General features: G+C 71.4%; 56 protein-coding genes, 1 tRNA gene and 1 riboswitch (1 of these 58 cut by a window edge). Of the genes, 38 read left to right on the forward strand and 19 right to left on the reverse strand.

The features are described 5' to 3' along the window. Positions 1 to 214: 214 nt before the first annotated feature. The 7 genes from ACLQ21_RS14730 to ACLQ21_RS14760 form a co-directional block, all read right to left on the reverse strand. Positions 215 to 1,000 carry a crotonase/enoyl-CoA hydratase family protein gene (locus tag ACLQ21_RS14730; RefSeq protein WP_425664718.1) on the reverse strand — a complete coding sequence of 262 codons (786 nt, stop codon included), beginning with the start codon at positions 998 to 1,000 and terminating at the stop codon, positions 215 to 217. Between the two features lie 80 nt (positions 1,001 to 1,080). Continuing rightward, positions 1,081 to 1,887 carry a PspA/IM30 family protein gene (locus ACLQ21_RS14735; RefSeq protein WP_425664719.1) on the reverse strand — a complete coding sequence of 269 codons (807 nt, stop codon included), beginning with the start codon at positions 1,885 to 1,887 and terminating at the stop codon, positions 1,081 to 1,083. A gap of 112 nt (positions 1,888 to 1,999) precedes the next feature. After that, positions 2,000 to 4,117 carry a TPM domain-containing protein gene (locus ACLQ21_RS14740; RefSeq protein WP_425664720.1) on the reverse strand — a complete coding sequence of 706 codons (2,118 nt, stop codon included), beginning with the start codon at positions 4,115 to 4,117 and terminating at the stop codon, positions 2,000 to 2,002. A gap of 92 nt (positions 4,118 to 4,209) precedes the next feature. Then, a complete protein-coding gene (locus ACLQ21_RS14745; RefSeq protein ID WP_425664721.1) occupies positions 4,210 to 4,902 on the reverse strand; it encodes a hypothetical protein in 693 nt (230 codons plus the stop codon). After that, positions 4,899 to 5,465 (reverse strand): sigma-70 family RNA polymerase sigma factor, encoded by a 567-nt coding sequence (locus tag ACLQ21_RS14750; protein ID WP_425664722.1) that lies wholly within the window; start codon positions 5,463 to 5,465, stop codon positions 4,899 to 4,901. The genes ACLQ21_RS14745 and ACLQ21_RS14750 overlap by 4 nt, the downstream gene beginning before the upstream one ends. Positions 5,466 to 5,515: 50 nt before the next feature. Further along, positions 5,516 to 6,154 (reverse strand): FMN-binding negative transcriptional regulator, encoded by a 639-nt coding sequence (locus tag ACLQ21_RS14755; RefSeq protein ID WP_425664723.1) that lies wholly within the window; start codon positions 6,152 to 6,154, stop codon positions 5,516 to 5,518. Between the two features lie 93 nt (positions 6,155 to 6,247). Then, the gene (locus tag ACLQ21_RS14760; RefSeq protein WP_425664724.1) at positions 6,248 to 8,113 is read right to left on the reverse strand and encodes a phosphoenolpyruvate carboxykinase (GTP); all 1,866 of its coding nucleotides are present in this window, start codon (positions 8,111 to 8,113) and stop codon (positions 6,248 to 6,250) included. 214 nt (positions 8,114 to 8,327) lie between these two features. On the opposite strand from ACLQ21_RS14760, the gene ACLQ21_RS14765 reads away from it, so the two are divergent. From ACLQ21_RS14765 to ACLQ21_RS14780, 4 genes are all read left to right on the forward strand, one after another. Then, on the forward strand, positions 8,328 to 9,761 hold the full coding sequence (locus ACLQ21_RS14765) for a helix-turn-helix domain-containing protein (protein ID WP_425664725.1): 1,434 nt from the start codon (positions 8,328 to 8,330) through the stop codon (positions 9,759 to 9,761). 72 nt (positions 9,762 to 9,833) lie between these two features. Further along, positions 9,834 to 10,466 (forward strand): low molecular weight phosphatase family protein, encoded by a 633-nt coding sequence (locus tag ACLQ21_RS14770; protein WP_425664726.1) that lies wholly within the window; start codon positions 9,834 to 9,836, stop codon positions 10,464 to 10,466. A gap of 24 nt (positions 10,467 to 10,490) precedes the next feature. Further along, positions 10,491 to 10,931 (forward strand): helix-turn-helix transcriptional regulator, encoded by a 441-nt coding sequence (locus tag ACLQ21_RS14775; RefSeq protein ID WP_425664727.1) that lies wholly within the window; start codon positions 10,491 to 10,493, stop codon positions 10,929 to 10,931. A gap of 10 nt (positions 10,932 to 10,941) precedes the next feature. After that, positions 10,942 to 11,346: a VOC family protein gene (locus tag ACLQ21_RS14780; protein ID WP_425664728.1), complete on the forward strand. Its 405-nt coding sequence runs from the start codon at positions 10,942 to 10,944 to the stop codon at positions 11,344 to 11,346. A 15-nt stretch (positions 11,347 to 11,361) separates the two neighbouring features. Here ACLQ21_RS14780 and ACLQ21_RS14785 read toward each other — a convergent pair whose 3' ends face one another. The 7 genes from ACLQ21_RS14785 to ACLQ21_RS14815 form a co-directional block, all read right to left on the reverse strand. After that, entirely contained in the window at positions 11,362 to 13,590 is a 2,229-nt protein-coding gene (locus tag ACLQ21_RS14785; RefSeq protein ID WP_425664729.1) for a heavy metal translocating P-type ATPase, read from the reverse strand. 123 nt (positions 13,591 to 13,713) lie between these two features. Further along, positions 13,714 to 14,046, reverse strand: a complete 333-nt coding sequence (locus ACLQ21_RS14790) for a heavy-metal-associated domain-containing protein (RefSeq protein ID WP_425664730.1) — start codon at positions 14,044 to 14,046, stop codon at positions 13,714 to 13,716. A 36-nt stretch (positions 14,047 to 14,082) separates the two neighbouring features. Next, positions 14,083 to 14,376 carry a metal-sensitive transcriptional regulator gene (locus ACLQ21_RS14795; RefSeq protein WP_425664731.1) on the reverse strand — a complete coding sequence of 98 codons (294 nt, stop codon included), beginning with the start codon at positions 14,374 to 14,376 and terminating at the stop codon, positions 14,083 to 14,085. A 42-nt stretch (positions 14,377 to 14,418) separates the two neighbouring features. After that, positions 14,419 to 15,012, reverse strand: coding sequence for a TetR/AcrR family transcriptional regulator (locus tag ACLQ21_RS14800; protein ID WP_425664732.1), 594 nt, complete (start codon positions 15,010 to 15,012; stop codon positions 14,419 to 14,421). A gap of 166 nt (positions 15,013 to 15,178) precedes the next feature. Then, a tRNA-Arg gene (locus ACLQ21_RS14805) sits at positions 15,179 to 15,251 on the reverse strand. Between the two features lie 44 nt (positions 15,252 to 15,295). Continuing rightward, positions 15,296 to 15,937, reverse strand: a complete 642-nt coding sequence (locus ACLQ21_RS14810) for a prepilin peptidase (RefSeq protein WP_425664733.1) — start codon at positions 15,935 to 15,937, stop codon at positions 15,296 to 15,298. Positions 15,938 to 15,979: 42 nt separating this feature from the next. Beyond that, on the reverse strand, positions 15,980 to 16,606 hold the full coding sequence (locus tag ACLQ21_RS14815; RefSeq protein WP_425664734.1) for a TetR/AcrR family transcriptional regulator: 627 nt from the start codon (positions 16,604 to 16,606) through the stop codon (positions 15,980 to 15,982). Positions 16,607 to 16,966: 360 nt separating this feature from the next. Between ACLQ21_RS14815 and ACLQ21_RS14820 the strand changes: the two genes are divergently transcribed. The 9 genes from ACLQ21_RS14820 (at position 16,967) to ACLQ21_RS14860 (ending at position 24,702) form a co-directional block, all read left to right on the forward strand. After that, positions 16,967 to 17,182 carry a Flp family type IVb pilin gene (locus ACLQ21_RS14820; RefSeq protein ID WP_425664735.1) on the forward strand — a complete coding sequence of 72 codons (216 nt, stop codon included), beginning with the start codon at positions 16,967 to 16,969 and terminating at the stop codon, positions 17,180 to 17,182. 117 nt (positions 17,183 to 17,299) lie between these two features. Next, complete coding sequence (locus tag ACLQ21_RS14825; protein WP_425664736.1) at positions 17,300 to 17,650, forward strand: TadE/TadG family type IV pilus assembly protein; 351 nt, start codon at positions 17,300 to 17,302, stop codon at positions 17,648 to 17,650. After that, a complete protein-coding gene (locus tag ACLQ21_RS14830; protein ID WP_425664737.1) occupies positions 17,638 to 18,660 on the forward strand; it encodes a pilus assembly protein TadG-related protein in 1,023 nt (340 codons plus the stop codon). The genes ACLQ21_RS14825 and ACLQ21_RS14830 overlap by 13 nt, the downstream gene beginning before the upstream one ends. Further along, the gene (cpaB, locus tag ACLQ21_RS14835; RefSeq protein WP_425664738.1) at positions 18,657 to 19,397 is read left to right on the forward strand and encodes a Flp pilus assembly protein CpaB; all 741 of its coding nucleotides are present in this window, start codon (positions 18,657 to 18,659) and stop codon (positions 19,395 to 19,397) included. The genes ACLQ21_RS14830 and cpaB overlap by 4 nt, the downstream gene beginning before the upstream one ends. Further along, entirely contained in the window at positions 19,394 to 20,581 is a 1,188-nt protein-coding gene (locus ACLQ21_RS14840; RefSeq protein WP_425664739.1) for an AAA family ATPase, read from the forward strand. The genes cpaB and ACLQ21_RS14840 overlap by 4 nt, the downstream gene beginning before the upstream one ends. Continuing rightward, the gene (locus ACLQ21_RS14845) at positions 20,578 to 22,056 is read left to right on the forward strand and encodes a CpaF family protein (RefSeq protein ID WP_425664740.1); all 1,479 of its coding nucleotides are present in this window, start codon (positions 20,578 to 20,580) and stop codon (positions 22,054 to 22,056) included. Before ACLQ21_RS14840 ends, ACLQ21_RS14845 begins: the two co-directional genes overlap by 4 nt. Continuing rightward, on the forward strand, positions 22,053 to 22,982 hold the full coding sequence (locus ACLQ21_RS14850; RefSeq protein WP_425664741.1) for a type II secretion system F family protein: 930 nt from the start codon (positions 22,053 to 22,055) through the stop codon (positions 22,980 to 22,982). The genes ACLQ21_RS14845 and ACLQ21_RS14850 overlap by 4 nt, the downstream gene beginning before the upstream one ends. Then, on the forward strand, positions 22,982 to 23,875 hold the full coding sequence (locus ACLQ21_RS14855; protein ID WP_425664742.1) for a type II secretion system F family protein: 894 nt from the start codon (positions 22,982 to 22,984) through the stop codon (positions 23,873 to 23,875). The genes ACLQ21_RS14850 and ACLQ21_RS14855 overlap by 1 nt, the downstream gene beginning before the upstream one ends. Positions 23,876 to 23,910: 35 nt before the next feature. Then, positions 23,911 to 24,702 (forward strand): transglutaminase-like domain-containing protein, encoded by a 792-nt coding sequence (locus tag ACLQ21_RS14860; RefSeq protein WP_425664743.1) that lies wholly within the window; start codon positions 23,911 to 23,913, stop codon positions 24,700 to 24,702. 161 nt (positions 24,703 to 24,863) lie between these two features. Here the strand turns inward: ACLQ21_RS14860 and ACLQ21_RS14865 are convergent, their stop codons facing one another. After that, on the reverse strand, positions 24,864 to 25,478 hold the full coding sequence (locus tag ACLQ21_RS14865; RefSeq protein WP_425664744.1) for a hypothetical protein: 615 nt from the start codon (positions 25,476 to 25,478) through the stop codon (positions 24,864 to 24,866). Positions 25,479 to 25,540: 62 nt separating this feature from the next. On the opposite strand from ACLQ21_RS14865, the gene argS reads away from it, so the two are divergent. Next, complete coding sequence (argS, locus tag ACLQ21_RS14870) at positions 25,541 to 27,199, forward strand: arginine--tRNA ligase (protein ID WP_425664745.1); 1,659 nt, start codon at positions 25,541 to 25,543, stop codon at positions 27,197 to 27,199. 152 nt (positions 27,200 to 27,351) lie between these two features. Here the strand turns inward: argS and ACLQ21_RS14875 are convergent, their stop codons facing one another. Together ACLQ21_RS14875 and ACLQ21_RS14880 are read right to left on the reverse strand one after the other, a co-directional pair. Next, positions 27,352 to 29,085: an FAD-dependent oxidoreductase gene (locus ACLQ21_RS14875; RefSeq protein ID WP_425664746.1), complete on the reverse strand. Its 1,734-nt coding sequence runs from the start codon at positions 29,083 to 29,085 to the stop codon at positions 27,352 to 27,354. A gap of 83 nt (positions 29,086 to 29,168) precedes the next feature. Beyond that, positions 29,169 to 29,912, reverse strand: a complete 744-nt coding sequence (locus ACLQ21_RS14880) for a DNA-3-methyladenine glycosylase (protein WP_425664747.1) — start codon at positions 29,910 to 29,912, stop codon at positions 29,169 to 29,171. Between the two features lie 235 nt (positions 29,913 to 30,147). On the opposite strand from ACLQ21_RS14880, the gene lysA reads away from it, so the two are divergent. From lysA to ACLQ21_RS14955, 15 genes are all read left to right on the forward strand, one after another. After that, positions 30,148 to 31,575, forward strand: a complete 1,428-nt coding sequence (gene lysA, locus ACLQ21_RS14885) for a diaminopimelate decarboxylase (protein ID WP_425664748.1) — start codon at positions 30,148 to 30,150, stop codon at positions 31,573 to 31,575. After that, positions 31,572 to 32,864, forward strand: coding sequence for a homoserine dehydrogenase (locus ACLQ21_RS14890; RefSeq protein WP_425664749.1), 1,293 nt, complete (start codon positions 31,572 to 31,574; stop codon positions 32,862 to 32,864). Before lysA ends, ACLQ21_RS14890 begins: the two co-directional genes overlap by 4 nt. Positions 32,865 to 32,875: 11 nt before the next feature. Then, a complete protein-coding gene (gene thrC / locus ACLQ21_RS14895; RefSeq protein WP_425664750.1) occupies positions 32,876 to 33,946 on the forward strand; it encodes a threonine synthase in 1,071 nt (356 codons plus the stop codon). After that, positions 33,943 to 34,908, forward strand: coding sequence for a homoserine kinase (thrB, locus tag ACLQ21_RS14900; RefSeq protein ID WP_425664751.1), 966 nt, complete (start codon positions 33,943 to 33,945; stop codon positions 34,906 to 34,908). Before thrC ends, thrB begins: the two co-directional genes overlap by 4 nt. A gap of 140 nt (positions 34,909 to 35,048) precedes the next feature. After that, the gene (gene rho, locus ACLQ21_RS14905; RefSeq protein ID WP_425664752.1) at positions 35,049 to 37,355 is read left to right on the forward strand and encodes a transcription termination factor Rho; all 2,307 of its coding nucleotides are present in this window, start codon (positions 35,049 to 35,051) and stop codon (positions 37,353 to 37,355) included. Between the two features lies 1 nt (position 37,356). Beyond that, positions 37,357 to 38,436 carry a peptide chain release factor 1 gene (gene prfA, locus ACLQ21_RS14910; protein ID WP_425664753.1) on the forward strand — a complete coding sequence of 360 codons (1,080 nt, stop codon included), beginning with the start codon at positions 37,357 to 37,359 and terminating at the stop codon, positions 38,434 to 38,436. A 110-nt stretch (positions 38,437 to 38,546) separates the two neighbouring features. Next, a complete protein-coding gene (locus ACLQ21_RS14915) occupies positions 38,547 to 39,701 on the forward strand; it encodes a ScyD/ScyE family protein (RefSeq protein ID WP_425664754.1) in 1,155 nt (384 codons plus the stop codon). 97 nt (positions 39,702 to 39,798) lie between these two features. Then, positions 39,799 to 40,260, forward strand: a complete 462-nt coding sequence (locus ACLQ21_RS14920; protein WP_425664755.1) for an AAA family ATPase — start codon at positions 39,799 to 39,801, stop codon at positions 40,258 to 40,260. Positions 40,261 to 40,279: 19 nt separating this feature from the next. Beyond that, a complete protein-coding gene (locus tag ACLQ21_RS14925; RefSeq protein WP_425664756.1) occupies positions 40,280 to 40,645 on the forward strand; it encodes a hypothetical protein in 366 nt (121 codons plus the stop codon). 149 nt (positions 40,646 to 40,794) lie between these two features. After that, positions 40,795 to 41,880, forward strand: a complete 1,086-nt coding sequence (locus ACLQ21_RS14930) for an extracellular solute-binding protein (protein ID WP_425664757.1) — start codon at positions 40,795 to 40,797, stop codon at positions 41,878 to 41,880. 58 nt (positions 41,881 to 41,938) lie between these two features. Next, positions 41,939 to 42,925 carry an ABC transporter ATP-binding protein gene (locus tag ACLQ21_RS14935; protein ID WP_425664758.1) on the forward strand — a complete coding sequence of 329 codons (987 nt, stop codon included), beginning with the start codon at positions 41,939 to 41,941 and terminating at the stop codon, positions 42,923 to 42,925. Next, positions 42,922 to 44,646, forward strand: a complete 1,725-nt coding sequence (locus tag ACLQ21_RS14940; RefSeq protein WP_425664759.1) for an ABC transporter permease — start codon at positions 42,922 to 42,924, stop codon at positions 44,644 to 44,646. The genes ACLQ21_RS14935 and ACLQ21_RS14940 overlap by 4 nt, the downstream gene beginning before the upstream one ends. Continuing rightward, entirely contained in the window at positions 44,639 to 45,577 is a 939-nt protein-coding gene (locus ACLQ21_RS14945) for a metallophosphoesterase (RefSeq protein ID WP_425664760.1), read from the forward strand. The genes ACLQ21_RS14940 and ACLQ21_RS14945 overlap by 8 nt, the downstream gene beginning before the upstream one ends. Before the next feature lie 16 nt (positions 45,578 to 45,593). Continuing rightward, a riboswitch (guanidine-III (ykkC-III) riboswitch) is annotated at positions 45,594 to 45,657 on the forward strand. 10 nt (positions 45,658 to 45,667) lie between these two features. After that, on the forward strand, positions 45,668 to 45,982 hold the full coding sequence (locus tag ACLQ21_RS14950; protein ID WP_425664761.1) for a DMT family transporter: 315 nt from the start codon (positions 45,668 to 45,670) through the stop codon (positions 45,980 to 45,982). Then, positions 45,982 to 46,353, forward strand: a complete 372-nt coding sequence (locus ACLQ21_RS14955; RefSeq protein ID WP_425664762.1) for a DMT family transporter — start codon at positions 45,982 to 45,984, stop codon at positions 46,351 to 46,353. Before ACLQ21_RS14950 ends, ACLQ21_RS14955 begins: the two co-directional genes overlap by 1 nt. A 340-nt stretch (positions 46,354 to 46,693) precedes the next feature. Here the strand turns inward: ACLQ21_RS14955 and epsC are convergent, their stop codons facing one another. Next, complete coding sequence (gene epsC, locus ACLQ21_RS14960; RefSeq protein ID WP_425664763.1) at positions 46,694 to 47,248, reverse strand: serine O-acetyltransferase EpsC; 555 nt, start codon at positions 47,246 to 47,248, stop codon at positions 46,694 to 46,696. A gap of 9 nt (positions 47,249 to 47,257) precedes the next feature. Continuing rightward, positions 47,258 to 48,187, reverse strand: coding sequence for a cysteine synthase A (gene cysK / locus ACLQ21_RS14965; RefSeq protein WP_425664764.1), 930 nt, complete (start codon positions 48,185 to 48,187; stop codon positions 47,258 to 47,260). 106 nt (positions 48,188 to 48,293) lie between these two features. On the opposite strand from cysK, the gene prmC reads away from it, so the two are divergent. The 9 genes from prmC to atpA form a co-directional block, all read left to right on the forward strand. Further along, positions 48,294 to 49,154, forward strand: coding sequence for a peptide chain release factor N(5)-glutamine methyltransferase (gene prmC / locus ACLQ21_RS14970; RefSeq protein WP_425664765.1), 861 nt, complete (start codon positions 48,294 to 48,296; stop codon positions 49,152 to 49,154). Positions 49,155 to 49,309: 155 nt separating this feature from the next. Beyond that, positions 49,310 to 49,978 carry an L-threonylcarbamoyladenylate synthase gene (locus ACLQ21_RS14975; protein WP_425664766.1) on the forward strand — a complete coding sequence of 223 codons (669 nt, stop codon included), beginning with the start codon at positions 49,310 to 49,312 and terminating at the stop codon, positions 49,976 to 49,978. Between the two features lie 4 nt (positions 49,979 to 49,982). Continuing rightward, positions 49,983 to 51,188, forward strand: coding sequence for an MraY family glycosyltransferase (locus ACLQ21_RS14980; protein ID WP_425664767.1), 1,206 nt, complete (start codon positions 49,983 to 49,985; stop codon positions 51,186 to 51,188). Further along, positions 51,185 to 51,646 (forward strand): hypothetical protein, encoded by a 462-nt coding sequence (locus ACLQ21_RS14985; protein WP_425664768.1) that lies wholly within the window; start codon positions 51,185 to 51,187, stop codon positions 51,644 to 51,646. Before ACLQ21_RS14980 ends, ACLQ21_RS14985 begins: the two co-directional genes overlap by 4 nt. Positions 51,647 to 51,797: 151 nt before the next feature. Beyond that, positions 51,798 to 52,637, forward strand: coding sequence for a F0F1 ATP synthase subunit A (gene atpB / locus ACLQ21_RS14990; protein ID WP_425664776.1), 840 nt, complete (start codon positions 51,798 to 51,800; stop codon positions 52,635 to 52,637). A 35-nt stretch (positions 52,638 to 52,672) separates the two neighbouring features. After that, positions 52,673 to 52,909 carry an ATP synthase F0 subunit C gene (gene atpE, locus ACLQ21_RS14995; protein ID WP_343921337.1) on the forward strand — a complete coding sequence of 79 codons (237 nt, stop codon included), beginning with the start codon at positions 52,673 to 52,675 and terminating at the stop codon, positions 52,907 to 52,909. Positions 52,910 to 52,916: 7 nt separating this feature from the next. After that, on the forward strand, positions 52,917 to 53,465 hold the full coding sequence (locus ACLQ21_RS15000; RefSeq protein ID WP_425664769.1) for a F0F1 ATP synthase subunit B: 549 nt from the start codon (positions 52,917 to 52,919) through the stop codon (positions 53,463 to 53,465). Beyond that, positions 53,465 to 54,250 (forward strand): F0F1 ATP synthase subunit delta, encoded by a 786-nt coding sequence (locus ACLQ21_RS15005; protein ID WP_425664770.1) that lies wholly within the window; start codon positions 53,465 to 53,467, stop codon positions 54,248 to 54,250. The genes ACLQ21_RS15000 and ACLQ21_RS15005 overlap by 1 nt, the downstream gene beginning before the upstream one ends. Before the next feature lie 25 nt (positions 54,251 to 54,275). Beyond that, positions 54,276 to 55,456: the 5' portion of a F0F1 ATP synthase subunit alpha gene (gene atpA, locus ACLQ21_RS15010; protein WP_425664771.1), read on the forward strand. The gene runs 454 nt beyond the window's last position; the window shows 1,181 of its 1,635 coding nt (coding positions 1–1,181); the start codon lies at positions 54,276 to 54,278; the stop codon falls past the right edge of the window.

Here is a 55,456-nt window from a genome sequence, read left to right on the forward strand (position 1 = left end):
AGAACCCCGGACGAGCCAACGCAACCACCACCCCTCAACCAGGCGTTGCACTAACCCCCTGAAGCCAAGCGCGCTGACCGTGTCGAAACCGGGGGGCTGTCTTGCTAGGGCTTGGTTTCGACACGCGCAGGCGCCTTCGGCGCCGGCGCGGCTCAACCAGCGGAAGGGTCGAAACCGCCGCGACGCACCCTCCCAACCGGGATGAGCGGCGGCCTCAGTTCCCCTCGAACGCGATCGGCCGGCCCGCGAGGTAGCCCTCGGCCGCCCGCCGCGCGTCGTTCGTCATGCCCAGGCGCTGCACCGTCGGCAGCAGCGACCCGACCGCATCCGCCGTGTCGACGAGCGCCTCGCGCGCCGCGGCGAGCGTCGCCTGCACGGCGAGCGGCGCCTGCGCCGCGATCCGCTCGGCCAGCTCGAATGCGCGCTCCAGCTCCGTCCCCGCCGGCACGACCTCCTGCACCAGCCCGATGCGGTGCGCCTCCGCCGCGTCGAAGCGGTCGCCGGTCAGCACCCAGCGCATCGCGTCGCCCCAGCCGAGCCGCGGGAAGCGCACCGTCGCGCCGCCGAACGGCATGATGCCCCGCGCGACCTCGAGCTGCGCGAACACCGTCGAGTCGGCGGCGACGACGATGTCGCTCGCGAGCGCGAGCTCGATGCCGAGCGTCAGGCACGTGCCCTGCACCGCGAGCACGACGGGCTTGCGCACCGGCACGGTCTGCAGGCCCCACGGGTCGAGCCCGCCGTCCGGCACCAGGCGGATGCGGCCGGTCGCGAGCTTCGGCGCGATGTCGGCCAGGTCGAGGCCCGCCGTGAAGTGCTCGCCGCGAGCGCTCACGACCCCGGCGCGCAGGCTGGGGTCGCGGTCGAGCTGCCCGTACGCGAGGGCGAGCTCCTGCAGCATCCGCTCGTCGGCGGCGTTGCGCTTGTCGACCCGGTCGAGGGCCATGTGCAGGATGGGTCCGCGTCGCTCGATGGCGACGCGCGGTGTCGTCTCGGTCACGCCGTCAACCTAGCGGGGGGCAGCGAGGAGGGGGCGGACGTTCGTCCACCCCCTCCAAACGCGTCGCCGCGACAGCGCGGTCAGCGGTCGACGACCTCCGCCTCGACCGTGTCGCCCTGCGCGGTCTGCTGCGAGCCGCCGATCGCGCCCTGCTGCGAGCCGCCGCCGACCGCCTTCTGCTGGTCGTGCTTGAGGGCGGCGAGGCGCGCCTCGATCTCGGTCTCGCGGCCGACGTCCTCGAGCGCCTCGAACTGCGCGTCGAGCGACGACGCGGCGAGCTCCTGCTGGCCGACGACCCGCGCCTCCTCGCGGCGGATCTTCTCCTCGAAGCGGCCGATCTCGCTCGTGGGGTCGAGGATGTCGATCGACTTGACGGCGTCGTGCACCTGCGCCTGGGCCTCGGCGACCTTCGCGCGCGCGATGAGCTCGGAGCGCTTCGACTTCAGCTGGTCGAGCTTCTGCTTCATCGTGTCGAGGCCGCCCTTGAGCTTGTCGACGACCTGGTTCTGCGACTGGATCGACGGCTCGGCGGCGCGCGCCTCCGACTCCGACTGCATCTGCTTGCCGATGGCGACCTTGGCGAGGTTGTCGAACTTCGCGGCGTCGGTGGAGCCGGTGGCGCGCAGCTCGTCGGCGCGCTGGCTCGCGGCGAGCGCCTTGCGGCCCCAGTCCTCGGCGGCGCGCACGTCCTCCTGGTAGTCCTGCTCCTGCAGGCGCAGGTTGCCGATCGTCTGCGCGATGGCGGCCTCGGCCTCGGCGATCGAGTTCGTGTAGTCCCGGACCATCTGGTCGAGCATCTTCTGCGGGTCCTCGGCCTGGTCGAGGAGCGCGTTGATGTTGGCCTTCGCGAGCTGCGAGATGCGGCCGAGGATGGACTGCTTGGTCATGGTCTTCCTTCCTGCGGATGCCGCCGGAGCGGCCCTTGTGGGTATGTGCCGTGGTTGTGGATGGATGGATGAGGTTGGCGGATGCGTCGGCGCGTACGCGCCGCGCGGGCCGTCACTCGCCGAAGAAGCCGCCTCCGCCGCCGAAGTCGCCGCCGCCGCCGGAGAAGCCCCCGCCGAAGAAGCCGCCGCCACCGCCGCCGCCGAACGAGCCGCCGCCGCCCGAGAAGAGGTCGCCGAGCCCGCCGCCTCCGCCGCCGTCGCCGCCTCCGCTCCCGAACGGGTCGGTGTAGCCGCCGCCGTGGCCGCCGATGCCGGGACCGTTCAGCATGTCGCCCAAGATGTACCCGAGCAGGCCACCGGTGAGCATGTCCTGCCCTCGGCCGCCGCCCATGCCCATGCCGCCGCGCCCGCCCCGGCCGCCGCGGTAGTACGGGTTCTGGGCCCGCCCGCCCCAGCCGCCGACGTCGCCCGACGCATCCTGCATCGCCTGCTCCGCGTGCTGCGAGGCAGCCTGCGCGTACTGCGACGCCGTGCCCGGGTCGGCCTCGCGCAGGCGCAGCGCCTGCGCGAGCTCCTGCTGCGCGGTCGCGAGCAGCTGGCGCGCGTGCGGGCCGACGCCGATGCGGCGCGTGTAGATGTAGTCCTCGGCGCGGTCGATGTTGGCGCGGGCGGAGTCGATCCAGCGGTCGAGCGTCGACTGCAAGCGCTGCATGTCAGCGCCACCCTGCCGCAGCTGCGCGGTCGCCTCGTCGAGGCGCTGGTTCGCGCGCTGCAGGTTGCTCAGCACGGTGAGGGTGTCGGTCGGGCGCTGCTGCGCGACCGCGACCTGCTCCTCGACGTGGCGGATGAGCGGGGCCAGGTCGATCGTGTTCGTGCTGCGGAGCGTCTTCGCGGCCGCGATGTCGCCGATGGAGTCCTGCACGAGCTCGTCGAGCTGCCTGCGCGACTGCTGCAGGTCGCGCTCGGCGCGCTCGACTGCCGCGAGCAGCCCGGACGCCTGCGCGAGCGCGGCCTCCGCGGCGTGCACCGCGAGCGCCGCGTTCGAGCCGTTGCCGGTCTGCACGGCCTCGCGGCCGGCGGCGAGGGACTGATCGATGTTCGGCAGCTGCCGCTCGGCGCCCGCGATGTTCTCGCGCACGGGGTCGATGGATGCGCCCGAGTGCACGTCGTCGAGGCGGTCGAGGATCTGCCGCGCGTTCGCGATGCGCCCGTCGAGCTGCTGGCGGGAGTGGCCCAGCGACTCGAGCACCTGCGGCGCGGTGCGCTCGAGGTCGCGCAGCTGCTCGAACGACGTCGCGTGGCTCGCGAGCTCGGTGCCCGCGCCGTTCGCGATCTGCAGGATGCGGCTCGACCACTCGTGCCGCTCCTGGTCGGTGTCGGGGAAGGCGTCGTCGAGCTGCTGCTGCAGCGCGAACGCTTCCGCGAGGCCGGCCTTCGCCTTGTCGAGCGCTTCGCGGTAGGGCCGCACCGCCTCCTCGCCGAACTGCGCGTTCGCGAACGCGAGCTCCTGCTCGCTCTGCTGCACGGTGTCGTCGAGCTGCACGAGCGCGATGTCGGCGCGCTGCTTGAGCTCGTCCAGGCTCAGCTGCTGCTGCTCGATGGCCGCCTTCTCGCCCTTGCGCTTGCGGTTCGCGCGCACGCCGCGCGTCACGAGCCACGCGCCACCGCCGACGACGGCCGCGCCGCCGACCAGCAGGACGACCGGCCACGGGTCGATGTTGACCTCGGTGCCGCCGTCGCCGAGGCCCCCGCTCTCGGCAGCCTCGCCCACCGCTGTGCTGAACGCGGTGACCCCGCCCTCGAGGTCACCGTTGTTCAGCGCTGGCAGCAGCTGCTGCTGCAGCAGCTGCTGGACGTCGGCTTCGCTGACCGGGTAGCCCTGCGCGTACCCGTAGCCGTACTGACCGTCGTTCATCGCGATGGCGACGAGGAGGTCGTCCCCCTGCAGACCCGAGGCCTCGGCCGCCTGCACGGACCAGTCGCCCTTGTCGATGCCATCGAAGGAGTCGACCACCACGACATAGACGTCGGCGGGGGAGGACGCGTTGTCCTCCTCGAGGGCCGCGGTCACCGATGCGTCGTCGCCCGCGTAGTCGCCGGTGGTGTCGACGAAGGGGTCGCCCGCGACGTCGACCGGGTCCTCGGTGACGAGCGCTCCGGCGGAGAGCCCGAGCAGCCCGGCCGCGCCCAGCGCGACTCCCACGAACGGGCGGACGATCCGGACCTGCATCTGGCGCTCCCTGCCGCCGGCGCTGTCGGTGTGCCGGCTTGGCGCGAGTCTAGCCAGCGGATGTGGCCGGAAACCTTGGAGATCCGTCGCTCTCAGCGAACGTCACCGGTCCAGGGATCGCCCACGATCGGCACCGGTGCGGCGCCGTCGACCGCCACGAGCGCGACCGGCGAGGGCCCCGCCGGCTCGCCCTCGCCGCAGGCATCCGCGGGCAGCACCGCCGACTCGGCTGCCAGCTGCACGGTTCGACCGGGTTCGAGCGTCAGCGCCTCCTGTTCGCCACCACCCGCGACCCTCGCGCCGTCATCCACCAGCGCCAGGCTCCGCACGTCGATCGCGGCGACCTCGACGGCGTCGGCGCCGGCCGTGCTGATCCACACCGGTGCTGCGCCGTCGGCCGGGTCGGTCGCGAACGCGAGCACGAGCCCCACGTCGCCCGCGCGCGTCAGCCCGCACGCGCCGGCCGCCGGCTCCGAGAGGGTCTCGCCGGCGCCGCTGTCGCCGCCGCCGGTGCCCGACTCCTGGCCCGATGCCGGGCCCGCCTCTTCGGCGGGGGCGCCCGCGTCCTCGGCGAGCCCCGGCGCGCTCGTCGGCTGGAACGACTGCAGCCCCGGCGCCACGAACGGCGCGATGATCAGGATGCCGGCGCCCGCCGTCGCCGCGGTCACGGCCGCGACCTTCGGCCGCCGCGTGCGTCGCGCGCCGGCGATCGCCGCATCCACATCGAGCCGCGTCGTGGGCGGCGGGATCTCGTGCAGCCGCCGCCGCAGATCGTCGTCGCTCATGCTCGGCCTCCCGTCGACCGATCGGGCTGCGTGGGGTCTGCCGCGCGCTCCGCCTCGCGAGCCGCGCGCTCCTGCTCCCGCTCGAGCATCCCGCGCAGCTTGCCGAGCGCATCCGACAGGTACCGCTTCACGGCGCCCGCCGAGATGCCGAGCTCGGCTGCGATCTGCTCGACCGTGCGGTCCTCGTCGTAGCGCAGCACGATGCATGCGCGCTCGCGCGGAGCGAGCCGCTGCAGCCGGTGCGCCATGTCGAGCCGCTCGCCGGTGAGCGTCGAGCCGGAGTCGACCAGCTGCCGCTCGACGACGAGCGGCACGATGCGGCGCCAGCGCTGCCCGCGGCGGGCGCGGTCGAGGAAGCGGTTCGCGATCGCCTTGCGCACGTAGGCCTCGGCCTGCTCGACCTCGAAGCCGTTGCGCAGGCGGCCGAACGTGGCGGTCAGTGCGTCCTGCACCATGTCTCGCGCCTCCTCCTCGTCGCCGGTCAGGAGCATCGCGTACCGCACGAGCGCCTCGCCGCGCTGCGCGACGAGCTCCGCGACGACCAGCTCCCACCTGGCTGCCACGCGACTCCCTCCTACTGCCTAAGACGAACGAGCCGGCCCGAAGGTTGGGCTCAGCCGGCCGCGCGCATGCGCTCGGCGAGTCGGGGATGCGTCGCGTCGAGGTGCGTGAGCACGCTCGCCCGCGTCTCGGGCGACTTGTTCTGGCTCATCTTCGCCTTCGCGTCGAAGGAGCGCACCCGCAGGCGCAGGCCGACGGTGCCCATCGCCATGCCGCGGTTGCCCTCGTCGTCGATGTCGAGGCGCACGCCGCCGTCACCCACGTAGCGCTGCTCGAAGTGCTCGACGAGCTGGTGCAGCACGCGCATGTTCTCGTCCGCGTCGAGCAGCTCGACGTCGCACGTGAGCGTCGCCATCTCGAAGTTCCAGGTGGGCACCTGGCCGCGATCGTCGCCGACGTACCAGCTGGGGGAGATGTAGCCGTGCTCGCCCTGCACGACCACGAGCATCTGCGGCTCGCCCTCGTCGGCCGAGCGCTCGGCGAGCAGGCCGTGGCCGCGCGCATCCGCCCGGCCGAGGTGCGTCACGAGCACGAGCTCGTCAGCGGTGCTGCGCTCGTCGTCGACGAGCACGGGCGAGGGTGACGCGACGGGCCCGGATGCGGGGTGCGACACGAGGATCATCCACGGCGCGCGGTTCGCGAGCGCGCGCACGTCGGCGAGCCCCACGCGGTACAGAGGATTCGGCTGCATGCCCCGATTCTCCGCCATCTCTCGTCGAACTTCCCGAAACCGAGGGGTTCGGTGCGAGAACCCCGCCGTTTCGGGAAGTTCGGCCGCCGCCCGTCAGGCCGCGACGGTCTGCTGCATGTGCTCGAGGCGCCACCGCACGTGGTTGAGCTGGCGCACGAGGCCGGTCGGCAGCGCGCGGCCGAACTGGCCGAAGAACGCCTCGACGTCGACGAGCTCCGTGAGCCATGCCTTCGCGTCGATCTCGAACAGCTCGTCCATGACGGCGGGCTCGATGTCGAGGCCGTCGAGGTTGAGCGCGTCGGCAGCCGGCATGACCCCGATCGCGGTGTCGACGCCGGGCGCCGTGCCGTCGACGCGGCCCGCGATCCACTCGAGCACCCGGGCGTTCTCGCCGAACCCGGGCCAGAGGAATCCGCCCTCGTCGTCGCGACGGAACCAGTTCACCGAGAAGATCTTCGGCGCGCCACGGCCGAGGCGGTGGCCCATGTCGATCCAGTGCGTGAAGTAGTCGCCCATGTTGTAGCCGCAGAACGGCAGCATCGCGAACGGGTCGCGGCGGATCTCGCCGACCGGGCCCTCGGCGGCGGCGGTCTGCTGGCTCGACACGGTCGCGCCGACGTAGACGCCGTGCTCCCAGTCGCGCGCCTGCAGCACGAGCGGCACCTGCGACGGCCGGCGGCCGCCGAAGATGATCGCGTCGAGCGGCACGCCGGTCGGGGCATCCCAGTCGGGCGCGATCGACGGCGCCTGCTCGGCGCGCACCGTGAAGCGGGCGTTCGGGTGCGCGGCCGGGCCGTTCGCCGGGTCGTAGGGGCGGCCCTGCCAGTCGATGAGGCCCTCGGGCGCCTCCTTGGTCATGCCCTCCCACCAGACGTCGCCGTCGGGGGTGAGCGCGACGTTCGTGAAGATGGTGTCGTGGCTCATCATCGCCATCGCGGTGGCGTTCGTCTTCTCGCTCGTGCCGGGCGCGACGCCGAAGAAGCCGTTCTCGGGGTTGATCGCCCACAGGCGCCCGTCGGGGCCGGGGCGCATCCAGACGATGTCGTCGCCGAGCGTCTCGACGGTCCAGCCGGGGATCGTCGGCTGGAGCATCGCGAGGTTGGTCTTGCCGCACGCCGAGGGGAAGGCGCCGGCGAGGTGGATCTGACGGCCGTCCTCGTGCTTCATGCGCAGCAGCAGCATGTGCTCGGCGAGCCAGCCCTCGTCGCGAGCCTGCACCGAGGCGATGCGCAGCGCGAAGCACTTCTTCGCCAGCAGCGCGTTGCCGCCGTAGGCCGAGCCGAACGACCAGATCTCACGCGTCTCGGGGAAGTGGGAGATGTAGCGGGTCGGGTTGCAGGGCCACGGCACGTCCTCCTGGCCCTCGGCGAGCGGCGCGCCGACCGAGTGCACCGCGGGCACCCAGTCGTGCGTGCCGTGCATGGCCTCGAGGGCCGCGGTGCCGACGCGGGTCATGAAGTGCATGGATGCGACCACGTACGGGGAGTCGGTGATCTCGATGCCGAGCTTGGAGATCGGGCCGCCGACCGGGCCCATCGAGAAGGGGATGACGTACATCGTGCGTCCGCGCATCGCGCCGTCGAAGAGGCCGCCGAGCACCTGCCGCATCGCCTGCGGGTCGCGCCAGTTGTTGGTGGGGCCGGCGTCGTCGGCGTCCTCGGCGCAGATGAAGGTGCGGTCCTCCATGCGGGCGACGTCGTCGGGGTCGGAGCGGGCCAGGAAGCTGCCCGGTCGCGCCGGGACGGGCACGATCGTGCCCGCATCGAGCATCACGTCGGTGAGGCGCTGCAGCTCCTCCTTGGTGCCGTCGCACCAGACGATGTCCTTCGGCTCGAGCAGGTCGGCGATGCTCGCGACCCACGAGACGACGCCCGGGTCGGCACCCTCGGGAGCGTTCACGGCCTTCGGCCTCACGGGCTTGGCGGCGGAGCGGGACGGCGCGGCGGGAAGGATCGTCATGCTCTGAGTCTCCGCCCCTGACGGATGCGGATGCAGGCCGAGTCGCTAGAAGGTTCGGTCATTCCTTCGCCAGAGTGAACCTCGCGCTGGAGAAGCGCGGCGTGCGGACGGCCGAGGCCCGCGGCCGCGCGGTCATGCGGGCCGTCCGGCGCCTGCGAGGCACCCGCCGCAACGCATGTCGGAAAGATCGCCGGGAGTTTCGTACACTGTCGCCATGGTCGACGCAGCAATTCTGGGGCACCGCATCCGTCATTTCCGCACGGCCGCCGAGCTGACGCTCGACGCGCTGGGGGAGCGGATCGGGCTCGCCGGCAGCCAGCTCTCGCTGATCGAGAACGGGCACCGCGAGCCGAAGCTGAGCCACCTGCAGGCGATCGCCGAGGTGCTGGGCGTGGGCACCGCGCAGCTGCTCGACCCCGAGCCGCCGAGCGAGCGCTCGCGCATGGAGCTCGACTTGCAGCGGCTGCAGGACGGCGCGAGCTACCGGCGGCTGGGCCTGCCCGCGGTGCGCCCCACCCGCTCGATGAGCGACGACCTGCTCGCGGCGCTCGTCGGTATGCACCGCGAGCTCGACCGGCGCGCCCGCGAGGCGATCGCCACCCCCGAGCAGGCGCGGCGCGACGCGACGGCGCTGCGGCACCGCATGCGCGAGCAGTCGAACGAGCTGCCGGCGCTCGAGGAGCTGGCCGAGGAGCAGCTGCGCGCCGTCGGCTACGAGGGCGGCAGCCTCACGCACCGCACGGTGAGCGAGATGGCGGCGCGGCTCGGCTTCGAGCTCGTCTACGTCACCGACCTGCCGCACTCGACCCGCTCGGTGACCGACCTCGAGAACGGCCGCATCTACCTGCCGCCGGCGTCGATCCCCGGCGGGCACGGCCTCCGCTCGATGGCGTTGCAGGCGCTCGCGCACCGCCTGCTCGGGCACCACGAGCCGCGCGACTACAGCGAGTTCCTGCAGCAGCGGCTCGAGATCAACTACTTCGCCGCCGCGACCCTCATGCCGCGCTCCCGCGCCGTCGACTATCTGCGCAAGGCGAAGAAGGAGCGGAACCTCGCCGTCGAGGACTTCCGCGACGCGTTCGGCGTCACCCACGAGACGGCCGCGATGCGGTTCACGAACCTCGCCACGACCCACCTCGACCTGCGTGTGCACTTCCTGCGGGTGCAGGAGGATGGCGCGCTCTCCCGCGTCTACGAGAACGACGGCATCCCGATCCCGGTCGACGCGTCCGGGCACGCGGAGGGCCAGCTCGTGTGCCGCAAGTTCGCGGCCCGCACCGCGTTCGAGCGCACGTCGCGGACGACGGAGTTCTACCAGTACACCGACACGCCCAACGGCACCTTCTGGTGCTCGACGCAGACGGGCTCGGGCGCCGACGGCGAGTTCTCGATCTCCTTCGGTGTGCGGTTCGACGACGCGAAGTACTTCCGCGGCGCCCAGACGGCGTTCCGCGAGGTCTCGACGTGCCCCGACGCGCGCTGCTGCGCCCGCCCGGACGACGGGCTCGTCGACCGCTGGCGCCGCAAGTCGTGGGCGTCGGCGCGCATGCACCAGCACACGCTCGCGCCGCTGCCTTCCGGCACGTTCCCCGGCGTCGACGACGCCGAGCTGTACGCCTTCCTCGAGCGGCACGCCCCGGCCATCTGAGCCGCGCCCGCTCTTGGCAGGGGCACAGGCCGCCCGTAGCCTAGAAGGGCCACGTCGACCGAAGGAGCCGACATGACCGAGATCGAGGACGGGCTCAGCTCCCCGGATGCGACCCTGCGGCGCGGCGCGGCGCACCTCGCGCAGCAGCACCCCGATCTCGATCCGCGGCTCGTCGAGCGCGTGGTCTTCGAGTCGCACGCGACGCTCGCCCGCGGCGCCCGGGTGCGCACGCATCTGCCGCCGCTCGCGCTCAAGTTCGCGGCTGACCGGCTGCGGGCGCTCGAGCGCTCGGCGGGCGGTGCGCAGGGCGGCCCGCTGCTCGTGCTCGTGGAGTCGATCCGCAACGACGGCATCTCGCAGATGGCCGCCGCCTACCTCAACGCGCTCGGCGAGGGCAGGGTCGAGGCGCTCTCGGCAGCCCTCAACCCGGCTGTGGAGGTGCTCCGCACCGTCGGCGACGTGATGGAGGAGGACGGCGTGCCGCTCACCGACAGCTTCCCGAAGCCCGTCACCGACGACCTCGCCCGCGCCGCCGACGTCATCATCACGATGCTCATCGAGCACCCCTTCGACCTCGTCCCGGGCCAGCGCATCGAGGCGTGGGACTTCGACGACCCCGCCGGGCTCAGCACCGACGAGGTGCGACGCATCCGCGACCGCGTCCGGCGCCAGGTCACCCAGTTCTTGACGGCCCTGCCGCGCTGACGCGGCATCCGCGATGATGGGCGGATGGCCGACCTCGACGAGCTGCGCCGCCTGCGGCGGGCGCGCGACCGCATGGACCGCGAGTTCGCCCGGCCGCTCGACGTGCCTGCGCTCGCCCGCACGGCGCTCATGTCGACCGCCCACTTCAGCCGCCGCTTCCGCGACGCCTATGGCGAGACGCCCTACGCCTACCTCATGACGCGCCGCATCGAGCGGGCCGCGGCGCTGCTGCGCGGGGGAGATGTGAGCGTGACGGATGCGTGCATGCAGGTCGGGTGCACGAGCCTCGGCTCGTTCTCGGCCAGCTTCACCAAGCTCATGGGCGAGACGCCGAGCGCCTACCGCGCGCGCGACCACGAGGCGCTCGACGGCATGCCAGGCTGCCTCGCCATGGTGCTGACGCGGCCGCGCAAGGGCGACCCGTCGAGCAGGTTCCGAGAAGCGCGCCGCGCGGTGCCCGCCTAGTCTCGACGGCATGAGCATCTCCATCAGCGCAGTGCACGTCATGGTCGACGACACGGATGCCGCCGTCGGCTTCTACCGCGACGTCCTCGGGATGACCGTCACGAGTGAGGTCGAGAACGAGGGCTTCCGCTGGGTGACCCTGTCGCCCGAGTCGCAGCCCGACATCCAGATCGTGCTCTCGCACCCGCGCGCGGGCCGCTCCGAGCAGGACGGCGAGGCCGTCGCCGCGCTGCTCGCGAAGGGCGAGCTCGGCAGCGTCAACCTGCGGGCCGGCGACCTCGACGGCGTCTTCGAGCGCGCGACGACCGCCCCAGGGGTCGAGATCGTGCAGGAGCCGACCGACCAGTTCTGGGGCGTGCGCGACATCGCGCTCCGCGACCCGGCCGGCAACCTGGTGCGCATCGAGCAGGGCTGACGGCCCGGCGCCCGGTCAGCCGATCGGCCGGAACCACCGCAGCGTCAGCGAGTGCAGCACGACGAAGACGCTCGACAGCGCCATCGCGGCGCCCGCGATGAGCGGGTTCAGCAGCCCCAGCATCGCGAGCGGGATCGCCAGCACGTTGTACGCGAACGCCCAGAACAGGTTGCCGCGGATCGTGCGCAGCGTGCGACGCGACAGCGCCACCGCGTCGGCGGCGCCCGCGAGGTCGCCGTGCACGAGCGTGATGTCGGCCGCCTGCTGGGCGGCGTCGGTGCCGGTTCCCATCGCGAGCCCGAGATCCGCCGCGGCGAGGGCCGCCGCGTCGTTGACGCCATCGCCGGCCATCGCCACCTGCGTCCGCCGCCCATCGGCGCCGCCCGCCTGCTCCGCCCGCACCGACTCGACCTTCTGCGCCGGCGTGACGCCGGCGATCACCCGGCGGATGCCGACCTCGGCCGCCACCGCCCGCGCGGCCCGCTCGTGGTCGCCCGTCAGCATCACGACGTCGATGCCGAGCCTCGCGAGCCGCTCGACCGCAGCCTTGCTGGTCGCCTTGACCGTGTCACGCACCGAGACGACGGCGCGCATCCGCCCGTCCCACGCGATCGCGAGCGCGGTCGCGCCCTTCGCCTCGGCCGCCTCGAACGCGACCGCGAGCTCGGCGGGCATCGCGATGCCCCAGTCGGACGCGAGCCAGGCGGGCTTGCCGACCTGCACCGCGCGACCCTCGACGACGCCCACGACGCCGGCGCCCGGTGCTGCCTGAACACTGGCGGCGCGCACGTCGGTCGCGACCGCGACCTCGTCCACCGCGGCGACGATGGCGTGTGCGATCGGGTGCTCGCTCGCGCGCTCCACCGCGGCGGCGACGCGCAGCGCCTCGTCGGCGTCCTCGCCGGGCGCGGCGACGACGTCCTCCACGCGCATCCGTCCCTCGGTGACGGTGCCGGTCTTGTCGACCAGCATCGTCGTGATGCCGCGGCTCGACTCGAGCACGCGCGCGTCGCGGATCAGGATGCCGAGCTCGGCGCCGCGGGTCGTGCCGGCCAGCAGCGCGGTCGGCGTCGCGAGGCCGAGCGCGCACGGGCAGGCAATGATGAGCGTCGCGACCGCGGCGGTGAACGCAGCGGCGACGTCGCCCGTGAGCACGAGCCAGCCGATCAGCGACGCCAGCGACAGCACGAGCACGGCGGGCACGAAGTACTGCGAGACCCGGTCGGCGATGCGCTGCACATCGGCCTTGCCCTCCTGCGCGCGCTGCAGCAGCGAGGCGATGCGGCTCAGCTCGGTGTCGGCGCCCACTCGGGTCGCCTCGACGACGAGCATGCCGTGGCCGTTGATCGTCGCGCCGACGACCTCGCTGCCCGTCGTGACCTCGACGGGCAGCGACTCACCCGTCAGCAGCGACGCGTCGATCGCCGACGCGCCCTCGACGACGACGCCGTCGGCAGCGATCTTCTCGCCCGGCACGACGCGGAAGCGGTCGCCGACGACGAGCTCGCTCACGGGCACGCGCGACTCGACGCCGTCGCGGATGACGCTCGCCTCCTTCGCGCCGAGGCGGGCGAGCGAGCGCATGGCCTGCTGGCTCGAGCGCTTCGTGCGGTGCTCGATGTAGCGCCCGCCGAGCAGGAACACCGTGACGATGGCGGCGACCTCGAGGTAGAGCTCGTCGCCGTGGCCGCCGAACCACTGCAGCTCCATGCGCATGCCGATCTCGCCCGCCGTCCCGAAGAGCAGCGCCCACAGCGACCAGCCCATCGCGGCGATGACGCCGAGCGACACGAGCGTGTCCATGGTGGCGGCGCCGTGGCGCAGGTTGACGGCGGCGGCGCGGTGGAACGGCCAAGCGCCCCAGATGGCGATCGGCAGGGTGAGGGCGAGCGCCACCCACTGCCAGCCGTCGAACTGCAGGGCGGGCGCCATCGACAGCACACCGACCGGCACGGCGAGCACGGCGGATGCGATGAGCCGGGTGCGCAGCGACGTGCCGCGCTCGTCGCGGTCGACGTCGGGCTCCGGCTCCGGCACCACGGCGGTGTACCCGGTCTGCTCGACCGTGCGGATCGCATCCGCCACCGTGGTGCCCGCCGGGAGCGAGACGTGCGCGACCTCGGTCGCGTAGTTGACGGTCGCGGTGACGCCCGGCAGCTTGCTCAGCTTGCGCTCGATGCGGTTGGCGCAGGAGGAGCAGGTCATCCCGCCGATCTCGAGGTCGATCGTCTGTGTGTCCGTCATGCCGACCATTATACCCCCTGGGGGTATCGGAGCGCATCCGGAAACCACAAGAGCGCCGGTCCCGCAGGGGGACCGGCGCTCCGGAGGTTCGTGCTCAGGCCTGTCGTGCCCGGCCTGTGGTGCTCAGTGCTCGACGAGCGAGTAGCCGGCCTCGCTGACCGCGGCGCGCACGTCGTCGAGGCGCAGCGGCGCGTCGGCGGCGACGGTGACGGTCGAGCGACCGCCCGCGACGAGTTGCACGTCGACGCCCTCGACGCCGGCGAGGCCCGAGAGCTCCTCGGTGACGGACGAGACGCAGTGACCGCACGTCATGCCTTCGACCTCGAAGGACTGCGACGACGTCGCGGTCGCCGCCTGCGACGGCACGCCGCACGCGCCGCCGCCGCAGCAGCCGCCGGCCTGCGCCTGCGCGTCGGCGTCTGCGGGCGTGGACATGATCTCGATGTTCTGCAGCATGGGGATGCCTTCCGGTAGGAGCGGGGGAGGGTCGAGTTAGGAGCGGACGAGGCGTGCGATCGCGGCGCTCGCCTCGGAGAGCTTCTCCTGCGCGACGGGGCCACCGGCCTCCGCCGCCTCGGCGACGCAGTGCGCGAGGTGGTCCTCGAGCAGCTGCAGCGCGACGGTCTCGAGCGCCTTCGTGGCGGCCGACACCTGGGTGAGGATGTCGATGCAGTAGGCGTCCTCATCGACCATCCGCGCAACGCCGCGCACTTGGCCCTCGGCGCGGCGGAGGCGCTTGAGAAGGGCGTCCTTGTCGGCGGTGTAGCCGTGCGTCTGGATCGTCATGGTGCTTCGATCATACCCCCGAGGGGTATTACGTGACAAGAGTCAGGCGGCGACGGCGTCGACGTGCTCGGGCGTCGCCCAGCTGCGCCAGATCGCCGCGAGCAGCGCGTCGAAGAGCGCGTCCGACTCGTCGGCGGGGTAGAGGCCCAGCAGCTCCAGCGTGATGAAGCCGTGCACGCCGGCGAAGATCGTCCGCGTGGCGGTCTCGGGCTCGCCGTCCAGCACGCCCTGCGCGACTGCCGCGGTCACCGCGCGCAGCAGCGGCTCAGCGGTGCTGTCGCGAGCGTCGTCGACTGCGGGGGTCGACTCGCCGCGACCGAAGACCACCTGGAACATCGACGCGTTCTGGGTCGCCCACTGGCGCCACGCGTGCGCGAGGCTCAGGATGCGCTGCACCGGGTCGTCCACGTCGGCCTCGTTCTGCGCGTCGACGAGGGAGCGGGCCGCACGCAGGGTGATCGCCTCGAGCAGCTCGCCGCGGGAACCGAAGAGCGAGTAGACAGCGGAGGTCGACGTGCCGATCGAGGCGACGAGCGGGCGCAACGAGAAGTCCGGCCCCTCGGTGGCCATCAGCTCCGTGGCGGCCTCGAGGAGGCGCTGTCGGAGGTGTTCGTCGTGCAGGCGTGGTCGTCCCATGATGCGAATCATACGCCTTGACGGACGGCGTTTTGCTGAGTCGGCTAGGACTTCGCATGTCGTGGGCGGTCCTGTACCCCATCGGCATGCCGATACCTACAAACGCCTCACCGGAACGGATGAGAACGCTGTTGCGAGTCGCGCCGTGACGCGAGAGAGATGTCGGTGCCCCCAGCAGGATTCGAACCTGCGGCCTTCTGCTCCGGAGGCAGACGCTCTATCCCCTGAGCTATGGGGGCCGGGCTGCGTGAAGCAGCAGCGCCCAATCTAGCACCGGCGCGAGCTACCCGCCGACGGCCAGCGCCCACCCGAGGCCGAGACCTGCGCCGAGGATCATCCACGGGCCGAACGGCAGATCCGACTGCATCGACGTGCGTCGAGCCACCAGCAGCACGATCGCGACCAGTGCGAACAGCAGGAAGCCGCCCAGGATGCCGAAGAGCGCGGCCGGCCAGCCGAACCACCCGAGCGCCAGCCCGAGCACGAGCGAGAGCTTCACGTCTCCGAGCCCCATGCTTGACGGCGCGCACCACGCCAGCACGAAGTAGCCGAGCCCGACGACGAGCATCGCCAGCACCGCCGTGGTGAGGCGCTCCCACTCGCCGGTGACCGCCGCCGCGACCAGCAGCATCCCCAGCACCGCGGCCGTCGTCGGCCAGACGATCGCGTCGGGCAGTCGCAGCACGGCCTGGTCGACCGGGATCAGCAGGGCGCACCCCACCGCGAGGGCGCACAGCGCGACCGCGACGGCCCAGTGTCCAGCGACCGCAGCGGCCGCCGCGCCGAACGCTGCGCCGAGTACGGCGGGGATGCCGCGGCGCAGCCAGCGCGAGTCGGTGTCGACGAGGCGTCGCGCCCACGGGGTGAGCAGCTCGGCCGCAGCTGCGCAGAGCAGGGCGGCGAAGGCGATCACGAGGGGCGGCATCGTGGCGATGCTATGGCAGGAGGCCTGCCGCGCCCGCCCGGATCAGTGCTCCAGGCTCAGCCCGGACTCGAGGTCGTCGAACGCGTGCTCGACCAGCTCGGGGAGCTGCTCGGGCGCCGCGCCGGTGTTGACCCAGACGCGGATGGCGGTCTTGACGGCCGCGGACGCCGCTCCCGCCATCATGCGGGCGAACGCATCCGTCTCGGGGTCGACATCCGTGCGCTCCGCGATCGCGATGCGGATGGCGTCCTCCAGCTCGTCGTACTGGGCCATGCGGTGCGGCAGCAGGCTAGGGGAGCGGTCGATGAGCTCCTCCTTGGCGTGCAGGCGCTGCAGCTGCTCCTTCGACCAGCTGCGGACCGTGCCGGCGAGCACCGCGCGCAGGGACTGCAGCGGCGGCTCATCCGTCGGGCGATCCTCGAGCCCGACGAGCATGGAGACGGGGTCGTTGTCGTCGGCGGCGACGATGGCCGCCTCCTTGGAGTGGAAGTAGTTCGAGACCGTGCGCGGCGAGACGAAGGCGCGATCCGCGATCTGGCTGATCGTGACCTCCTCGAGGCCGTGCTGCTGCGCGAGCTCGAACGCGGCGCTGGCGATCGTCTGGCGCGTCAGGATCTTCTTGCGCTCGCGGAGGCCGCGCTCCTCCGGCGTCGGCTCGATCTCATCCACGGCGGCTCACCTGCATCGGTGTTGCGCCGGCAGGTGCTCGTCGTCGGGCTGCCGGGGGCGGGGAGGAAGAGGTCATGATCGCGTCCCGTCTCGCGGGGAGAACCGCGGTGGTGGGTGGAGCCGGCAAGCGCCGCGCTGTGGGGCAAGTTTGCGCCGTAACAGTGTTTCCGTCAACTTAGGATACGCACAACAGGACTGATGCTGAGCCTGCAACTTGACAACTCAGGAAACCTTGTGGGAAAGCAACGTTGCGCAACAAGCAAGCGGCGTGACACGATCCTCTCCGACGGCCCAGCAGGGTCGCCGCTCGCACCGCACCGGACCCCCAGCCCCGGGCACTGTCACCGAAGGAACCCCTCCATGTACGCATTCCTCAGCGCTGTCAGCGCTTTCGTCTCCGACCGTTTCGAGAACAAGAACGACCGCGGCGCGTCCGCCGTCGAGTACGGCATCCTCGTCGCCCTGATGGCCGCTGCGGTCATCGCAGCCATCCTGATCCTCGGCCCGATGCTCTCCGAGCTCTTCACCACCGTCGAGACGAACGTCGGCACGGCGACGACCACGGTCGGCGGCTGACCTAAATCACGCGATGCGCGGCACCCAGCGAAAGCTGCCGGGTGCCGCGCATTCTTTCCAGAGACTCCCGCGACGTGAAGTAGGACGAGCATGCCTAGACCCAGGGACCGGGGCGCCGTGGCCGTCGAGTTCGCGCTCATCGCGCCGCTCCTTTTGCTGCTGACGTTCGGGATTATCGGCTTCGGATACGCCTTTCATCTGCAAAGCGTGCTCGACAACGCAGCTCGCGATGCGGTGCGCGTCTTCGCCCTGCAACAGGAGGGCGATGCGCGGGCGACAGCCCGTCAGGTCGCGACGGAGTCCGCGCAGACCTCGGTCGACGCGGACCTGCTGCAGATTGCTATCCCTGCCGACTGCGCGGAGGGCGATCTGACAACCGTCACGGTAGCGCTCCCGGACTTCCAACTCATCGGCGGGCTTTGGACCGTCGACCTCATCGGATCAGGAACCATGCGATGCAGCGGCTGAACGCAATTCGAGATGACCGCGGCGCTGTTGCCGTGTGGCTCGCCCTACTACTCGTACCGCTGCTGGTCGTCGCGGCGCTCGCGGTCGACATCGGTGCGTTGCACGCTGACCGACAGCGCCTGCAGCATGGCGCTGATGCGGCCGCGCTGGCCATCGCGCAGCAGTGCGCAACGGGTGCCTGCGGGGACGCGGATGACATGGCACGTCGCCTTGTCGATGCGAATCGGCCGGCTGGCGGACCAGTGGAGCTGGGTCCGGTCGACCTCAATGAGGATGCTGGATGGGTGGAGGTCCGCACCGCCTCCGAACGAGACCACTGGTTTGCACCGGCGGTCGGCAACGATGACGCACAGCTCGCCGCGGCGGCGTTTGCCACGTGGACGTCTCCAATCCCGACGCAGTTCCCGCTCGCCTACTCGTATTGCGAAGTTGCTGACGGAGGTAGCGCGGGTTCGGACGATCCCAACGACGACTTCAACGACTGGTTGGTCCGAGACGCCAGTGGATCGGTGATCGGCATGGACGTCCCTGAGAACGGTGCGTCCGCCACCTTGTTCAACAAGGGCACAGGGGTCGGCGACACTGCGTGCCGAGTCCATCACAACGGGCAGGTCGTGCCCGGCAACTTCGGGTGGCTCGATGCTCCATGCACGGTTCCACTTCCGCTCGAGGACGGCTTGATCACTGGCGACACGGGCAACACTCCAAAGCAATGCAGCAACGCGGAGATGAAAGTGATGCTCGACCAGCAGGTCCTTATCCCTGTTTTCCTTAACGCCGAAAAAGTTCGTGGCGAGCGCACGTTCACCATCATGGGATTTGTGCTCTTCACGGTCGAGAGTTACTACTTTGCGGGGCAATACGTGATGACCGACCGACCCAACCCGTGCGGGGGGTCCAACCGGTGCCTCCACGGCACCATCGAGAGATATATCGACATCGAGGAGGCACCCGATTTCCGCCTCGAAGGCACAGCGCAGCTGCGCCTGCGTGAGGAAGTGCTGAAGTGATCCGCCGCATCGTGGTCGCGCTCATCGCGCTGCTCGTCGCTGCAGTTGGTGGTGTGCTCACCTTTCTCTACGCCCAGGGCGCAGATGAGCGCGCGATGGCGGAATTGGCCCCACAGCAAGTGCTCGTCGTCGCGGAGCCGATCCCGGCGGGCACTCCGTCCGAATCGATCGCGAGGTCGCTCACTATCGTTGAGATCCCGGCCGCAGCGGTCGTGCCCGGTGGCGTGACGGATCTCGCAGACGTCGAGGGCCTCTTGACGTCTGCCGATCTCCATGTGGGGGAGCAACTCCTGACGTCGCGGTTCTTGGCGCCAGAAGCGGTGAACGAGGCGGTCGAGGTCCCGGCCGACATGCACCAGCTCTCACTGCAGCTCGAGACGCGACGAGTGATCGGGGGCGAGCTGCGCCCAGGCGACACCGTCGGCGTATTCCTCTCCGGCACCGTGACGTCCGGTACGTCGGTTGAGTCCGAGTCGATGGACCTGACACATCTGATCCTCCACAAGGTGCTCGTCACAGCGGTGAAGGGTGCGGCGGGTGTCGTCACCAATGAGGACGGCGACGAAGTTGAGCAGGGCGCCGCGGACAGCATCATGGTGACGCTCGCACTCTCGCCGGCAGACGCTGAGCAGGTCGTGTTCGGTATGGAGTTCGGCAATATCTGGCTCTCCCTTGAAGGGCCAGACGTGCCCGAGGAGGGTACTCGCACGGTCAGCCCCACGGAGGCGTTCCAATGAGCAACGTGCTGTTGACGACCGATTCGCCAGACCTGCAGACGCGCGTGCAAGAGGCTGCTCGTGGCGCATGCATCGCGATCCCGGCGCACCCGCTACCGTCTGAGCCCGCACAGCTGCTCGCACACCTGAAGCACGACTCGCTACCGGATGTTCTCGTGCTTGACGCGACGCGGGCACCCGAGGAAGCGATAGCCCTCGCCGCGCGCTTCGATCTCGAACTGCCGGGAACGGGCGTCGTGCTCGTCGGAGACGTCGCTGCCTTGTCGGTGCCAGCGATGCGGGCTGGCGTGCGCGATGTGGTTTCGGCCGATCTCGATGTCGATGGGCTCCGCGCCTCGATCGAGCGCGTCGCGGCTGCCGTGCGCTCACGCCGGTCCCGGCCGGCCGACGTGGGCATCATCCCAGTGTCCGCGACCATCCAGGGCCGCGTGCTCACGGTCCTCTCACCCAAGGGCGGCGCTGGCAAGACCACGATCGCGACCAACCTCGCCATCGGCCTTGCGGAGAGCGCCCCAGGATCAGTCGTACTGGTCGACCTCGACGTCCAGTTCGGCGACGTCGCGACCGCCCTCGGGCTCGAGCCCGAATACACGCTGGACGACGTGGTGCACGGCGCGGCGCTCACGGACCCGATCGCGCTGAAAACGCAGCTCACGCAACATGCGTCGGGCCTGTCGGTGGTCTGCGCGCCGGAGAATCCGGCGGCTGGCGACACGGTCACGCCTGAGCAGGTCGGCGCGCTCCTCGGCATGCTCTCGACGCAGTTCCGCTTCGTCGTCGTGGACACCGCCGCCGGCCTCGAGGCTCGCACGCTCGCGGCGCTTGACCACACCACCGACCCGATCTTGCTGTCGACGTTCGATGTACCGGGCGCCCGCGGCCTGCGCAAGGAGATTGCGACCCTTCGCGAACTCGGCATGCTGACCAACGCGCGGCAGGTGGTGCTGAACTTCTCCGACCCGAAGGGCGGACTGTCGGTCTCAGACGTCGAGGCGACCGTCCGGGCGCGCGTCGACCTCACCATCCCCTTCTCAAAGGCCGTCACCGCGTCGATGAACGTCGGCACGCCCCTACTGCAGCATCGTCCGAAGGACGTCGTCTCAAAGCAGCTCCGGAAACTCCTCACCTACTACATCGGCACGGCCGCACGGCGGACCAACGGGCGTCACAGGGTGGCAGCATGACCTCGCTCGCTGAGCGGTTGTCGAGCGCACGCGGGGGTGCAGGTGACGCTTCGAAGCAGGCTCCGAAGCCTGCTCCGAAGCCTGCTCTCGCACCCTCGGCACCCGCTGCACCACCAGCCACGAGAGCCGCGGAACCGGAGTCGCCGGCTGCGGAAACCGTGGAGCCTGGGGCTCTGCGCCCGGCGGAGGCACCGGAGGTCGACGGCCTCCTCCGCGTGAAGCAGCGCGCCGCGGAGGCACTCTTCTCGCGCATCGGCGCTCGGCTCAACGATCCGGACCTGTCGCAGGAGCGGCTGCACGCGCTCGTCCGCGAAGAGCTGAACAGTGTCGTCGAAGCCGAACAGGCGCCGCTCACGACAGAGGAGCGTCAGCGGCTCATTAACGAGGTCCGCGACGACGTGCTCGGCCTCGGACCGCTTCAGCGGCTGCTCGACGACGTGAGCGTCACCGAGATCATGGTGAACGGCCCCGACAACATCTACATCGAGCAGGGCGGCAAGCTCACCCGCGCGCCGGTGCGGTTCACTTCCGAGGACCAGCTGAGGCGCGTGATCGAGCGCATCGTGACGAGGATCGGCCGGCGCATAGATGAGTCATCGCCCATGGTCGACGCGCGCCTGGAGGACGGCTCGCGCGTCAACGCTGTCATCCCACCGCTCGCGTTCTCGGGCTCATCGCTGACGATCCGCAAGTTCTCCAAAGATCCGTTCAAGGTGCCGGACCTCATCCGCTTCGGAACTCTGACGCCTCAGATGGCCCGGCTGCTCCAGGCGTGCGTCGAAGGCAAGCTCAACGTCATCGTGTCCGGTGGCACTGGCACCGGCAAGACCACGCTGCTCAACGTGCTGTCGTCCTTCATCCCACCGCGGGAGCGGATCATCACGATCGAGGACGCTGTCGAGTTGCAGCTGCAGCAAGACCACATCGTGCGCCTGGAGTCGAGACCGGCCAACACTGAGGGCAAGGGCGAGATCTCGATCCGCGATCTTGTGCGGAACTCTCTCCGCATGCGTCCTGACCGAATCGTGGTCGGAGAGGTGCGCGGCGGCGAGACGCTGGACATGCTGCAGGCCATGAACACCGGCCACGATGGCTCGCTATCGACAGTGCACGCGAACTCTCCTCGAGACGCCATTGCTCGCCTGGAAACGCTGGTGCTGATGGCGGGCATGGATCTGCCGCTGCGGGCTATCCGCGAGCAGATCGCATCAGCGGTCGACGTCATCGTGCAGCTCACGCGTCTGCGAGACGGCTCCCGCCGTGTGACTGCCGTGACGGAGGTGGTCGGTATGGAAGGGCAGATCGTCACGCTTCAGGACATCTACCTGTTCGACTACGAGGCTGGGCAGGACCACTCAGGCCGATTCCTCGGTGTCCCGATCCCGACAGGAGTGCGCCCGAAGTTCATGGAGAAGCTGCACGATCACGGCATCGCGCTGCCTCAGGGCATGTTCGACGTAGGGGCTGCTCGGTGAGTGTGATCGCGGTCAGTTGCGGCGCCGTCGCGCTCGGCGCCGGAGCGGCGGTGCTCCTCCTGACGGATCCGGGCCGCGCGAGGTTGCCACGTCATCGCCGCCGGCCGGTGGCCGTCGAGGGAGAAGGCGCTCTCGCTGAGGCAGCTGAGGCCGCCACAAGCCTGATGGACAGGCTCATCCGGAGCCGATCCGGGGATCTCGCCCGACACCTCGATCTCGCTGGCTTCCGGACGCGACCACAGGACTTCACCTTTTTGCTCCTGCTCGCGACAGTTCTGCTCGTCGCGCTAGTCCTCGTATTCGGGGGCGGTCTGCTCGCACTGCCGATCGGAGCGCTCGCCCCGTTGTCAGCGGCGCTGCTCGTGCGGGTCCGGGTGGCACGCCGACGAGATGCCTTCGCGCGGCAGCTCGACGGCACGCTGCAGCTGATGTCGTCGAGCCTCCGCGCCGGCTACAGCATGATGCAGGCACTCGCGTCGGTCGCGAAGCAGTCCGAGGAGCCCACCGTGTCGGAACTCGGGCGGGTCGTGAACGAGTCGCGCGTGGGGCGGCCCGTCGTCGATGCCCTCGAAGAAGCAGCCGACCGCATGGCGAGTGATGACTTCCGCTGGGCGGTCCAGGCGATCGCCATCAACCGCGAGGTCGGCGGGAGCCTGGCCGAGGTGCTCGACGGAGTGGCGGTCACGATCCGCGAGCGCGGCCAGATCCGGCGTCATGTGAAGGGACTCAGCGCGGAGGGACGCATGTCGGCGGTGATCCTCATGGTCCTGCCTTTCGTGGTCGGCGGGTTCCTGGTCTTGATCAATCCCACCTATCTGCTGCCACTCGTGCAGACGCCGATCGGGATCGCACTGCTCGTCGGCTGCGGTCTGCTGTTCCTCATCGGAGGCGTCTGGATGAGCAAGGTCGTGCAGGTGAAGTTCTGATGACCCCGATGCTCGTAGCGCTCTGCGCCACGGTTGCGGGCGGCCTCGGCCTGTTGGGTTGGCTTCTCGCGAGCAGCATCGAGCCCGCTCGGGCCCGGACCATCGAGAACCTGAACCGGGGCGAGCGCAGTGCCGCGCCGATGGTGGCGGCAGCGTCGAGAGGCAAGCTCGAGCGATTCGCACGGGTGGCGACTCCGCCGGTGCTCGTTGCGCTCTTGGAGCGCCAGCATGCGCGCGCCGGTCGGCCCAAGGAGTGGACGGTAGCGCGGCTCCTCACCCTCAAGCTTGTCTGGCTGCCCACAGCGGCCGTGCTCGTCGCTCTTGTGGCGCTCGCGCGCCCCCATCCCGCGTTGCTCATCATGGTTGTGGTCCTGGCGATCGGCACGTACTTCCTTCCGGAGCTCCTGCTCCTGAGCCGAGGCCAGAATCGCGACGAGGACATTCAGACCGAGCTCGCGGACACCCTCGATCAGATGACTATCGCTGTCGAAGCCGGGCTCGGCTTCGATGCGGCTCTGCTGCGGGTGGCGTCGAACGGGAAGGGATCGCTGGCGAACGAGCTGACCCGCACGATGCAGGACATGCAGATGGGGCTGTCGCGACGGCAGGCCTTTCAAGACCTCTCTGAGCGGAACAACGTCGAGGACCTTCGAATCTTCATCCGAGCGGTGCTGCAGGCAGACGCGTTCGGTATCTCGATCGGGGATGTGCTGCGGACGCAGGCGGGCGAGATGCGACTCAAGCGCCGGCAGCGCGCAGAGGAGAAGGCGCAGCAGGTGCCCGTGAAGGTGCTGTTCCCCCTGATGCTCTGCATCCTGCCGGTGCTCTTCATCGTCATCATGGCGCCCGCTGCGATGTCGCTCGTCGAGACCTTCAGCTCCGTCACGATGTAGGCCGCACGGCTGGCTTCATGGGAGAATAGACCAATATGCGCACCGCCCATGCAGCCTTCACGATGAACCTCGTGGGCGAGACCGACGTCACGCTCCTCGTGCTGCCCGCCGACGCCTACGCATCCAACGACCGCATCTTCGTGACGGTCGACGATGCGCCCATCGATTGGCGCATCCTGCCCGCCGCGCACGACACCCGCGAGCTCGTGTTCACCGCGCCCGCCGGCAAGTTGGCGGTCGACGTGCAGACCACCGTTGACGGACTGGAGCGCCCGGTCGATGAGGGTGATGCGGCGCGCTACCTCGCCGACTCCCGCTACGTCGAGGCGAGCGCGCTGCGCGGCTTCGTCGACGAGCGCTTCGGTCGAGTGAGCGGCTTCGAGCAGATCGCCGCGATGCGGCAGTGGGTCGCGCGGGGCTTCACGTACTCGCCGGCGATGTCGGGCATCGACGACTCCGCCGTCACCACGCTCCAGAAGCGCGGCGGCATGTGCCGCGACTACGCGCACGTCATGATCGGGCTCGCTCGCGCCGCCGGCATCCCGGCACGCTACGTCGGCGTCTACGCGCCCGGTCTGCGCCCGCCCGACTTCCACGCCGTCGCCGAGGTGCACATCGACGGTGAGTGGTGGGTGGTCGACGCGACGGGGCTGGCGCCGCGGGGGAGCCTGATCCGCATCGCGACCGGTGCGGATGCGCTCGAGACGGCCTGGGCGACCACGACCCGGAACCCTGTGATGCTGCAGTCGCTGACGGTGCAGGCGGATGACGAGGGGCTAGCTGACGGCGCGGTGGATGACGTGGCGGAGCGGGTGCGGATCGGCTAAGGCTCGCTGAGGCGGGTCGGTTTCGACACGCTCAGCGCGCTCAGCGCGCGGAGCGGCTCAACCAGCGGGGGCGGAGCCGGCCGGTTTCGACACGGTCTGCGCGCTTCGCGCGCGGACCGGCTCAACCAGCGGAAGAGCGGGCCGGCGGGACCAGCCAGACGTCAGTCGATGTTGTCGGCTACCTGGTCGATGACCTGCTGCGCCTCCTGAGCGCTCGTGAAGTACTGCGAGGCGACGGCGATGACCGTGCCGCCCTGCGGCGAGACGGCCACGCCCATGTCGCCCACCGTCTCGAAGGCCGGCGCGGCGAAGCCCGCGGAATCCTGCAGCACGCCGATCAGCAGCCGGTCGGAGCCCGTCACGTGCTGGTACGCGCACACGGTGCCGCCCGCATCCGCCACGTCGTCGATCGCGCCGGGCAGCGAGCCCTCGTCGCTCGAGGGGGCGAAGTTCGGGTTGAACTCGTAGAGCTGGTCGGCCGAGTAGACCGAGGTGCAGGGCAGCTCGCCGGCGACCGGCGGGGTGGTCGGCAGCGCGGTGCCGGTCGGCGCGGGGGTCGGCGAGGGCGCCGGCGGGTCGCTCGGCGCGGGCGACTCGGTCTCGCTCTCGGTCTCGCTCGCGGTCGGCGTCGGCTGCTCGGTGGCGGGCGCGGAGGGCTCCGGCGAGGCGTTGGGAGCGAGCGCGCCGGGCTCGCAGCCGGTGAGCGCGAGCGCCGTCGCGGCCGCCACGAGGGCGACGGGCAGAAGACGACGGGTGCGCAGGCTGGGACTCGACATGGAGTCAGATTACGGTGCCCCACGGGCGTGGGCCCCGCGCCGCGCGGACTACGATCGACCCCATGCAGCCTTCCGATCTCTCGCTCGCCGTGCTCGCCGCCGTCCGCTCCGCGGTCGGCCGACGCACGGCAGAGGTGGAGGTCGGCGAGGGCGACATCGTGCTCGAGCGCCCCCGCAACCGCGACCACGGCGACTGGGCCACGAACGCCGCGATGCGCTTCGCGAAGCGCGTCGGCGTCGCGCCCCGCGAGCTCGCCGACGACGTCGCGGCCTCGCTCGCCGAGGTCGACGGCATCGCGCGCGCCGACGTCGCCGGCCCCGGGTTCATCAACCTGACCCTCTCGGCGGGAGCGGCTGGCCAACTCGCCCGCACGATCGTCGAGACGGGCGACGCGTACGGCTCCGGCGACGCGCTCAAGGGCGTCAAGATCAACCTCGAGTTCGTCTCCGCGAACCCGACCGGACCCATCCACATGGGCGGCACCCGCTGGGCTGCCGTGGGCGACAGCCTCGGCCGCGTGCTCGAGCGCCAGGGTGCCGACGTCACCCGCGAGTACTACTTCAACGACCACGGCGCGCAGATCGACCGCTTCGCCAAGAGCCTCGTCGCCGCCTTCAAGGGCGAGCCGACGCCCGAGGACGGATACGGCGGCGCCTACATCGCCGACATCGCCCGCCGCGTCGACGACTCGTACGACGGCGACCTGCTCGACCTCGACGACCAGACGCTGCAGGAGACGTTCCGCGAGCTGGGCGTGAAGCTCATGTTCGACGAGATCCGCAACGATCTGCACGAGTTCGGGGTCGACTTCGACGTCTACTTCCACGAGCACCAGGTGCAGTCCGACGGCTCCGTCGACCGCGCGATCGAGGTGCTGCGCGAGCGCGGCCACGTCTTCGAGGAGGACGGCGCCCTCTGGCTGCGCACGACCACCTTCGGCGACGACCGCGACCGCGTGCTCATCCGCTCGAACGGCCAGCCCGCCTACTTCTCCGGCGACCTCGGCTACTACCAGAACAAGCGCGAGCGCGGCTTCGACCAGAACATCATCATGCTCGGCGCCGACCACCACGGTTACGTCGGCCGCATGATGGCGATGTGCGCGGCGTTCGGCGACACCCCGCACGAGCACCTCGAGCTCATGATCGGCCAGATGGTCAACCTCATCCGCGACGGCCAGCCGGTGCGCATGTCGAAGCGTGCGGGCACGATCGTGACGATGGAGGACCTGGTGGATGCGGTGGGCGTCGACGCCGCCCGCTACGCCCTGGTGCGCTCGAGTGCGGACACGCCGCTCGACATCGACCTCGAGCTGCTGACCCAGCGCACGAACGACAATCCCGTCTATTACGTGCAGTACGCCCACGCGCGGATGTCCGCAGTGGCGCGGAACGCCGTGGCCGCCGGCGTCGACCGGAGCGAGTTCGACCCGACGCTGCTGGAGCACGAGACCGAGTCGGCGCTGCTCGGCGCGCTCGCCGACTTCCCGCGCGTGCTGGCGCAGGCCGCGGAGCTGCGTGAGCCGCACCGCGTCGCGCGCTTCGCGGAGGAGCTCGCCGGCCTCTACCACCGTTGGTACGACGCGTGCCGGGTGGCGCCGCAGGGCGACGAGGCGGTCGGCACGCTCAACCGCACCCGCCTGTGGCTGAACGACGCGACGGGCCAGGTGCTGCGCACGGCGCTGACGACAGTCGGGGTGAGCGCGCCGGAGCGGATGTAGCGGCCTTCACCCGTCTCCGTTGATCGAGTAGCTGCGGGGCGGAGCCGCGCGTCCCCTCCGCTGATCGAGTAGCTGCCGGGCGGAGCCCGGCCGCGTATCGAGATCCGGTGCGCCGCAGCGAGTCGTCTCGATACGCGGCGCCTGCGGCGCTGCTACTCGACGAGCGGTGGTGGTCCAGGCGTCGGCACCAGCGCGCCCAGGTGCTGGTGCACCGACGAGATCACCACCGAGCCCTCGCCGACGGCCGACGCGACGCGCTTCACCGAACCGCGCCGCACATCCCCGACCGCGAAGCAGCCCGGCACCGACGTCTCGAGCAGCGCCGGCTCCGTGCCCGAACCACCGCGCCACGCACGGCGGCCGCCCTCCGCGAGCACCTCGGGCCCGGTGATGACCGAGCCCCACTGGTCGCGCAGCACCTCCGACGGCAGCCACTCGGTGTGGGGGCGCGCGCCGATCGTGATGAACACCGCGTCGGCGGGCACCTCGAAGCGCTCGCCCGACGACGACCGCTCGAGCACCACGCGCTCGAGCCGGTCGGCGGATGCGGCGCTCGCGTCGACCACGCGGGCGCCGGTGATGAGTCGCACACCCATCGCGTCGAGCTGATCGATGAGGTAGCGGGACATGCTCGCGGCGAGTCCCTCGCCGCGCACGACGATCGTCACCGAACCGGCGTACCTCGCGAGGTGCAGCGCCGCCTGGCCGGCGGAGTTGCCGCCGCCGACGACGAGCACGTCGCGGCCCGCCTGCGCGCGCGCCTCGACCGAGGTCGCGCCGTAGAAGACCGAGGCGCCGACGAACGGCTGCAGCCCGGGCGCCGCGAGTCTCCGGTAGCTGACGCCCGTCGCGAGCACCACCGCCCGCGCGCGCACGGTCTCGTCGGGAGCGACCTGCACCTCGAAGCCGTCGTCGTCCACTCGCATGCCGGTCACCCGCCGCGTGTGGCCGAAGCGCGCGCCGAACACCCACGCCTGCTGGAACGCCCGCTGCGCGAGCTCGGCGCCCGAGACACCGCGTGAGAAGCCGAGGTAGTTGCGGATCAGCGAGCTCGACCCCGCCTGCCCGCCGATCGACTCCGCCTCGAGCACGAGCGTGTCGAGCCCCTCGGAGGCGGCGTACACGGCGGCCGCGAGCCCGGCGGGGCCGGCGCCGATGACGACGACGTCGCGCACCCCGGAGGGCAGCGTCGTCGTGAGCCCGTGCGCGCGTGCGAGCTCGGCGTCGTCGGGGTCGACGAGCACGGTGCCGCCGGGCGTGCGCACGAGCGGCACGCCGGCGTAGTCGACGCCGGCCTCGGCGAGCAGCGCGAGCGCGTCGGGGGAGTCGGGCAGCAGGTGGTCGGCGGGCACGCCGGCGCGGTCGAGCAGTCGGCGCAGCTCGTGGGTGCGCGGCTGCGCGCCGTCGCCGATCACCGTGAACGCGCGGTGGCGCTTGCCGACCGACGCCTCCCACTCCCGCAGGAAGTCGGTGACCGCCCGGTGGAACGACTCGTCGGGCGAGTGCGTGGGGCGCACGACGTAGTAGTCGATCTGGAGGTGCGACATCAGCTGCAGCACCGCATCCGCCGTGCGCCGATCGGCCCACGAGCCCCACTCGATGACGAAGCCGCGGCGCACGTCGGGGAACGCGCGCCGCGCCGCTGCGAAGACACTGTCGTGCGCGCCCACCGGCGATGCGTCGTCAGCGAGCACGAGGGCCAGGTCGCCGCCCGCGGCTCGCAGCTCGTCGATCGCGGCGAGGCCGGCTTCGGGACCCGCAGCGCCGACCACGCGATAGTCCTGCGCGTAGCGCCGCTCGAGCGGCTCGAGGAGCGCGCTCCGGGCGGCCTCGTCGGCGGCGACGACCAGGATCGCGGCCGGCGGGCGGGATGCGCGAGCCTCCATGACGCTCCTCAGGATCCGCACGGATGCGGCGGCCGGGGGCCGCCGTGCCGCGAGTGTAGACCCGGCCCGCGGAGCCCCTCAACCTACGGCTTCGGCCTCCGCGGCGCTGCTGCGCGGTACGCCGAGACGCTCGGCTCGCCGGGGATCCAGAAGCGCCAGGGGAAGGCGGATGCGTCGCCGCCGGGCCCGCTGACCCCGACGCGTGGGCCGGTGCGGTGCGCGGGCGGCTCGGGGGCGGGCTCGAAGGACCAGAGCGGCGTCATCTCGATACGGGCCTCCGGTCCTACTCGATGACCGGGGGAGGCCTCCGGTCCTACTCGATGACCGGGGGAGACGTTCGGTCCTGCTCGATGACCGGGGGAGGAGTGCGCCGCGTCGAGCAGCGCCGCGCCGTCGTCGGCGAGCGTCGCGCCGAGCGCCTGCGCCACGTTGCCGGGACCGCGGGCCAGCTCGCCCGTCGGCCGCGACGCGCGTCGCGCCGACCGCCGCTCGAGCGCGAGCGGCGCGCCGTCGACGACCTCGCCGGCGCGAACGAGCACACCCCAGCCGAAGCCCTCGGGGCCCGCGACGATGTTCACGGCGTGGTGCATGCCGTAGGTGAAGTAGCAGTAGACGTGCCCGCCAGGGCCGAACATCGTCGCGTTGCGCGGCGTCCTGCCGCGGAAGGTGTGCGCGCCGGGATCATCGGCGCCGCGGTACGCCTCCACCTCCGTGAGGCGCAGCGCGACGGTGCCCGACGCATCCGCCCGGCACAGCACGCCGCCGAGCAGCAGCGGCGCGAGCTCGAGCGGGTCGCGCTCGAACCAGGTCGCAGGAGGAGTCGGCACGCACGCCACCGTAGGGCACCTCACCAGCGGAGGAGCTCAGGCCCCCAAGCGGCCGGAATCGCCTCCGCTCGTGGCCGGATGCGCGCATCACCGCTCGCCGTGAGGGGGAGCGGGCGACCGGGTGGCGGCAGAGCCGCCATGCGCGGCCTCCTAAGATGGAGGGCAGCGCCACAAGCGCCGACGCCGCCGGCGCTCTCGATCGCCTGCCCACCGAATCTCACACGGACGGAGTCCCGTGCCGCATCCGCTCGCCCCCCTGCTGCTCGACGCGAGCGACCCGAACGCCCTCGCCGAAGGCGTGTGGCCGGCGGGCACGGAGCGAGTCGACGGCGCGCTGCGCATCGGCGGCGCCGACGTGCGCGAGATCGCCGCGCAGCACGGCACTCCCTTCCTGCTCGTCGACGAGATGGTCGCGCGAGGACGCGCCCGTCGCATCCGCGAGGCATTCGAGGCCGCCTTCCCCGCCGTCGACGTCTACTACGCCGGCAAGGCGCTGCTCACCGCCGACGTCGCCCGCTGGATGCGCGCCGAGGGGCTGCGCATCGACGTGTGCTCGGGCGGCGAGCTCGCGATCGCGCTGCGCGCGGGCGTCGAGCCCGAGGCGATCGGCTTCCACGGCAACAACAAGAGCGAGTCGGTGATCGCCGCGGGCGTCGAGGCGGGCGTCGGCACCTTCGTGCTCGACGCGCCCATCGAGGCCGAGCGCGTCGCGGCCGCAGCGGAGCGCGCGGGACGCGTGCAGCGCGTGCGCCTGCGCGTCTCGGTCGGCGTGCACGCGTCGACGCACGAGTTCCTCGCCACGAGCCACGAGGACCAGAAGTTCGGCGTGCCGATCGACGAGGTGCCCGAGCTCGTCGCCCGCATCCGCGAGCTGCCGAGCCTCGAGCTCGTCGGCCTGCACTCGCACATCGGGTCGCAGATCTTCGACGCCGACGGCTTCGCCGAGTCCGCGCGCCGCTTGCTCGCGCTGCACGCCGAGCTCGGCGCGACGGCACCGCTGCCGGAGCTCAACCTCGGCGGCGGCTTCGGCATCGCCTACACGGCCGCCGACAGCCCCGAGCCGATCGAGGCGATCGCCGAGCGGCTCGCCGCCGCCGTGCGCGACGCCGCCGACCACGTCGGCATCCCCGTGCCGCGCATCGCGATCGAGCCCGGCCGCTGGATCGTCGGCCCCGCCGGCGTCACGGTCTACACGATCGGCACCGTGAAGCCCGTGCGCGTCGACGACGGCACGCGCACCTACGTCTCCGTCGACGGCGGCATGAGCGACAACGCGCGGCCCGCGCTCTACGGGGCGCAGTACTCGGCACGGATCGCGAACCGCTCGAGCGACGCGGAGCCCGCGCTCGCGCGCGTCGCCGGCCATCACTGCGAGTCGGGCGACATCGTCGTCGACGCGGAGTGGCTGCCCGCCGATGTCGCCCCCGGCGACCTGCTCGCCGTCGCGGCGACCGGAGCGTACTGCCACTCGCTCGCCTCCAACTACAACGCGACGCCCCGGCCGCCCGTCCTCGCGGTGGCGAACGGCGAGGTGCGCACGCTCGTGCGCCGCGAGTCGCTCGACGACGTGCTGTCGCGCGACGTCGGACTGCGGCCGGAGGCGGAGCCCGCAACGGCACCGACGCCGTCGCACGTCGCTTCGATCGATCAGGGAGACGCATGAACTCGTATCGGAGCCTCCGCATCGCCCTGCTCGGGGCCGGCAGCGTCGGGTCTCAGGTCGCCCGCCTGCTGCTCGAGCACGCCGACGAGTTGGCCGCTCGCGTGGGCGCGCCGCTCGAGCTGGTCGGCATCGGCGTGCGCGACCCCGACGCGCCGCGCGACGTCGACCTGCCGCGCGAGCTCATGACGAGCGACCTCGAGACCCTCGTCGCGGGCGCCGACATCGTCGTCGAGCTGCTCGGCGGCATCGAGCCGGCCCGCACGCTGCTGCTCGACGCGCTCGCCGCAGGCGCCGACGTCGTCACCGCCAACAAGGCGCTCGTCGCCGCGCACGGCCCCGAGCTGTTCGACGCCGCCGAGGTGGTCGGCGCGCAGGTCGCCTACGAGGCCGCTGTCGGCGGCGCGATCCCCATCATCCGCCCGCTCGAGCAGTCGCTCGCCGGCGACCGCGTCACGCGCGTCATGGGCATCGTCAACGGCACCACGAACTTCATCCTCGACCGCATGCACACCGACGGCTCGTCGCTCATCGACGCGCTCGCCGTCGCGACCGAGCTCGGCTACGCCGAGGCCGACCCGACCGCCGACATCGAGGGCTTCGACGCGGCGTCGAAGGCGACGATCCTCGCGTCGCTCGCGTTCCACACCGCCGTGCCGGGCGAGCTCGTGCACCGCGAGGGCATCACCGGCGTGACGGATGCCATGGTGCAGCAGGCGGAGCGCACCGGCCGGGTGCTCAAGCTCGTCGCGATCTGCGAGCGGATGCCCGGCGAGGGCGGCGACCGCGTCTCGGCTCGCGTGCATCCCGTCTCGCTGCCGGCGACGCATCCGCTCGCCGCCGTGCGCGAGGCGAAGAACGCCATCTTCGTCACTGCGGAAGCCGCGGGCGACCTCATGTTCTACGGCGCGGGCGCCGGCGGTCCCGAGACGGCCTCCGCCGTGCTCGGCGACCTGGTCTCGATCGCCCGCCGCCACGTGCTGGGCGGCCCCGGCGGTCCGGCGTCGACGCACGCGGATCTTCCCATCGCGCCGTTCGGCGACGTGCTCGCGCGGCACGAGCTCGCGCTCACCGTCGCAGACCGGCCCGGCGTGCTCGCCGCCGTCGCAGGGCTCTTCGCCGACCACGGCGTCTCGGTGGAGTCCGTGCGGCAGGACGCCGGCGACGCGCACGCGTCGCTCGTGCTCGGCACCCACACCTCGAGCGAGGCGCGCATCGCCTCAGTGCTCGAAGCGCTCGACGCGCACACCGACGTGGAGCGGATCGACAGCGTCGTCCGACTCATCGACTAGGAGGCTTGAACATGGCGAACCAGTGGCAGGGCGTGCTGCGCGAGTGGGCCGACGTGCTCGACGTGACGGATGCGTCGACGGTCGTGACGCTCGGAGAGGGCGGCACCCCGCTCATCGAGTCGAGGGCGCTGTCGGCGATGACCGACGCGCGCGTGCTCGTGAAGTTCGAGGGGCTCAACCCCACCGGCTCCTTCAAGGACCGCGGCATGACGGTCGCGGTCTCCCGCGCCATCGAGCGCGGCGCGAAGGCGATCGCGTGCGCGTCGACGGGGAACACGTCGGCCGCTGCCGCCGCCTACGCGGCCGCCGCGGGCATCCAGGCGATCGTGCTCGTGCCCGAGGGCCGCATCTCGATGGGCAAGCTCGCGCAGTCGGTCGTGCACGGCGCACGCATCGTGCAGATCCGCGGCAACTTCGACGACTGCCTGGAGATCTCGAAGGAGCTCGCCGAGCAGTACCCGGTGCACCTCGTCAACTCGGTGAACGACGACCGCATCGAGGGGCAGAAGACGGCCGCGCTCGAGATCATCGACGTGCTGGGCGACGCGCCCGACATCCACATCATGCCGGTCGGCAATGCCGGCAACATCACGAGCTACTGGCGCGGCTTCTCGCAGGCCGCGACGGCCGGCACGGCGACGAGGCGCCCGCGCATGATCGGCTTCCAGGCCGCCGGCGCCGCGCCCATCGTGCGCGGCGAGGTCGTGCGCGAGCCCGACACGGTCGCCACGGCCATCCGCATCGGCAACCCCGCGTCCTGGCAGCAGGCGCTCGCCGCCCGCGAGGAGTCGGGCGGCTACATCGGCGCCATCGAGGACGCCGCGATCCTGAGCGCGCAGCGACTGCTCGCCTCGTCGACCGGCGTGTTCGTCGAGCCCGCCTCGGCCATCTCGGTCGCCGGGCTGCTCGAGCGGCACGCCGCCGGCGACATCCCCGCGGGGTCGACCGTGACGCTCACCGTCACGGGCCACGGGCTGAAGGACGCGGCCTGGGGCCTGCGGCTCGAGGACGGCTCCGACGCCACGCCCGAGTCGGCCGACGCCGACACCACGCAGGTCGCGCAGATGCTGGGCCTCGCGTGACGGGCCGCCTGTCCGCCAGCACCGTGCCGCTCGGCCGGCGCGTGCACGTGCGCGTGCCCGCGACGAGCGCGAACCTCGGCCCCGGCTTCGACACGCTCGGTCTCGCGCTCAACGTGCACGACGAGCTCGAGGTCGTCGCGACGGAGTCGGGCGTGCGCATCGACGTCTCCGGCGTCGGCGCGCCGGGGACCGAGCACAGCGTGCCGACCGACGAGACGAACCTCGTCGCGCGCGCCCTGCTGCACGTCTTCGACCGCGTGGGCGTCGAGCCTCCGGGCATCGAGATCACGGCGACCAACAGCATCCCCCACGGCCGGGGCATGGGCTCCTCCGGCGCCGCGATCGTCGAGGGCGTGCTCGCCGCCAAGGGGCTGCTGGAGGGCATCGTCGACGTGACCGACGCCGACGTGCTGCGCTACGCGACCGAGCTCGAGGGCCACCCCGACAACGTCGCGCCCGCGATCTTCGGCGGCCTCACGATCGCGTGGGTCGACGAGACCGGCCCGCGCCACAAGCAGCTCGCCGTGCACCGCGGCGTCTCGCTGCTCGTCGCCGTGCCGGAGGCGACCATGTCGACCTCGCTCGCCCGCAGCCTGCAGCCGACCGAGGTGCCGCACGCCGACGCCGTCTTCAACCTGTCGCGCTCCGCGCTGCTCGTTGCGGCGCTGACGCAGAGCCCGGAGCTGCTGCTCGATGCCACCGAGGACCGCCTGCACCAGACGTACCGCGCGAGCGCGATGCCTGAGACGAGCGCCCTGATCGGCGAGCTGCGGGCCGCCGGCCACGCCGCCGTCGTCTCTGGCGCAGGCCCCTCGGTGCTCGTGCTCGCGAGCGATCCGGCCGCCAGGCTGGAGGCCGCGAAGATCGTCGAGCACCGCCCGGAGGCGTGGAATGCGCGCCTGCTGGCCGTCGACATCCGCGGTGGTACAGTGGACCGCGTCCCCAGCAACGCCGCGGTCTAGCCCGGCACAGGGGGCTTTCTGACTCCTCTCTCCGCATTCTGAATGCGTTCGACGTCCGCACCGCGGCCGTGGGCGCAGCGGGAGACGTGGTCCAACGCCCGCAGCTTCGCGCGCGGGCCGACATCGAAGGAGCACTCGCCATGACGAGCGAGATCATCGACAGCATCCCGGCGTCGGACGACGCCGCTGTCCCGTCCACCGCAGGCCTCGACACCACGGCGCCCGCTCAGGCGCCCGAGTCCGAGGCGCCCGCCGCGCCCAAGCGCCGCTCTCGCCGTGCGACGTCGTCGTCCGTGGCAGAGAAGGCCGAGGCGCCGGCTCAGGCGGATGCCGCCCAGGCCGAGGCCGCACCGGCCGACGCCGCACCGGCCGCGGCCGCGCCCGCGGACGCCCCCGCCGCCGAGCAGGAGGCGCCTGCCGCCGACGTGCCCGCCGCCGAGACCGCGCCCAAGCGTCGCGCTCCGCGCCGCTCGACGAAGCAGGCCGACGCATCCGCGCCGGCCGCCGACGCCACCGAGGTCGTCGAGGCGCCCGCCGCCGACGCGGCCGCGACCGACGCCGCTGTCGCGGACGCTGACGCCGCAGCGCCCGCCGCCGACGAGGCGCCCGCCAAGCGCGCCCCGCGCACGCGCACGAGCCGTGCCCGCGCGAAGTCCGGCGCACCCGCCGACGAGCAGCCGGCCCCGCAGACCGACGCCCCCGCGGCCGAGACCTTGGTGGCGGATGCGCCGGCGCGCGACGCCGACCGTGCCGGCTCAGACGCATCCGACGACCGCGCAGCGCGAGCACGTGCCGCCGTCGTCGAGGTGACCGGCGACGAGCAGCGCCAGGGCGACCAGGGCCAGGACGACCAGCGCCAGGACGACCAGCGCCAGGGCGACGAGGCCCGAGGCCGTGGCCGTGGCCAGCGCCGCGGTCAGAATCGCGACGACCAGAGCCGCGATGACCAGAACCGCGACGATCAGCGCCGCGACGAGCGCCAGGGCGACCAGCGCCAGGGCGAGGACGACTCGGACGAGCAGTCGGACGACCGCCAGTCCGACCACGGCGACGGCCAGCGCGAGGGCACCTCGCGCCGCCGCCGCAGCCGTGGCAAGGGCAGCCAGCAGGGCCAGGACGAGCCGCAGCAGGACGACGACGAGAACCGTCGGGGTCGCGGCCGCGGTCGCAACGGGCAGCAGAACGGCCCGCAGACGCAGCAGCAGCCGCAGTCCGACCAGGACGGCCGCCGTGGTCGCGGTCGTGACCGCAACCGCGGTCGCGTGCAGGGCGACGAGTTCGAGGTGCACGAGGACGACGTGCTGCTGCCCGTCGCCGGCATCCTCGACCTGCTCGACAACTACGCCTTCGTGCGCACCTCCGGCTACCTGCCCGGCTCGAACGACGTCTACGTCTCGCTCGCGCAGGTCAAGAAGCACGGCCTCCGCAAGGGCGACGCGGTCGTCGGCGCCATCAAGCAGCCGCGCGAGGGCGAGCAGCAGCAGTCGAACCGCCAGAAGTTCAACGCGCTCGTGCGCGTCGACTCGGTCAACGGCCAGTCGGTCGAGGACGCACTCGCGCGCGTCGAGTTCTCGAAGCTGACGCCGCTCTACCCGCAGGAGCGCCTGCGCCTCGAGACCACGTCGAACAAGCTCTCGACCCGCGTCATCGACCTCGTCGCGCCGATCGGCAAGGGCCAGCGCGGCCTCATCGTGTCGCCGCCGAAGGCCGGCAAGACGCTCGTGATGCAGGCAATCGCGAACGCGATCGCCGAGAACAACCCCGAAGTGCACCTCATGATCGTGCTCGTCGACGAGCGCCCCGAGGAGGTCACCGACTTCCAGCGCACCGTCAAGGGCGAGGTCATCGCATCGACGTTCGACCGGCCCGCCGAGGACCACACGATCGTCGCGGAGCTCGCCATCGAGCGCGCGAAGCGCCTCGTCGAGCTCGGCCACGACGTGGTCGTGCTGCTCGACGGCATCACGCGCCTCGGTCGCGCCTACAACCTGTCGGCACCGCCGTCGGGCCGCATCCTCTCCGGCGGCGTCGACTCGAGCGCGCTCTACCCGCCGAAGAAGTTCTTCGGTGCCGCGCGCAACATCGAGCACGGCGGCTCGCTCACGATCCTCGCGACGGCGCTCGTCGAGACCGGATCCAAGATGGACGAGGTCATCTTCGAGGAGTTCAAGGGCACCGGCAACATGGAGCTCCGCCTCTCGCGCCACATGGCCGACAAGCGCATCTTCCCCGCCGTCGACGTCAACGCCTCCGGCACGCGCCGCGAGGAGATGCTCATGGGCGTCGAGGAGACGAAGGTCATGTGGAAGCTCCGCAGGGCGCTCGCAGGCCTCGACACGCAGCAGGCGCTCGAGCTCGTGCTCAAGCAGCTCAAGGAGACGCAGTCGAACGTCGAGTTCCTCATGAAGGTCTCGAAGTCGGTGCCCGGCCAGCACGACAAGGACTGACGTGTTCGAGTCGGTCTCGGGCCTCCTGGCCGAGCACGCCGACCTCGAGCTGCAGCTCGCCGACCCGGCGCTGCACGCCGATGCCGGTCGTGCGCGCCGGGTGAACCGGCGCTACGCCGAGCTCAGCCAGATCAAGGCTGCGCACGAGCGCTGGCGCGCGGCGGTCGAGGATCTCGCCGCCGCTCGTGAGCTCGCCCGCGAGGACGACGCGTTCGCCGAGGAGGTGCCCGCGCTCGAGGCGGTGGAGCACGAGACCGAGGAGCGCCTCCGCAGGCTGCTGATCCCGCGCGACCCGGATGACGGACGCGATGTGATCATGGAGGTCAAGGGCGGCGAGGGCGGCGAGGAATCGGCGCTCTTCGCAGCCGACCTCGTGCGCATGTACTCGCACTACGCCTCGAGCCGCGGCTGGAAGATCGAGATGCTCGAGTCGACGCCCAGCGACATGGGCGGCTTCAAGGACGTGCAGATCGCGTTCAAGGGCTCATCGAACGACCCGTCAGAGGGCGTGTGGGCGTCGCTCAAGTACGAGGGCGGCGTGCACCGCGTCCAGCGCGTGCCGGCCACCGAGACGCAGGGGCGCATCCACACGTCGACGACCGGCGTGCTCGTCTTCCCCGAGGTCGACGAGCCCGAGGAGGTCGCGATCGATCAGAACGACCTCAAGATCGACGTGTACCGCTCGTCGGGCCCCGGCGGCCAGAGCGTGAACACGACCGACTCGGCGGTGCGCATCACGCACATCCCGACCGGCATCACGGTCTCGATGCAGAACGAGAAGAGCCAGCTGCAGAACCGCGAGGCGGGCATGCGCGTGCTGCGCGCCCGGCTGCTCGCGAAGCAGCAGGAGGAGCGGGATGCGGCGGCGTCGGACGCACGTCGCAGCCAGATCCGGGGCATGGACCGGTCGGAGCGCATCCGCACCTACAACTTCCCCGAGAACCGCATCGCCGACCATCGCACCGGCTACAAGGCGTACAACCTCGACTCGGTGATGAACGGCGCGCTGCAGCCGGTGATCGACTCGTGCATCCAGGCCGACGAGGAGGCGCAGCTCGCGGCTCTCGCGGGCGACGCCTGACCTGACGACGCTTCACCGAATCGGGGGCTTGTAGGGACGCTGGAGCAGGCGGACCCTGGTGCGCGGCGGCATCCCGCCGTCACCCCTTTCTCGATGATGAGGAGCGCCTGATGTCTCGCAATCTTCGGTCCAAGGCGGCGGCGGCCGTAGCCGCCGCAGCCATGGGCCTGGCCCTGATCGCCATCACCGGCCCGCCAGCTTCCGCGGGCGGCGACCATTCCGGCGGCGGTCACGACGACGACGTCGTCACCGTGGCGACGGGTCTCAACAACCCCCGGCAGCTCTCGGTCGAACGGGGCCATCGTCTCTACATCGCGGAGGCCGGCACCAACGACAGCTGCGAGGCCGTCCCCGACGCCCCCGAGGGGTTCGAGGTCTGCGGCCTGACCGGATCGGTGACGGAGGTGCGCCACGGTGAGCAGCGGCGAGTCGTCACGGAGCTGCCGGCGCTCAACTTCCTCGGCGAGGTGGTCGGCGCATCCGACGTGGACGTGCGCTGGAACCGGATCGCGGTGCTCATCGGCGGAGCGGCCGCCGGGACGGCGGCGCGCGACAGCTTGGGCGACGAGTACGCCGCCTTCGGCACGATCCACACGGGCCGACTGCACTGGACGCCGCTCACCGGAGCCGACCTGCGCCTCGTGGCCGACATCAACGCCTTCGAGGTCGCGGAGAACCCTGACGACAGCGAGGAACCGGACAGCAACGCGGTCGGGTTCGTGGCGCGCGGCGACCACCGCTGGGCCGTCGCCGACGCGGGCGGCAACACGCTGCTGCGAGCGAGCGGGCAGGGTGTCGGCACCATTGCGGTGTTCCCCAACGGCGACCCCGTGCCGAACCCCACCCCTGAGGGTCCTCGCGAGATCAGCCCCCAGGCGGTGCCGACCGACGTGACGATCGGTCCCGACGGCGCGTACTACGTCTCGCAGCTGACCGGCTTCCCGTTCCCGGAGGGCGGCTCGTCGATCTGGCGGGTGACGCGTGACGGTGCGGCGACCGAGTACGCCACGGGCCTGACGATGGTCACGAGCCTCGCCTGGCGTGGCGACACGCTGTACGCCGTGCAGATCGACGACGAGGACGCCCTCGGCGAGGAGCGCAGCGGGTCGCTCCGCGAGGTGACTCCGGGCGGCTCCGAGCACGAGGCGGTCGTGGACGACCTGTCCTCGCCCTACGGCGTCGCGATCCGCGGGCACCACGCGTACGTCACCGTCGACTCGACCTCGAGCGGCGAGGGCTCGGTGATCAGGGTCGACCTGCACTGACCTGCACCGACCTGGACTGAACTGCACTCAACTGGACAGGGGGCCTCCGACGTCGCGACAGCGGCGGCGGGGGCCCCTCCCACGTAGGCTCGCCCGCATGGCCCAGGTCACGCTGCTGTGCGGGCCCGCCTGCGCGGGCAAGTCGACGCTCGCGCGCGAGCTGGAGGCCGACGGCGCGACCGTGCTCTCGTTCGACCGCGAGGCGTGGGCACGCGGCGTGCACGACGGCGCCTTCACACAGCGGCTGATGGCGTCGATCGACGCGGATCTGCACGAGCGGATGGCATCCGCCGTCGCGGCGGGGGAGCGGGTGGTGCTCGATGCCTCGCTCTCGACCCGCGCGGTGCGCGACATCTGGCGAATGCGCTGCGACGCCATGGGCGCGACGCACGAGCTGGTGGTCGTGCGGGCGCCGCTCGAGACGCTCACCGCCCGCCTGCGCGAGCGCGAGCCCGGCCCAGAGTCGGTCGTGCTCGCCGAGGACGCGCTCAGGCGCTACGTCGCCGGGTTCGAGTGGCCCGGCGACGACGAGCCGCACCGCGAGCTGCGCACCGCCTGAACAGTGCCAGGATGACGGCATGGACGCGGTCCTGATGTCGCTCGGCTCGGCCCTGCTCGCCGCCGCTGCCATCGCGCTCGCCGTCGTCGTCCACCTGATCGGCCTCGGCCGGATCGCGCCGACGCCGGCGCTCGGGCTGCCTGGGCGGCGGCTGCGGACGGATGCGCCGACGTACCGCAGGGCGCACCGCGCGGCCACGCCGCTCACCTGGCTCGCGTGCTCGATCGCGGCGGCCGCCGCTCTGGGGTCGCTGATCGCTGCTGGTGCCGGAGGGTCCGAGGAGTGGGCGATCCTCGCCGTCCTCTCGGCGATCGTGCTCGTCGTCGGGCTCGCGCTCGCCACGTGGCGCGCGCACGCCTCGATGCACGGCGAAGCCGCCGACTGAACGGGGCGCGCGCCCCGCGTTCACCCGCCGAGGGCGCGCCGTTCACCATGCACGGATAGGTTGGCAACGAACGCGCCACGGCAAAGTTGCACAATGCGCGCCGCTGTACGCGATCCACCGGATCCACGACCTGAGAAGAGGCTTTCGACATGCAGATCTCGATGAAGCGAACGGCGCGGGGCGCCGCACTGCTGGCGATGGGTTCGGTGCTGCTCGCGGGCTGCGCGAGCGCGACCCCCGGGGGGAGTGCGGCTCCCGGCGAGAGCTCGGCGCCGGCGGCGGGCAGCGGCGAGACGCTGATCGTGTACACCAACTCGAACGGCGACGGCCGAGGCGAGTGGGTCACGGCTCAGGCCGCAGAGGCCGGCATCGACATCGAGATCGTCGGGCTCGGCGGCGCCGACCTCACCAACCGCATCATCGCCGAGAAGAACAACCCGGTCGGCGATGTGGTCTTCGGGCTCAACACGATGTTCTTCGAGTCGCTGAAGGCGGAGGAGGCGATCGTCGGCTACGAGCCGGAGTGGTCGGCCGACGTGCCGCAGGACGCCGGCGATCCCGTCGACGGGGCCTACTGGCCGCTCGTCGACCAGGCCATCGTGATGGTCTACGACGAGGCGTCGGTCGCCGACGCGCCCTCCGACATCGCCGAGCTCTGGACGGACCCCGCGTACCAGGGCACCTACGAGGTGAACACGGCGCTCGGCCAGGCCACGCCGCAGCTCGTCGTCGCCGGTATCCTCGCGCCGTACGTCGACGAGTCGGGCGAGGTCTCGGACGAGGGCTGGGCGCAGGTGGAGGCGTACTTCGCGAACGGCAGCCCGGCGGTCGAGGGCACCGATCTCTACGCACGGTTCGACCGTGACGAGGTCGACTACGGCATCGTCCCGTCCGGCGGCATCATCGCGCGCGACGCCGAGTACGGCACGACGACCGCCATCGTCCCGTCTGAGAACGGCGTGCCCTTCGTGACCGAGCAGATCGGCGTCATCGCTGGCACCGACCGGCAGGAGCAGGCGCAGGCCTTCATCGACTGGTTCGGCTCCGCAGAGGTGCAGGGCGCATTCGCCGAGGAGTTCAACTCCATGCCGGTCAATGAGGGTGCGCAGGCTCAGGCCAACCCCGAGATCGTCGAGCTCATCGGCTCGGTCGAGCGAGCCGACATCGACTACGCGCTCGTGCGGGAGCACATCGGCACCTGGGTCGAGCGCATCGAGCTCGAGTACCTGCCGTGACCGACGCGGGTGGGGGCGGCCTCGCCGCTCCCGCCCCGCATCCCGAAGAGGAGCGACAATGATCCGATTCGACGGCGTCCGCGTCGAATACGAGGGCCATGTGGCCCTCGAGGGACTCGGCCTCACGATCGATGAGGGCGAGTTCTTCACGCTGCTCGGGCCGTCGGGCTGCGGCAAGACCACTGCCTTGCGCGCGCTCGCCGGCTTCGTCGAGCCGACCGCCGGCAGGATCGAGATCGACGGCCGCGATGTCACGCGCGTGCCGAGCGAGAAGCGCGGCGTCGGCATGGTCTTCCAGAGCTACGCGCTGTTCCCGAGCATGTCGGTGCGCGAGAACATCGCGTTCGGGCTGCGCGTGCGCCGTCGTCCCGGCGGCGAGCGTCGCGAGCTCGTCGACCGGGTCGCAGAGCAGGTCGGGCTCGCGCAGGGCCAGCTCGAGCGCGGCGTCGCAGAGCTGTCCGGCGGTCAGCAGCAGCGCGTCGCGATCGCCCGCGCGCTCGTGCTCGAGCCACGCATCCTGCTGCTCGACGAGCCGCTCTCGAACCTCGACGCCAAGCTGCGTGTGCAGTTGCGCGGCGAGCTGCAGCGGCTGCAGCGGGAGCTCGGGGTCACGACCGTCTATGTCACGCACGACCAGGAGGAGGCGCTCGCGCTCAGCGATCGCGTCGCAGTGCTCTCCGATGGACGCGTCGAGCAGGTGGGCACACCCGTCGACATCTACGAGCGCTCCGCATCACCTTTCGTGTGCGACTTCATCGGCGAGGCCACGAGGTTGAGCGACCCGCAGCTCGCTGCGCTCGGACTGGCGTCCGACGGCGAGGCGTGGGTCCGGCCCGAGCACGTGGCGCTCGCGGCGGACGGCGTTCCCGCCGTCGTGCGGGCGACCGCCTACCGCGGCGCCTCGACGCTGCTCGAGCTCGAGGTCGCGGGCGCTCCACTGCTCGCGGAGAGCTCGAGCCGCGCCGCCGTCGGCCTGCGGCTCGACGACGAGACCCGGGTGGCGATCGACGAGGCCGCGCTGCTGCGCTACGAGCGGTCGTCGTGAGCGCAGCGCGATCGGGGACGCTCGGCATGCTTCGCTCGCCGCTTGCGATCGTCGTGGTGGTCGCGGTCGTCTGGTTCGCGGCCGCCTTCCTCGTGCTGCCGAACGTCTCGCTGCTCGCGGCGACCTTCGCGCCCGAGGGCCAGCTCTCGCTGACGGCGGTCGAGCGGCTGCTCTCGAGCGAGCGCGCGCTGCGCTCGCTTGGCAACAGCCTGCTGCTCGCATCCGCGCTGGCCGTCACGGTGAACGTGATCGGCATCTTCATCGTGCTCGTCACGCAGTGGTTCAGGATGCGCGCGCGCCGCGTGCTCTGGCTCGGGTTCGCGACGACCTTCATCTACGGCGGCATCGTGCTCGCCGCCGGCTACAACTTCATCTACGGCCGCTACGGCTTCGTCACGAACTGGCTCGCGACCTGGGTGCCGGACCTGGAGCGCAACTGGTTCTCGGGCTTCTTCGCCGTGCTGCTCGTGATGACCTTCGCGACCACCACCAACCACATGCTCTTCCTCTCGGCCGCCCTCGCGAAGGTCGACCGGCATGCGATCGAGGCTGCGCGGCTCATGGGCGCCGGCACCTGGACGATCCTCTGGCGCATCGTCCTGCCGACGCTGCGGCCGATGATCTTCGCGGTCACGGTGCTCACGTTCCTCACCGGCCTCGGCGCGCTCACCGCGCCACTCGTGCTCGGCGGCGAGGACTTCCAGACGGTCGCACCGATGATCCTCACCTTCTCGCGCTCGCAGACGTCCCGGGATGTGGCGGCGCTGCTCGCGATCATCCTCGGCCTCGCCACGATCGCCCTGCTCGCGATCATGAACCGTGTCGAGCGCAGCGGCACCTACTTCGCCGTCGCGAAGGTCGCCGCGCCCCTCGAGCCCGAGCCCTTCCGCACTCGCTGGGGCTCGATCAGCATGCACGTCGCGGCGTGGGCGCTGTGGGTGGCGTATGTGTTCCCGGTCGCCGCCGTGCTGCTGTTCTCCTTCGTCGACGCTCGCGCGATCTCCGCCGGCGCCATCGGGTTCAGCGATCTGACGCTCGAGCACTGGGTGACGGTGCTGACCAGCGTGGATGCGCTCCGCCCGTTCCTCGTGTCCGTCGCGTACTCGGCGCTCGCGTCGGTCATCGCCGTCGTCGGCATCGTGTTCGTCGCGCGGCTCATCACGAAGCATCCCGGCTGGCTCTCGAGCACCGTCGAGTACGTGCTCCACCTGCCGTGGATCCTGCCGACGATCCTCATCGCCCTCGGACTGGTGCTGGCGTTCGATCGCCCCCAGGGCCTGATCGGCGGCCAGGTGCTGACCGGCACGGTCGTCCTGCTGCTGGTCGCCTACGTCATCATCAAGCTGCCGTTCACGCTGCGGCTGCTGAAGGCCGCGTTCGCGTCGGTGCCGGCCGATCTCGAGGACGCCTCGCGCATCCTCGGAGCCGGCCAGCTGCAGACGCTCTTCCGAGTCGTCGTGCCGATGATCCTGCCGACCGTCGCAGCGATCACCGCGCTCAACTTCAACAGCCTGCTCGACGACTACGACGCGGCCGTCTTCCTCTACCACCCGCTCGCCGAGCCGCTCGGCATCGCGATCAAGCGCTCGACCGAGGGCGAGGCCAACCTCGACGCGATGTCGATCACGTTCGTCTACACCGTGCTGCTCATGATCGTGCAGGGCTTCGTGCTCTGGTTGGTCTACGGCCGCGCGGGCAGGAAGCGGCGCAGCCGTGCCTGAGGACATCATCATCAGCGAGCACCCGAGGCCCACGGTCACGATCGCGCACCTCACCGATCTGCACCTGACGGCCGACGGCAGCCCGCTCCACGGCGCCGTCGACGCGGACCGCACGCTCATCGAGGCGATCGCTCGGCTCGAGGCGTCGGGCATGCGGCCCGATGCAGTCGTGCTCTCCGGCGACCTCGCCGACCGAGGCGACCGGACGGCCTACGAGCGGCTCGACGCGATCGTGACCGAGCCCATCCGACGCATGGGGGCGCAGCTCGTGATCGCGAGCGGCAACCATGACGACCGCGCGCAGCTGCGTGCGACGATGCTGCGCGATGCGCCGCCGCAAGCGGATGCGCTCGCTCAGCTCGGGCCGGACGCCCCGATCTGCGGCATCCATACGGTCGCGGGGCTCCGCATCATCGTGCTCGACTCGAGCGTTCCAGGCGCCCACTGGGGCGCCGTCGACGAGCGGCAGCTCGCGTGGCTGAAGGGTGTGCTCGAGGCGCCGGCGCCGCAGGGCTCGATCCTCGTGATGCACCACCCGCCCATGCCGACGTTCCTCGATGTCGCGGTGATGGTCGAGCTGCGAGGCCAGGAGGCGCTCGCCTCTGCGCTCTCCGGCGGCGACGTGCGCGCCATCATCGGCGGCCACATGCACCACGCGGTGTCGTCGACCTTCGCCGGCATCCCGGTGCACTCGACCCCCTCGCTCGCCTACACGCAAGATCTGCTCGTCGAGGCCGGCGGCAGGCGCGGTCAGGACGGCGAGCGCGCGATCGGCGTGCTGCATGTGCTGCCGAACGCCATCGCGCACGCCATCGCGCCGATCGCGACGCATGCGACCGTGGGCGAGGCTCTCACGCCGGAGCAGTCGCGAGCGCGCATCGCGGCGAGCGGCATCGCCTGGCGGCCCGGAGCCGAGCGGCCGCTCACCTGAGCCGAATAGAATGGCGGCTGGACCTGACGGCGGGTCCGCGGACGAGGGAGCCGTACCCGCACAGCGACAAGACGGCCGGAAGGACTCGTCATGGCTTGGGTGATCCTCGTCGCCTCGGGGCTGCTGGAGGCCGTCTGGGCGGCCGCGATGCAGGCCTCGAAGGGCTTCCGCAAGTGGAAGCCGACCGTGCTGTTCGTGGTCGCGATGATCGCGTCGATGGGCGGGCTCGCGATCGCGATGCTCGAGATCCCGACTGGCACCGCCTACGCGGTGTGGGTCGGCGTCGGCGCCGTCGCGACCGTCGCGCTGCAGGCGGCGCGCGGCAAGGAGCGGCTGACGCTCATCCGATCGCTCCTGCTCGTGCTGCTCGTCGGCTGCCTCGTCGGCCTGAAGCTGGTGAGCTGATGCGCGCGCGCACCGCATGGCTCGTGCTGCTCGCGAGCGCCGTGCTCGAGGCCGTCTGGGCGACCGCGCTTGGGGAGTCGGCGGGCTTCTTGCGCCCGCTGCCGACCGTCGTGTTCGCCGTCGCGGCGATCCTCAGCTTCATCGGGTTGGAGCGGGCGGTCCAGGTCATCCCACTCGCGACCGGCTACGCCGTCTGGACGGGAGTCGGCGGTGCGCTCACCGTCGTCTGGGCGCTGCTGACGGGCGTCCAGCCGTGGAACCCCCTCATGCTGCTGTTCCTGGCCGGCATCCTGGTCGCGGTCGCGGGTCTCGCGCTCACCGAGCGCCCGCACGCCTCGCCCGCCGAGGCCACCGCATCCGCCCCCGACTGACCCGCCGAGTTGCGCCTCCCGCGCGAGCGGCGCTTCCCGCGTCTGAGTGGCGCCCGCCGTGCCTGAGTGGCGCCTCCGGCAGGCGAGTGGCGCGTCGCGCATCTGAGTGGCGCTTCGCGCGGGTGAGTGGCGCTTCCCGCAGGTGAGTGGCGCCTCCCTTCCCCGGCTGGTGGGGGCTTGCAACAACCGCCTGGCGCGGGGAGTCCTCTCGCCGGCTTAGCGCCACTGATCTGCGGATGCCGCCACTCACCCGCGGATGCCGCCAATCACCCGCCGGTGCCGCCACTGGCTCGCGGAAGGCGCCACTCACACGCGCGAGGCGCCAGTCAGGCGCGGGAGGCTAGATCGAGTACTCGATGTGCGGCAGCTCCGCCGGCGCCGTGCGCGCGACCGGCTTGGCCGGCACCCCCACGAGCGTCGAGCCCGAGGGTGCGTCGTGCAGCACGACCGCGTTCGCGCCCACCTTCACGTCGTCGCCGAGCGCGATGGGCCCGAGGATCTTGGCTCCCGCGCCGACCAGCACCCGGTGCCCGAGCGTCGGGTGCCGCTTGACGGCCGCGTTCGCCGTGCCGCCGAGCGTGACGCCGTGGTAGAGCATCACGTCGTCGCCCACCTCGGCGGTCTCGCCGATCACGACGCCCATGCCGTGGTCGATGAAGAAGCGCCGCCCCAGCCGCGCCCCCGGGTGGATCTCGACGCCCGTCATGAAGCGCGCCACCTGGCTGCCGGCGCGTGCGAGCGAGCGCGCGCCGGCATTCCACAGGCGGTGCTGGATGCGGTGGGCCCAGACCGCGTGCAGGGTGGAGTACGTGAGCGCGATCGTCACCGCGCCACGAGCGGCCGGATCGTGCCGCTTCGCGTTCTCGATGTCCTCACGGACGTTGAGCAGGCCCATCCGTGAACCTCAGGCCAGGTCGGCGTAGATCGGCATCGAGAGGTAGCGCTCGCCGGTGTCGCAGACGACCGCGACGATCGTCTTGCCGGCCGACTCCGGCCGGCGGGCGATCTCGAGCGCCGCCCAGACGATGGCACCGGAGGAGATGCCGGCGAAGATGCCGTCCTTCGCGGCGAGTTCGCGGCCGACGCGCACGGCGTCGTCGAGCTGCACGTCGACGACCTCGTCGTAGACATCGGTGTCGAGGATGGCCGGCACGAAGTTCGCGCCGAGTCCCTGGATCTTGTGCGGCCCGGCCTTGCCCTCCGACAGCAGCGGTGAGTCAGCGGGCTCGACGACCACGAGGTGGAGGTCGGGCTTCAGCTCCTTCAGACGACCACCGGCCCCCGTGATGGTGCCGCCGGTGCCGACTCCGGCCACGAAGACGTCGACCTCACCGTCGGTGTCGGCCCAGATCTCCTCGGCCGTGGTCTCGCGGTGCACGCGGATGTTCGCCTCGTTCTCGAACTGGCGGGCGAGGATCGCGCCGGGCGTCTCGTCGACGACCTGCTGCGCGCGCTCGACCGCGCCGCGCATGCCGTCGGGTCCGGGCGTGAGGATGAGCTCGGCGCCGTAGGCCTTGAGGATCGCGCGCCGCTCGACCGACATCGTCTCCGGCATCGACAGGATGACGCGGTAACCACGCGCAGCACCGACCATCGCGAGCGCGATGCCGGTGTTGCCGCTCGTGCCCTCGACGATCGTGCCGCCGGGCTGCAGCGCCCCCTCGGCCTCGGCCGCGTCGATGATGGCCCGGCCGATGCGGTCCTTCACCGAGGCTCCGGGGTTGAAGGATTCCACCTTGACGAGCACCGTCGCATGCGTGTCGTTGGTGCGCTGGAGGCGCACGAGCGGCGTGCCTCCGATGGTGGCGGTGATGTCGTCGAAGATGCGCGCCATGCGTTGTCCTTTCACCCGATGGAAGCGTTCGTTTCAGTGTAGAGGCGCGCGGCTGGGCGTCCCGTGCACCGGTCTGCGGCCCCCGCTCGCGCTATAGCGTGGGGTCGTGAGCGATCGGTCGGTGGGCGATGCGGTGCGCGAGGCCAGGGCTCGGCTCGCGCTCGCCGGTGTGCACGGCCCCGACGCCGAGCTGCTCGCGGCCTGGGCGGCCGGCGAGACCGCTGCCGAGATCCGCGTCGACATGGCGATGGGACGGTCGTTCCCGGCGGATGCGCTCGCGCGGTTCCGGGCGGCCGTCGCCCGCCGCGAAGCACGGGAGCCGCTCCAGCACATCACCGGCGTCGCGCCGTTCCGGCACATCGAGCTGCGCGTCGGCCCGGGAGTCTTCACGCCGAGGCCCGAGACGGAGCTGCTCGTCGAGGTCGCGCTCGACCACTTGCGCGGCATGGTCGAGCCGACCGTGCTGGACGTCGGCACCGGCTCCGGCGCCGTCGCGATCGCGCTCGCTCGCGAGGCGGGAGCGCGGGTCGTGGCGGTCGAGCAGAGCCCGGCGGCCTTCATCTGGGCGCGGCAAAACGTCGCCGAGCTCGCCCCCGGGGTCGTGCTGCTGCACGCGGATGCCTGCGACGCGGCGGCGCTCGCGGCCGTCGGCGTGACCCCGGGCGCCCTCTCCGCGCTCGTGTCGAATCCGCCGTACGTGCCGCATGCCGCCGTGCCCGCGGATCACGAGGTGCGCGCGTTCGACCCGGAGAGCGCGCTGTACTCCGGCGCGGACGGGCTCGACTTCGTGCGCGACCTCGCGCCGCTCGCCGCTGATCTGGTCGCGCCCGGTGGCATCGTCGCGATCGAGCACGCCGAGCACCAGTCGGAGGCCATCCGGAGGATGCTGGAGGACGCCGGCTTCGCCGGGGCGCGGACGCACGGCGACCTGACGGGCCGCGACCGGGTGACCTCGGCGACGAGGTAACCCGCCGGCGCGATCGACACTCGCTCAAAGTGGCGAGTTGTTGCTCGAGTGGCGCGCCACGACTGCAACGACCCGCCACGCTCTGCCAGGGGAGCGAGCCAGGCGAGCGAGCCAGGGGAGGAGCAGGCCGGAAGGGCCCCGACTACCATGGGCAGGTGCCCGCCATCTACGACTGCGCCGACCCGATGTCCCTGCTCGACGGCGTCCGCGCCGCCCGCACGGCCATCGCCGCGGGACAGTGCATCGTGATGCCGACCGACACCGTCTACGGCATCGCGGCGGATGCGTTCTCCCACGCCGCCGTCGCCGGCCTGCTCGCCGCGAAGGGTCGCGACCGCGGCTTCCCGCCGCCCGTGCTCGTCGCCGACCGCGCCATGGCCGGCGCCCTCGCGGAGTCGGTGCCCGCGGAGCTCGCGCCGCTGCTCGACGCGCACTGGCCGGGCCCGCTCACCGTCATCCTGCGCGCCCAGTCCTCCCTCACGTGGGACCTGGGCGACACCGGCGGGACCGTCGCGATCCGCGTGCCGAACCATCCGATCGCCATCGGCTTGCTGCGCGAGACCGGCCCGCTCGCCGTCTCGAGCGCCAACCTGCACGGCATGCCGGCGCCCACCAAGGCCTCCGCGGCCGCCGAGATGCTCGGCGACCGGGTCGCCGTCGTGCTCGACGCCGGGCCTGTCGGCGGGGACGCCGCACCGGGGGAGCAGAACGGCTCCACGATCCTCGACTGCTCGACGTCGGGCGTCGCCCGTATCGTCCGCCAGGGCGTGCTGCCCCGCGCGGTGATCGCCGAGGCGCTCGGCGACCTGCTCGTCGACGGATGACGCCATGATCTTCCTGGTCATCACGGCGGTGGCCGCGCTCATCACCTTCCTCGCGAGTCGCATCGTGCTGCGTCTCGCGCTGAGGTACGGCATCCACCCGCCGGTGCGCGACCGCGACGTGCACTCTCGCCCCACGCCGCGCCTCGGCGGCGTCGCGATGTGCCTCGGGCTGCTGGGCGCGTTCGGCGTCGCGGCGCTCATCCCCGAGCTGGCCGGCGTCTTCGCCGAGCCGACGCGCATCTGGACGCTGCTCGCCGGCGCGATCGCGATCTGCGCCGTCGGTGTGCTCGACGACCTCTACGACCTCGACTGGATGCTGAAGCTCGGCGCCCAGATCCTCGTGGCCGCGGGTGTCGCGATCTTCGGCGTGCAGATCGTGACGCTGCCGATCGGCGGACTCACCGTGCCGTCGTCCACGATGGCGATCAGCCTCACGGTGCTGCTCATCGTGCTCGTCATGAACGCCGTCAACTTCATCGACGGCCTCGACGGGCTCGTCGCCGGCACGACGATCATCGGCTCGACGGCGTTCTTCGGCTACATCTTCATGATCAGCGCAAACCTGGGCCAGCCGAACGCCTACTTCTCGCTCGCGAGCCTCATCACCTCGATCATCGTCGGCGTCTGCATCGGCTTCCTGCCGGTGAACTGGCACCCCGCCCGGATGTTCATGGGCGACGGGGGAGCGCTCATGCTCGGCCTCATGACGGCGGCGAGCGCGATCGCCGTCACCGGGCAGATCGACCTCGCGACCATGGGGGGCCGCAGCCAGATCCTGCCCGCGTTCATCCCCATCCTGCTGCCGCTCGCCATCCTGCTGCTGCCGCTCACCGACTTCGTGCTCGCCGTCGTCCGCCGGCTCATCAACGGCTCGAGCCCGTTCGCGGCCGACCGCAAGCACCTCCACCACCGCCTGCTCGACATGGGGCACTCCCACCTCGGCGCCGTGCTGATCTTCTACGCCTGGACCGCGGTGGTGTCGATCGGCTGCCTGATCTTCCTCATCCAGCCCTGGTGGGCCGCCATCGGTATCATGGTGGCTGGATTCCTCGTGTGCGCGCTGCTCACGGCGGCGCCGGTCAGCCGGCGCGTGTGGCAGACGTCGCTGCGCGTGATGCGCGAGCGTCGGGCGCGGCGCAGGGGACTCGAGCAGACCATCGACACGCAGCGCGAGCCGCAGCACAACGACGTACAAGGGGAACGCCTGTGACCACGACCGCGATCATGCAGCGCATCCTGCTCTGGGGAGGCATCCTCGCAGCGGCTGTCGCCGTCATCGGCGGGGTGGTCGGATGGGTCCTGGCCGAGGGCGCGGGCGTCGCGTCCGCGCTCGTCGGCACGGCGCTCGCGATCCTGTTCTGCATGCTGACCGCGATGAGCATCCTGCTCGCCTTCAAGGTCTCGAAGGGCGCCATGATCTCCGGCGCGTTCTTCGGCATCGTGCTCGGCGGCTGGCTGCTGAAGTTCGCGCTCTTCATCGTGCTCGTGTTCGTGCTCGGCGACCAGGACTGGCTGCACCGCGGTGTCGCGTTCGGGTCGCTCGTCGCTGCCGTGATCGGGTCGCTCGTGATCGACTGCGTCGTCATCGCGACAAGCCGCCAGCCCACGATCGACAGCGACGCCGACGACGAGACGCAGGGCCGCCCCGCGTCCGGTGCGCGCGCCTGATGGACGTCTCAGGAGTGTCGGTCGCCCCCGACCTCTCTGATAGTGTCGTACCCGTTCCCCCCACAGCCTCGCTCAGCTTCGAGCGTGTTCGCGCGAGGGGGTGCATCGACGTCGAACCGGCGCCAGGCGCCCTGAGCTTGAGGAAGAGACGCTGAACGCCTTGCTGACCTCGCTGGCCGCCGCTGGAACCGAGCCGGAGCCGTTCCACCCGCCGACCCTCGCGGACTTCTTCCCGCCGATCATCCTGTTCCAGGACCCGGCCGTCGATTGGGCCGGCGGCGAGGAGCCGATCTTCGGCATCAACCGCATCATCCTGGTGCGCCTCATCGCCGCGATCGCGCTGATCCTCGTGTTCGTGCTCGGCACGCGCAAGCTGCGGCTGATCCCGACGCGCGGCCAGAGCCTCGTCGAGATGGGCCTCGGCTTCGTCCGCGACGGCATCGCCTACGACCTGCTCGGCGAGAAGGACGGCAAGCGCTTCCTGCCGCTCATCACCACCATCTTCTTCATGGTGCTGGCGATGAACTTCACCGCGGTCATCCCCGGCCTCAACATCGCCGGCACCTCCGTCATCGGCGTGCCGCTCGTGCTCGCGATCGTCGCGTACATCGCCTTCATCTACGCGGGGCTCAAGAAGCACCCGGGCGCGTTCCTCAAGAACTCGCTCCTCCCGCCGGGCGTGCCGTGGCCGCTCTACATCATCGTGCTGCCGCTCGAGTTCATCTCGACCTTCGTGCTGCGACCCATCACGCTGACGCTGCGACTGATGATGAACATGCTCGTCGGCCACCTCATGCTGGTGCTCTTCTTCGCCGCGACGCAGTTCTTCCTGTTCAGCGCCGGTGGCCTGTACACGGTGCTCGGCGTCGGCACGCTCGCCTTCGGCTTCGCGTTCACCGTGTTCGAGCTGCTGGTCTGCGTGCTGCAGGCCTACGTCTTCGCCATCCTGACCACGATCTACATCCAGCTCGCGCTGGCTGAAGAGCACTGACCTCCGTCTTTTCGGACCTCCAGAAAGGAACCACCGTGGACAACGCCACGACCATCCTCGCCGAGATCAACGGCAACATCGGCACGGTCGGCTACGGCCTCGCCGCCATCGGCCCCGCCATCGGCGTCGGCATCGTCGTCGGCAAGACGATCGAGTCGGTTGCCCGCCAGCCCGAGCTGCAGGGCCGCCTGACGGTCCTCATGTTCATCGGCATCGCGTTCACGGAGGCACTGGCGTTCATCGGTATCGCCACGTACTTCTTCATGGTCTGAGGCCCTGATGCTCATCACTCCTCTCTTCCTCGCGGAAGAAGCGGGGGAACAGCCAAACCCCCTGCTTCCTGCTCCGTATGACCTCATCTGGTCGACGGTCATCTTCGTCGTCCTCCTGCTGATCTTCTGGAAGGTCGTCCTTCCGCGCATGCAGGCGCTGCTCGACGAGCGCTCGGCGGCCATCGAGGGCGGCATCAAGAAGGCAGAGGCGGCTCAGGCCGAGGCTGCTGCAGCGCTGGAGTCGTACAACACCCAGCTCGCTGAGGCTCGGGCCGAGGCCGCTCGCATCAAGGACCAGGCTCGCGCCGACGCCGCCAAGATCGAGGCCGACCTCAAGGCTCGCGCGACCGACGAGGCCGAGCGCATCACCGCCCAGGCGCACCAGCGCATCGAGGCGGAGCGCCAGGCTGCGTTCAGCTCGCTGAAGACCGAGGTCGGCACGCTCGCCCTCGGCCTCTCCGAGAAGGTCGTCGGTGAGTCGATGGATGACGCGCGCTCTGCCGCGATCGTCGACCGCTTCCTCGCCGACCTCGAGCACGACACGGCGACCCGCTAGTGGGCAGCGCGACCAGCCAGGCACGAGCCGGCATCGACGAGGCGCTCGTGCGCCAGCCGCAGGCTGGGCTCCACGACGCGCGCGACCTGTTCCAGGCCTCGCGAGCCATCGAGCGCAACCCGCAGGTGCTGTCGTCGCTCGCCGATCCGGTCTCGCCTCCTGACGCGCGTGCGGCTCTCGCCGAGCGCGTGCTGGGGGAGCTCGGTGCGCCGGCGCGGGCGATCGTCGCGCACCTCGCACGCCAGCGCTGGTCCGACGCCGCCGACATCCTCGCCGCCATCGACGACGCGGGCATCCGCATCGCCGTGCAGGGATCGGGCGGCGCCGACGTCGCGGGCGAGATCGCGTCGTTCGCGCGCATCGTCGCCACCGACCCGCAGCTCGAGCTCGCGCTCGGCGGCGTGCTCGGCAAGGCTGACGACAAGGCCGCGCTCGTGCAGCGACTGCTCGGCGGCCGCGCGAGCGAGGCCACGCTGGCCATCCTCGACCACCTCGTGCGCGTCCCGCGCGGCCGCCGCATCGGGCAGCTGCTCCGAGGCGCGGCGACCGAGGTCGCGGCCGCCGCTGGCCGCTCGATCGCCACGGTCACCTCGGCTCGCGAGATCCCCGCCCCGCAGCTCGACCGGCTCCGCGTCGGCCTCGAGCGTCAGTACGGCCGCACGCTGCAGCTGCAGCAGGTCGTCGACCCGACCGTCATCGGCGGCCTCCGGGTCTCGATCGGCGATGACGTCATCGACGGCACCGTCCGTTCCAAGTTCACCGACCTGCGCCTGAAGCTCGGCTAGGTCGAAGGCTAGAAGAGGAAGACACATGTCAGAGCTCACCATCAGCCCCGACGAGATCAAGGGCGCACTCGCCGACTTCGTCTCGTCCTACGAGGCGTCGACCTCGACGACGGCCGAGGTCGGCCAGGTCATCGACGCCGCCGACGGCATCGCCCACGTCGAGGGCCTGCCCGGCGTCATGGCCAACGAGCTCGTGCGCTTCGCGGACGGCACCCTCGGCCTGGCTCAGAACCTCGACGAGACCGAGATCGGCGTCGTCGTGCTCGGTGAGTTCGGCGGCATCGTCGCCGGCATGGAGGTCACCCGCACGGGCGAGGTTCTCTCGGTCCCCGTCGGTGAGGGCTACCTCGGCCGCGTCGTCGACCCGCTCGGCAACCCGATCGACGGCCTCGGCGAGGTCGCCTCGAGCGGCCGCCGCGCCCTCGAGCTCCAGGCGCCCGGCGTCATGCAGCGCAAGTCGGTGCACGAGCCGCTCCAGACCGGCATCAAGGCGATCGACGCCATGATCCCCGTCGGCCGCGGCCAGCGCCAGCTGATCATCGGTGATCGCCAGACCGGCAAGACCGCGCTGCTGATCGACACGATCATCAACCAGAAGTCCAACTGGGACTCCGGCGACGTCAACAAGCAGGTCCGCTGCATCTACGTCGCGATCGGTCAGAAGGGCTCGACCATCGCCGCCGTCAAGGGCGCGCTCGAGGACGCCGGCGCGATGGAGTACACGACCATCGTGGCCTCGCCCGCATCCGACCCCGCCGGCTTCAAGTACCTGGCCCCCTACGCGGGCTCGGCCATCGGCCAGCACTGGATGTACGAGGGCAAGCACGTCCTCATCATCTTCGACGACCTGTCGAAGCAGGCCGAGGCCTACCGCGCTGTCTCGCTGCTGCTGCGCCGCCCGCCGGGCCGCGAGGCGTACCCGGGTGACGTCTTCTACCTGCACTCCCGTCTGCTCGAGCGCTGCGCGAAGCTCTCGGACGAGCTGGGCGCCGGTTCGATGACGGGCCTGCCGGTCATCGAGACGAAGGCCAACGACGTCTCGGCGTACATCCCGACCAACGTGATCTCGATCACCGACGGCCAGATCTTCCTGCAGTCCGACCTCTTCAACGCCAACCAGCGTCCCGCGGTCGACGTCGGCATCTCGGTCTCGCGCGTCGGTGGCGACGCGCAGGTCAAGTCGATCAAGAAGGTCTCCGGCACGCT

Source organism: Agrococcus sp. DT81.2, from assembly GCF_049844935.1.
In the GTDB taxonomy this organism is placed as follows: Bacteria; Actinomycetota; Actinomycetes; order Actinomycetales; family Microbacteriaceae; genus Agrococcus.

What these genes read in the sequence shown, in the direction of transcription:
- ACLQ21_RS14735 (WP_425664719.1), bottom strand. Translation starts at nt 1,887, where the DNA reads ATGACCAAGCAGTCCATCCTCGGCCGCATCTCGCAGCTCGCGAAGGCC.
- ACLQ21_RS14740 (WP_425664720.1), bottom strand. Translation starts at nt 4,117, where the DNA reads ATGCAGGTCCGGATCGTCCGCCCGTTCGTGGGAGTCGCGCTGGGCGCG.
- ACLQ21_RS14745 (WP_425664721.1), bottom strand. Translation starts at nt 4,902, where the DNA reads ATGAGCGACGACGATCTGCGGCGGCGGCTGCACGAGATCCCGCCGCCC.
- ACLQ21_RS14755 (WP_425664723.1), bottom strand. Translation starts at nt 6,154, where the DNA reads ATGCAGCCGAATCCTCTGTACCGCGTGGGGCTCGCCGACGTGCGCGCG.
- ACLQ21_RS14760 (WP_425664724.1), bottom strand. Translation starts at nt 8,113, where the DNA reads ATGACGATCCTTCCCGCCGCGCCGTCCCGCTCCGCCGCCAAGCCCGTG.
- ACLQ21_RS14765 (WP_425664725.1), top strand. Translation starts at nt 8,328, where the DNA reads ATGGTCGACGCAGCAATTCTGGGGCACCGCATCCGTCATTTCCGCACG.
- ACLQ21_RS14770 (WP_425664726.1), top strand. Translation starts at nt 9,834, where the DNA reads ATGACCGAGATCGAGGACGGGCTCAGCTCCCCGGATGCGACCCTGCGG.
- ACLQ21_RS14775 (WP_425664727.1), top strand. Translation starts at nt 10,491, where the DNA reads ATGGCCGACCTCGACGAGCTGCGCCGCCTGCGGCGGGCGCGCGACCGC.
- ACLQ21_RS14780 (WP_425664728.1), top strand. Translation starts at nt 10,942, where the DNA reads ATGAGCATCTCCATCAGCGCAGTGCACGTCATGGTCGACGACACGGAT.
- ACLQ21_RS14785 (WP_425664729.1), bottom strand. Translation starts at nt 13,590, where the DNA reads ATGACGGACACACAGACGATCGACCTCGAGATCGGCGGGATGACCTGC.
- ACLQ21_RS14790 (WP_425664730.1), bottom strand. Translation starts at nt 14,046, where the DNA reads ATGCTGCAGAACATCGAGATCATGTCCACGCCCGCAGACGCCGACGCG.
- ACLQ21_RS14795 (WP_425664731.1), bottom strand. Translation starts at nt 14,376, where the DNA reads ATGACGATCCAGACGCACGGCTACACCGCCGACAAGGACGCCCTTCTC.
- ACLQ21_RS14800 (WP_425664732.1), bottom strand. Translation starts at nt 15,012, where the DNA reads ATGGGACGACCACGCCTGCACGACGAACACCTCCGACAGCGCCTCCTC.
- ACLQ21_RS14810 (WP_425664733.1), bottom strand. Translation starts at nt 15,937, where the DNA reads ATGCCGCCCCTCGTGATCGCCTTCGCCGCCCTGCTCTGCGCAGCTGCG.
- ACLQ21_RS14820 (WP_425664735.1), top strand. Translation starts at nt 16,967, where the DNA reads ATGTACGCATTCCTCAGCGCTGTCAGCGCTTTCGTCTCCGACCGTTTC.
- ACLQ21_RS14830 (WP_425664737.1), top strand. Translation starts at nt 17,638, where the DNA reads ATGCAGCGGCTGAACGCAATTCGAGATGACCGCGGCGCTGTTGCCGTG.
- ACLQ21_RS14840 (WP_425664739.1), top strand. Translation starts at nt 19,394, where the DNA reads ATGAGCAACGTGCTGTTGACGACCGATTCGCCAGACCTGCAGACGCGC.
- ACLQ21_RS14845 (WP_425664740.1), top strand. Translation starts at nt 20,578, where the DNA reads ATGACCTCGCTCGCTGAGCGGTTGTCGAGCGCACGCGGGGGTGCAGGT.
- ACLQ21_RS14855 (WP_425664742.1), top strand. Translation starts at nt 22,982, where the DNA reads ATGACCCCGATGCTCGTAGCGCTCTGCGCCACGGTTGCGGGCGGCCTC.
- ACLQ21_RS14860 (WP_425664743.1), top strand. Translation starts at nt 23,911, where the DNA reads ATGCGCACCGCCCATGCAGCCTTCACGATGAACCTCGTGGGCGAGACC.
- ACLQ21_RS14865 (WP_425664744.1), bottom strand. Translation starts at nt 25,478, where the DNA reads ATGTCGAGTCCCAGCCTGCGCACCCGTCGTCTTCTGCCCGTCGCCCTC.
- argS (WP_425664745.1), top strand. Translation starts at nt 25,541, where the DNA reads ATGCAGCCTTCCGATCTCTCGCTCGCCGTGCTCGCCGCCGTCCGCTCC.
- ACLQ21_RS14875 (WP_425664746.1), bottom strand. Translation starts at nt 29,085, where the DNA reads ATGGAGGCTCGCGCATCCCGCCCGCCGGCCGCGATCCTGGTCGTCGCC.
- ACLQ21_RS14890 (WP_425664749.1), top strand. Translation starts at nt 31,572, where the DNA reads ATGAACTCGTATCGGAGCCTCCGCATCGCCCTGCTCGGGGCCGGCAGC.
- thrC (WP_425664750.1), top strand. Translation starts at nt 32,876, where the DNA reads ATGGCGAACCAGTGGCAGGGCGTGCTGCGCGAGTGGGCCGACGTGCTC.
- rho (WP_425664752.1), top strand. Translation starts at nt 35,049, where the DNA reads ATGACGAGCGAGATCATCGACAGCATCCCGGCGTCGGACGACGCCGCT.
- ACLQ21_RS14915 (WP_425664754.1), top strand. Translation starts at nt 38,547, where the DNA reads ATGTCTCGCAATCTTCGGTCCAAGGCGGCGGCGGCCGTAGCCGCCGCA.
- ACLQ21_RS14920 (WP_425664755.1), top strand. Translation starts at nt 39,799, where the DNA reads ATGGCCCAGGTCACGCTGCTGTGCGGGCCCGCCTGCGCGGGCAAGTCG.
- ACLQ21_RS14925 (WP_425664756.1), top strand. Translation starts at nt 40,280, where the DNA reads ATGGACGCGGTCCTGATGTCGCTCGGCTCGGCCCTGCTCGCCGCCGCT.
- ACLQ21_RS14930 (WP_425664757.1), top strand. Translation starts at nt 40,795, where the DNA reads ATGCAGATCTCGATGAAGCGAACGGCGCGGGGCGCCGCACTGCTGGCG.
- ACLQ21_RS14935 (WP_425664758.1), top strand. Translation starts at nt 41,939, where the DNA reads ATGATCCGATTCGACGGCGTCCGCGTCGAATACGAGGGCCATGTGGCC.
- ACLQ21_RS14950 (WP_425664761.1), top strand. Translation starts at nt 45,668, where the DNA reads ATGGCTTGGGTGATCCTCGTCGCCTCGGGGCTGCTGGAGGCCGTCTGG.
- ACLQ21_RS14955 (WP_425664762.1), top strand. Translation starts at nt 45,982, where the DNA reads ATGCGCGCGCGCACCGCATGGCTCGTGCTGCTCGCGAGCGCCGTGCTC.
- epsC (WP_425664763.1), bottom strand. Translation starts at nt 47,248, where the DNA reads ATGGGCCTGCTCAACGTCCGTGAGGACATCGAGAACGCGAAGCGGCAC.
- cysK (WP_425664764.1), bottom strand. Translation starts at nt 48,187, where the DNA reads ATGGCGCGCATCTTCGACGACATCACCGCCACCATCGGAGGCACGCCG.
- ACLQ21_RS14980 (WP_425664767.1), top strand. Translation starts at nt 49,983, where the DNA reads ATGATCTTCCTGGTCATCACGGCGGTGGCCGCGCTCATCACCTTCCTC.
- ACLQ21_RS15000 (WP_425664769.1), top strand. Translation starts at nt 52,917, where the DNA reads ATGCTCATCACTCCTCTCTTCCTCGCGGAAGAAGCGGGGGAACAGCCA.